Source organism: Microbacterium invictum (assembly GCF_034421375.1).
Classification (GTDB): Bacteria; Actinomycetota; Actinomycetes; order Actinomycetales; family Microbacteriaceae; genus Microbacterium; species Microbacterium invictum_A.
On record NZ_CP139779.1, the window covers coordinates 2,211,723 to 2,267,205 of the forward strand.

General features: G+C 70.4%; 59 protein-coding genes, 1 tRNA gene and 1 pseudogene (2 of these 61 only partly in view). 16 read left to right on the forward strand and 45 right to left on the reverse strand.

Annotation, left to right across the window (positions count from 1 at the left end; all coding sequences use genetic code 11):
- Positions 1 to 1,007 carry the beginning of a DNA polymerase III subunit alpha gene (dnaE, locus tag T9R20_RS10705; protein WP_416182978.1) on the reverse strand. 2,458 nt of this gene lie to the left of the window's left edge, so only the first 1,007 of its 3,465 coding nucleotides appear in the window; its start codon is at positions 1,005 to 1,007; its stop codon lies off the left edge, out of view.
- A 123-nt stretch (positions 1,008 to 1,130) separates the two neighbouring features.
- Here dnaE and T9R20_RS10710 point away from each other — a divergent pair, with 123 nt between their 5' ends.
- Positions 1,131 to 1,604 (forward strand): NUDIX domain-containing protein, encoded by a 474-nt coding sequence (locus T9R20_RS10710; protein WP_322409301.1) that lies wholly within the window; start codon positions 1,131 to 1,133, stop codon positions 1,602 to 1,604.
- A 12-nt stretch (positions 1,605 to 1,616) separates the two neighbouring features.
- Here T9R20_RS10710 and T9R20_RS10715 read toward each other — a convergent pair whose 3' ends face one another.
- The 20 genes from T9R20_RS10715 to T9R20_RS10810 all read right to left on the reverse strand — a co-directional run bounded on the left by T9R20_RS10715 (position 1,617) and on the right by T9R20_RS10810 (position 20,995).
- Entirely contained in the window at positions 1,617 to 2,186 is a 570-nt protein-coding gene (locus tag T9R20_RS10715; RefSeq protein WP_322409302.1) for a GNAT family N-acetyltransferase, read from the reverse strand.
- 38 nt (positions 2,187 to 2,224) lie between these two features.
- Positions 2,225 to 3,145 carry an RluA family pseudouridine synthase gene (locus tag T9R20_RS10720; RefSeq protein WP_322409303.1) on the reverse strand — a complete coding sequence of 307 codons (921 nt, stop codon included), beginning with the start codon at positions 3,143 to 3,145 and terminating at the stop codon, positions 2,225 to 2,227.
- 1 nt (position 3,146) lies between these two features.
- On the reverse strand, positions 3,147 to 3,728 hold the full coding sequence (gene lspA / locus T9R20_RS10725) for a signal peptidase II (RefSeq protein WP_322409304.1): 582 nt from the start codon (positions 3,726 to 3,728) through the stop codon (positions 3,147 to 3,149).
- 3 nt (positions 3,729 to 3,731) lie between these two features.
- Positions 3,732 to 4,331: a DivIVA domain-containing protein gene (locus T9R20_RS10730; RefSeq protein ID WP_322409305.1), complete on the reverse strand. Its 600-nt coding sequence runs from the start codon at positions 4,329 to 4,331 to the stop codon at positions 3,732 to 3,734.
- A gap of 120 nt (positions 4,332 to 4,451) precedes the next feature.
- The gene (locus T9R20_RS10735) at positions 4,452 to 4,754 is read right to left on the reverse strand and encodes a YggT family protein (protein ID WP_124293021.1); all 303 of its coding nucleotides are present in this window, start codon (positions 4,752 to 4,754) and stop codon (positions 4,452 to 4,454) included.
- A gap of 9 nt (positions 4,755 to 4,763) precedes the next feature.
- The gene (locus tag T9R20_RS10740; RefSeq protein ID WP_179559412.1) at positions 4,764 to 5,219 is read right to left on the reverse strand and encodes a cell division protein SepF; all 456 of its coding nucleotides are present in this window, start codon (positions 5,217 to 5,219) and stop codon (positions 4,764 to 4,766) included.
- 33 nt (positions 5,220 to 5,252) lie between these two features.
- Positions 5,253 to 5,975, reverse strand: coding sequence for a YggS family pyridoxal phosphate-dependent enzyme (locus T9R20_RS10745; protein ID WP_322409307.1), 723 nt, complete (start codon positions 5,973 to 5,975; stop codon positions 5,253 to 5,255).
- Positions 5,976 to 5,991: 16 nt separating this feature from the next.
- Positions 5,992 to 7,152 (reverse strand): cell division protein FtsZ, encoded by a 1,161-nt coding sequence (ftsZ, locus tag T9R20_RS10750; RefSeq protein WP_322409308.1) that lies wholly within the window; start codon positions 7,150 to 7,152, stop codon positions 5,992 to 5,994.
- Between the two features lie 521 nt (positions 7,153 to 7,673).
- On the reverse strand, positions 7,674 to 8,636 hold the full coding sequence (locus T9R20_RS10755) for an FtsQ-type POTRA domain-containing protein (RefSeq protein WP_322409309.1): 963 nt from the start codon (positions 8,634 to 8,636) through the stop codon (positions 7,674 to 7,676).
- A gap of 6 nt (positions 8,637 to 8,642) precedes the next feature.
- Positions 8,643 to 10,058, reverse strand: a complete 1,416-nt coding sequence (murC, locus tag T9R20_RS10760; protein WP_322409310.1) for a UDP-N-acetylmuramate--L-alanine ligase — start codon at positions 10,056 to 10,058, stop codon at positions 8,643 to 8,645.
- A 53-nt stretch (positions 10,059 to 10,111) separates the two neighbouring features.
- A complete protein-coding gene (locus tag T9R20_RS10765; protein WP_322409311.1) occupies positions 10,112 to 11,203 on the reverse strand; it encodes a UDP-N-acetylglucosamine--N-acetylmuramyl-(pentapeptide) pyrophosphoryl-undecaprenol N-acetylglucosamine transferase in 1,092 nt (363 codons plus the stop codon).
- A complete protein-coding gene (gene ftsW, locus T9R20_RS10770) occupies positions 11,200 to 12,423 on the reverse strand; it encodes a putative lipid II flippase FtsW (RefSeq protein WP_416182900.1) in 1,224 nt (407 codons plus the stop codon). Before ftsW ends, T9R20_RS10765 begins: the two co-directional genes overlap by 4 nt.
- Positions 12,374 to 13,936 carry a UDP-N-acetylmuramoyl-L-alanine--D-glutamate ligase gene (gene murD, locus T9R20_RS10775; protein ID WP_322409312.1) on the reverse strand — a complete coding sequence of 521 codons (1,563 nt, stop codon included), beginning with the start codon at positions 13,934 to 13,936 and terminating at the stop codon, positions 12,374 to 12,376. The genes ftsW and murD overlap by 50 nt, the downstream gene beginning before the upstream one ends.
- Positions 13,918 to 15,030, reverse strand: a complete 1,113-nt coding sequence (mraY, locus tag T9R20_RS10780) for a phospho-N-acetylmuramoyl-pentapeptide-transferase (RefSeq protein ID WP_322409313.1) — start codon at positions 15,028 to 15,030, stop codon at positions 13,918 to 13,920. Before mraY ends, murD begins: the two co-directional genes overlap by 19 nt.
- Positions 15,027 to 16,439 carry a UDP-N-acetylmuramoyl-tripeptide--D-alanyl-D-alanine ligase gene (locus tag T9R20_RS10785; protein ID WP_322409314.1) on the reverse strand — a complete coding sequence of 471 codons (1,413 nt, stop codon included), beginning with the start codon at positions 16,437 to 16,439 and terminating at the stop codon, positions 15,027 to 15,029. Before T9R20_RS10785 ends, mraY begins: the two co-directional genes overlap by 4 nt.
- An 18-nt stretch (positions 16,440 to 16,457) precedes the next feature.
- Positions 16,458 to 18,245 carry a penicillin-binding protein 2 gene (locus T9R20_RS10790; RefSeq protein WP_322409315.1) on the reverse strand — a complete coding sequence of 596 codons (1,788 nt, stop codon included), beginning with the start codon at positions 18,243 to 18,245 and terminating at the stop codon, positions 16,458 to 16,460.
- 5 nt (positions 18,246 to 18,250) lie between these two features.
- Positions 18,251 to 18,859, reverse strand: a complete 609-nt coding sequence (locus T9R20_RS10795) for a hypothetical protein (RefSeq protein WP_322409316.1) — start codon at positions 18,857 to 18,859, stop codon at positions 18,251 to 18,253.
- Positions 18,856 to 19,812 carry a 16S rRNA (cytosine(1402)-N(4))-methyltransferase RsmH gene (rsmH, locus tag T9R20_RS10800; protein WP_322409317.1) on the reverse strand — a complete coding sequence of 319 codons (957 nt, stop codon included), beginning with the start codon at positions 19,810 to 19,812 and terminating at the stop codon, positions 18,856 to 18,858. Before rsmH ends, T9R20_RS10795 begins: the two co-directional genes overlap by 4 nt.
- Positions 19,813 to 19,912: 100 nt before the next feature.
- The gene (gene mraZ, locus T9R20_RS10805; protein WP_322409318.1) at positions 19,913 to 20,344 is read right to left on the reverse strand and encodes a division/cell wall cluster transcriptional repressor MraZ; all 432 of its coding nucleotides are present in this window, start codon (positions 20,342 to 20,344) and stop codon (positions 19,913 to 19,915) included.
- A 282-nt stretch (positions 20,345 to 20,626) separates the two neighbouring features.
- Positions 20,627 to 20,995, reverse strand: a complete 369-nt coding sequence (locus T9R20_RS10810) for a DUF3040 domain-containing protein (RefSeq protein ID WP_322409319.1) — start codon at positions 20,993 to 20,995, stop codon at positions 20,627 to 20,629.
- Positions 20,996 to 21,057: 62 nt separating this feature from the next.
- On the opposite strand from T9R20_RS10810, the gene T9R20_RS10815 reads away from it, so the two are divergent.
- Positions 21,058 to 22,161, forward strand: coding sequence for a polyprenyl synthetase family protein (locus tag T9R20_RS10815; protein WP_322409320.1), 1,104 nt, complete (start codon positions 21,058 to 21,060; stop codon positions 22,159 to 22,161).
- Positions 22,162 to 22,173: 12 nt separating this feature from the next.
- Here the strand turns inward: T9R20_RS10815 and T9R20_RS10820 are convergent, their stop codons facing one another.
- Positions 22,174 to 22,521 (reverse strand): Rv2175c family DNA-binding protein, encoded by a 348-nt coding sequence (locus T9R20_RS10820; RefSeq protein WP_322409321.1) that lies wholly within the window; start codon positions 22,519 to 22,521, stop codon positions 22,174 to 22,176.
- 125 nt (positions 22,522 to 22,646) lie between these two features.
- On the opposite strand from T9R20_RS10820, the gene T9R20_RS10825 reads away from it, so the two are divergent.
- Both T9R20_RS10825 and pknB read left to right on the forward strand, forming a co-directional pair.
- On the forward strand, positions 22,647 to 23,696 hold the full coding sequence (locus T9R20_RS10825) for a LysM domain-containing protein (protein ID WP_322409322.1): 1,050 nt from the start codon (positions 22,647 to 22,649) through the stop codon (positions 23,694 to 23,696).
- A 65-nt stretch (positions 23,697 to 23,761) separates the two neighbouring features.
- Positions 23,762 to 25,702: a Stk1 family PASTA domain-containing Ser/Thr kinase gene (pknB, locus tag T9R20_RS10830; protein WP_322409323.1), complete on the forward strand. Its 1,941-nt coding sequence runs from the start codon at positions 23,762 to 23,764 to the stop codon at positions 25,700 to 25,702.
- 14 nt (positions 25,703 to 25,716) lie between these two features.
- Here the strand turns inward: pknB and T9R20_RS10835 are convergent, their stop codons facing one another.
- From T9R20_RS10835 to T9R20_RS10845, 3 genes are read right to left on the reverse strand one after another with little or no spacing between them, the layout of a single operon-like run.
- Positions 25,717 to 27,054 carry a class II 3-deoxy-7-phosphoheptulonate synthase gene (locus tag T9R20_RS10835; protein ID WP_322409324.1) on the reverse strand — a complete coding sequence of 446 codons (1,338 nt, stop codon included), beginning with the start codon at positions 27,052 to 27,054 and terminating at the stop codon, positions 25,717 to 25,719.
- Positions 27,055 to 27,106: 52 nt separating this feature from the next.
- Complete coding sequence (locus T9R20_RS10840; protein WP_322409325.1) at positions 27,107 to 27,802, reverse strand: lysophospholipid acyltransferase family protein; 696 nt, start codon at positions 27,800 to 27,802, stop codon at positions 27,107 to 27,109.
- Positions 27,803 to 27,808: 6 nt separating this feature from the next.
- Complete coding sequence (locus tag T9R20_RS10845; protein ID WP_322409326.1) at positions 27,809 to 28,747, reverse strand: ROK family glucokinase; 939 nt, start codon at positions 28,745 to 28,747, stop codon at positions 27,809 to 27,811.
- A 133-nt stretch (positions 28,748 to 28,880) separates the two neighbouring features.
- Here T9R20_RS10845 and T9R20_RS10850 point away from each other — a divergent pair, with 133 nt between their 5' ends.
- Complete coding sequence (locus tag T9R20_RS10850) at positions 28,881 to 30,707, forward strand: long-chain fatty acid--CoA ligase (protein WP_322409327.1); 1,827 nt, start codon at positions 28,881 to 28,883, stop codon at positions 30,705 to 30,707.
- A 64-nt stretch (positions 30,708 to 30,771) separates the two neighbouring features.
- Here the strand turns inward: T9R20_RS10850 and T9R20_RS10855 are convergent, their stop codons facing one another.
- Genes T9R20_RS10855 through T9R20_RS10865 form a run of 3 tightly spaced genes read right to left on the reverse strand, consistent with a single transcriptional unit; the run spans position 30,772 to position 36,338 of the window.
- Positions 30,772 to 31,263, reverse strand: coding sequence for a peptide deformylase (locus tag T9R20_RS10855; protein ID WP_322409328.1), 492 nt, complete (start codon positions 31,261 to 31,263; stop codon positions 30,772 to 30,774).
- 10 nt (positions 31,264 to 31,273) lie between these two features.
- Positions 31,274 to 32,872 (reverse strand): MinD/ParA family protein, encoded by a 1,599-nt coding sequence (locus tag T9R20_RS10860; RefSeq protein ID WP_322409329.1) that lies wholly within the window; start codon positions 32,870 to 32,872, stop codon positions 31,274 to 31,276.
- Positions 32,873 to 32,930: 58 nt separating this feature from the next.
- Positions 32,931 to 36,338 carry a pyruvate carboxylase gene (locus tag T9R20_RS10865; protein ID WP_322409330.1) on the reverse strand — a complete coding sequence of 1,136 codons (3,408 nt, stop codon included), beginning with the start codon at positions 36,336 to 36,338 and terminating at the stop codon, positions 32,931 to 32,933.
- Positions 36,339 to 36,412: 74 nt separating this feature from the next.
- On the opposite strand from T9R20_RS10865, the gene T9R20_RS10870 reads away from it, so the two are divergent.
- Entirely contained in the window at positions 36,413 to 37,222 is an 810-nt protein-coding gene (locus tag T9R20_RS10870) for a ParA family protein (protein ID WP_124292997.1), read from the forward strand.
- Positions 37,223 to 37,281: 59 nt separating this feature from the next.
- Here the strand turns inward: T9R20_RS10870 and T9R20_RS10875 are convergent, their stop codons facing one another.
- The 3 genes from T9R20_RS10875 to T9R20_RS10885 all read right to left on the reverse strand — a co-directional run bounded on the left by T9R20_RS10875 (position 37,282) and on the right by T9R20_RS10885 (position 39,129).
- On the reverse strand, positions 37,282 to 37,827 hold the full coding sequence (locus T9R20_RS10875; RefSeq protein ID WP_248242922.1) for a MerR family transcriptional regulator: 546 nt from the start codon (positions 37,825 to 37,827) through the stop codon (positions 37,282 to 37,284).
- 115 nt (positions 37,828 to 37,942) lie between these two features.
- Positions 37,943 to 38,638 carry a MerR family transcriptional regulator gene (locus T9R20_RS10880; protein WP_322409331.1) on the reverse strand — a complete coding sequence of 232 codons (696 nt, stop codon included), beginning with the start codon at positions 38,636 to 38,638 and terminating at the stop codon, positions 37,943 to 37,945.
- Positions 38,638 to 39,129, reverse strand: coding sequence for an FHA domain-containing protein (locus T9R20_RS10885; protein ID WP_322409332.1), 492 nt, complete (start codon positions 39,127 to 39,129; stop codon positions 38,638 to 38,640). Before T9R20_RS10885 ends, T9R20_RS10880 begins: the two co-directional genes overlap by 1 nt.
- 180 nt (positions 39,130 to 39,309) lie before the next feature.
- Between T9R20_RS10885 and T9R20_RS10890 the strand changes: the two genes are divergently transcribed.
- A complete protein-coding gene (locus tag T9R20_RS10890; RefSeq protein WP_322409333.1) occupies positions 39,310 to 39,648 on the forward strand; it encodes a hypothetical protein in 339 nt (112 codons plus the stop codon).
- Positions 39,649 to 39,667: 19 nt separating this feature from the next.
- On the opposite strand, the gene T9R20_RS10895 is transcribed toward T9R20_RS10890, so the two are convergent.
- Entirely contained in the window at positions 39,668 to 40,066 is a 399-nt protein-coding gene (locus tag T9R20_RS10895; RefSeq protein WP_322409334.1) for a hypothetical protein, read from the reverse strand.
- A 103-nt stretch (positions 40,067 to 40,169) separates the two neighbouring features.
- On the opposite strand from T9R20_RS10895, the gene T9R20_RS10900 reads away from it, so the two are divergent.
- Positions 40,170 to 40,817: a copper resistance protein CopC gene (locus T9R20_RS10900; RefSeq protein WP_322409335.1), complete on the forward strand. Its 648-nt coding sequence runs from the start codon at positions 40,170 to 40,172 to the stop codon at positions 40,815 to 40,817.
- A 9-nt stretch (positions 40,818 to 40,826) separates the two neighbouring features.
- Positions 40,827 to 42,224: a dihydrolipoyl dehydrogenase gene (gene lpdA / locus T9R20_RS10905; RefSeq protein WP_322409336.1), complete on the forward strand. Its 1,398-nt coding sequence runs from the start codon at positions 40,827 to 40,829 to the stop codon at positions 42,222 to 42,224.
- A gap of 18 nt (positions 42,225 to 42,242) precedes the next feature.
- Here the strand turns inward: lpdA and T9R20_RS10910 are convergent, their stop codons facing one another.
- A complete protein-coding gene (locus T9R20_RS10910; protein WP_322409337.1) occupies positions 42,243 to 42,881 on the reverse strand; it encodes a CYTH domain-containing protein in 639 nt (212 codons plus the stop codon).
- Positions 42,853 to 43,071: a response regulator gene (locus T9R20_RS10915; RefSeq protein WP_322409338.1), complete on the reverse strand. Its 219-nt coding sequence runs from the start codon at positions 43,069 to 43,071 to the stop codon at positions 42,853 to 42,855. The genes T9R20_RS10910 and T9R20_RS10915 overlap by 29 nt, the downstream gene beginning before the upstream one ends.
- Before the next feature lie 73 nt (positions 43,072 to 43,144).
- Between T9R20_RS10915 and glgP the strand changes: the two genes are divergently transcribed.
- On the forward strand, positions 43,145 to 45,706 hold the full coding sequence (glgP, locus tag T9R20_RS10920; protein ID WP_322409339.1) for an alpha-glucan family phosphorylase: 2,562 nt from the start codon (positions 43,145 to 43,147) through the stop codon (positions 45,704 to 45,706).
- Positions 45,703 to 46,443: a glutamine amidotransferase gene (locus T9R20_RS10925; RefSeq protein ID WP_322409340.1), complete on the forward strand. Its 741-nt coding sequence runs from the start codon at positions 45,703 to 45,705 to the stop codon at positions 46,441 to 46,443. The genes glgP and T9R20_RS10925 overlap by 4 nt, the downstream gene beginning before the upstream one ends.
- Positions 46,444 to 46,454: 11 nt before the next feature.
- Here T9R20_RS10925 and T9R20_RS10930 read toward each other — a convergent pair whose 3' ends face one another.
- The 9 genes from T9R20_RS10930 to T9R20_RS10970 all read right to left on the reverse strand — a co-directional run bounded on the left by T9R20_RS10930 (position 46,455) and on the right by T9R20_RS10970 (position 52,594).
- Positions 46,455 to 47,180 (reverse strand): NAD(P)H-hydrate epimerase, encoded by a 726-nt coding sequence (locus T9R20_RS10930; RefSeq protein ID WP_322409341.1) that lies wholly within the window; start codon positions 47,178 to 47,180, stop codon positions 46,455 to 46,457.
- Positions 47,152 to 48,225: a YhjD/YihY/BrkB family envelope integrity protein gene (locus T9R20_RS10935; protein ID WP_322409342.1), complete on the reverse strand. Its 1,074-nt coding sequence runs from the start codon at positions 48,223 to 48,225 to the stop codon at positions 47,152 to 47,154. The genes T9R20_RS10930 and T9R20_RS10935 overlap by 29 nt, the downstream gene beginning before the upstream one ends.
- A 109-nt stretch (positions 48,226 to 48,334) precedes the next feature.
- Positions 48,335 to 48,832: an A24 family peptidase gene (locus tag T9R20_RS10940; protein WP_322409343.1), complete on the reverse strand. Its 498-nt coding sequence runs from the start codon at positions 48,830 to 48,832 to the stop codon at positions 48,335 to 48,337.
- Between the two features lie 86 nt (positions 48,833 to 48,918).
- A complete protein-coding gene (locus T9R20_RS10945; protein WP_322409344.1) occupies positions 48,919 to 49,911 on the reverse strand; it encodes an aldo/keto reductase in 993 nt (330 codons plus the stop codon).
- Positions 49,912 to 49,974: 63 nt separating this feature from the next.
- Positions 49,975 to 50,898: a L,D-transpeptidase gene (locus T9R20_RS10950; RefSeq protein WP_322409345.1), complete on the reverse strand. Its 924-nt coding sequence runs from the start codon at positions 50,896 to 50,898 to the stop codon at positions 49,975 to 49,977.
- Between the two features lie 41 nt (positions 50,899 to 50,939).
- Complete coding sequence (locus tag T9R20_RS10955) at positions 50,940 to 51,509, reverse strand: mismatch-specific DNA-glycosylase (RefSeq protein WP_322409346.1); 570 nt, start codon at positions 51,507 to 51,509, stop codon at positions 50,940 to 50,942.
- Positions 51,510 to 51,550: 41 nt separating this feature from the next.
- A complete protein-coding gene (locus T9R20_RS10960) occupies positions 51,551 to 51,922 on the reverse strand; it encodes a YchJ family protein (protein ID WP_322409347.1) in 372 nt (123 codons plus the stop codon).
- Complete coding sequence (locus tag T9R20_RS10965) at positions 51,919 to 52,290, reverse strand: VOC family protein (RefSeq protein WP_322409348.1); 372 nt, start codon at positions 52,288 to 52,290, stop codon at positions 51,919 to 51,921. Before T9R20_RS10965 ends, T9R20_RS10960 begins: the two co-directional genes overlap by 4 nt.
- 37 nt (positions 52,291 to 52,327) lie before the next feature.
- On the reverse strand, positions 52,328 to 52,594 hold the full coding sequence (locus T9R20_RS10970; RefSeq protein WP_322409349.1) for a metalloregulator ArsR/SmtB family transcription factor: 267 nt from the start codon (positions 52,592 to 52,594) through the stop codon (positions 52,328 to 52,330).
- A 29-nt stretch (positions 52,595 to 52,623) separates the two neighbouring features.
- Between T9R20_RS10970 and T9R20_RS17075 the strand changes: the two are divergent.
- Positions 52,624 to 52,797 (forward strand): annotated as a pseudogene (locus T9R20_RS17075) (hypothetical protein); the annotation flags it as partial.
- 92 nt (positions 52,798 to 52,889) lie between these two features.
- Here T9R20_RS17075 and T9R20_RS10975 read toward each other — a convergent pair.
- Entirely contained in the window at positions 52,890 to 53,096 is a 207-nt protein-coding gene (locus T9R20_RS10975) for a multidrug transporter (RefSeq protein WP_322409350.1), read from the reverse strand.
- A gap of 826 nt (positions 53,097 to 53,922) precedes the next feature.
- A tRNA-Pro gene (locus T9R20_RS10980) sits at positions 53,923 to 53,996 on the reverse strand.
- Positions 53,997 to 54,093: 97 nt separating this feature from the next.
- On the opposite strand from T9R20_RS10980, the gene T9R20_RS10985 reads away from it, so the two are divergent.
- The 4 genes in view from T9R20_RS10985 to T9R20_RS11000 are tightly spaced (at most 40 nt apart) and all read left to right on the forward strand, a layout consistent with a single transcriptional unit that may run on beyond the window.
- Complete coding sequence (locus T9R20_RS10985) at positions 54,094 to 54,615, forward strand: lysoplasmalogenase family protein (RefSeq protein WP_322409351.1); 522 nt, start codon at positions 54,094 to 54,096, stop codon at positions 54,613 to 54,615.
- The gene (locus T9R20_RS10990; RefSeq protein ID WP_322409352.1) at positions 54,522 to 54,797 is read left to right on the forward strand and encodes a lysoplasmalogenase family protein; all 276 of its coding nucleotides are present in this window, start codon (positions 54,522 to 54,524) and stop codon (positions 54,795 to 54,797) included. The genes T9R20_RS10985 and T9R20_RS10990 overlap by 94 nt, the downstream gene beginning before the upstream one ends.
- Positions 54,794 to 55,162 (forward strand): RNA-binding S4 domain-containing protein, encoded by a 369-nt coding sequence (locus tag T9R20_RS10995; protein ID WP_322409353.1) that lies wholly within the window; start codon positions 54,794 to 54,796, stop codon positions 55,160 to 55,162. The genes T9R20_RS10990 and T9R20_RS10995 overlap by 4 nt, the downstream gene beginning before the upstream one ends.
- A 40-nt stretch (positions 55,163 to 55,202) precedes the next feature.
- Positions 55,203 to 55,483, forward strand: the start of a protein-coding gene (locus T9R20_RS11000) for a GNAT family N-acetyltransferase (protein WP_322409354.1). 307 nt of this gene lie beyond the right edge of the window; 281 of the gene's 588 nt are visible here — the first part of the coding sequence; its start codon is at positions 55,203 to 55,205; its stop codon lies beyond the right edge, outside the window.

A 55,483-nucleotide genomic window follows, 5' to 3' on the forward strand; every position in this document is an offset into this window, starting at 1 on the left:
CCGGGGAACCCCATCTGCAGGATGATTCCGGTCTCGTACTCGGCCTGCTTGCGGACGTTGTCCGGGATGCCGTTCGGGTACCGGTAATGGAGGCCCTTCTCGACCTCCTTGACGAGCCAGCTGTCCTCGGTCTCACCGTCCGGGACGGGGAAGCGCGGCATGTAGTTCGCGCTGGTGTTGAAATCGACCTCGCACCGCTCGGCGATGAGCAGCGTGTTGTCGCACGCCTCAGGATGCTCGCGGAAGATCTGCCGCATCTCCTGCGCGGTCTTCACGTAGTAGCCGTCGCCGTCGAACTTGAAGCGGTTGGGGTCGTCCAGAGTCGATCCCGACTGCACGCACAGCAGCGCCGCGTGCGCATCGGCCTCGTGCTGGTGGGTGTAGTGGGAGTCGTTGGTCGCGACGAGCGGGATGCCGAGATCCTTCGAGATCCGGATCAGATCCGTCATGACCCGGCGCTCGATGGACAGCCCGTGATCCATGATCTCGGCGAAGTAGTTCTCTTTGCCGAAGATGTCCTGGAACTCCGCGGCCGCCGCCCGGGCCGCGTCGTACTGACCGAGGCGCAGTCGCGTCTGCACCTCGCCCGACGGACACCCCGTCGTCGCGATGAGCCCGCGGCCGTAGGTCTCGAGCAGCTCGCGGTCCATGCGCGGCTTGAAGTAGTAGCCCTCCATGCTCGACAGCGAGCTGAGACGGAAGAGGTTGTGCATGCCCTCGGTGCTCTGGCTCCACATCGTCATGTGGGTGTAGGCGCCGGAGCCCGAGACATCGTCGCTGCGCTGTTCGGGCGTGCCCCACTGCACCCGCGACTTGTCGCTGCGGTGCGTGCCGGGGGTGACGTAGGCCTCGAGCCCGATGATCGGCTTGATGCCCGCCGCCTTCGCGGCGTTGTAGAACTCGAAAGCCGCGAAGGTGTTGCCGTGGTCGGTGACGGCGATGGCCGGCATGCCGTAGTCGGCCGCGGCCTGGGTCATGGCGCCGATCTTGGCCGCACCGTCGAGCATCGAGTACTCACTGTGGACGTGCAGGTGAACGAAGGAGTCGGATGCCACGGACCCAGCGTACGCGGCGGCTCCGACACCGACGGCGTGTCGGCTAGCGTGGCAGTCGAAGAGACGGAGGACCCGGTGCCCACACCCGATTTCATCCTCGAGCTGCGCCGGTACGTGGGGACCCGTCCCCTGCCGCTCGTCGGGGTGACGGCCGTGATCGAACGCAACGGCGAGGTGCTGCTCGGCCGTCGCAGCGACAACGGCCGACTCACCCCGATCACCGGCATCGTCGACCCCGGCGAGGAGCCCGCCGACGCCGCCTGCCGCGAAGCGGAGGAGGAGGCGGGGGTCGTCGTCCGCGCCGTCCGGCTCGCGTTCGTGCACCAGATCCCGCGGATCACCTACGACAACGGTGACCAGAGCGACTACCTCGACCTCACGTTCCGCTGCGAGTGGCTCTCGGGCTCACCCCGACCGGTCGACGGCGAGATGACCGACGTCGGTTGGTACCCCCTGACCGCGGTCGAGACGATCCTCGACGAGGACATGGCAGAGCGCGTCCGTCGCGCCCTCGACGACGGCCCCGCGGTCTTCCGCCAGGCGCCCTGAACGGCCGCGCGCTCAGGAGAGGTCGCGCCTCATCAGCACGCGTGGGAATCCGTTCAGCACCGACGTGGTGTCGGCTGCGTGGACGAACTCGGCTCTTTCGAACAGGGCACGGGTGCCGACGTACGCCATCGTGAGGTCGACCTTCGCTCCCTGATTGTCGACCGGATAGCCCTCGATCGCCGGCGCGCCGCTGGCGCGAGCGAAATCCACCGCGCCACTCAGGAGAGCGTGGGAGATCCCGCGCCCGCGATGGCCGGGGCGCACGCGGATGCACCATACGCTCCAGACATCCTGATCATCCACGTGCGGGATCTTGCGGTTCGTGGCGAACGACGTATCCGCGCGGGGATGCACGGCCGCCCAGCCGACGACGTCGTCGCCGTCGTAGGCGAGGACGCCCGGCGGCCCGTCGGCGAGCAGTTCTCGCACCTTCTCACCGCGCGCGGGCCCGTGCAGGGCACGATTCTCGGCCCCGGGCACGCGGTAGCTCAGACACCAGCAGACGTTCGACGTCGGCTTCTTCGGGCCGACCATCGTGCGGATGTCGTCGAACGCCGTGGCCGGTCTCACCTGGATACCCATGGGCTCACCCTCCCTCAGGCCACCGACACCGGGCCGCGTCACTCGCCGCGAAGCGTCTCCAGCGCCGCGGCCAGATCGGCCGGATACTCCGACACGAACTCGTTCCACTCCCCCGTGGCGGGGTGGGTGAAGCCGAGCCGGTGCGCGTGCAGCCACTGCCGGGACAGTCCCAGCCGCGCGCTCATCGTCGGGTCGGCCCCGTAGAGCGGGTCGCCGACGCACGGATGCCGGTGGGCGGCCATGTGCACGCGGATCTGGTGGGTTCGGCCGGTTTCGAGGTGGATCTCCAGCAGCGACGCGCCCCGGAAGGCCTCGAGGGTCTCGTAGTGGGTGACCGAATCCTTGCCGGAGGATATGACCGCGAACTTCCAGGAGTGCGTGGGGTGGCGCCCGATGGGAGCATCGATCGTTCCCGCCAGCGGATCGGGATGCCCCTGCACGACCGCGTGATAGACCTTCTCCACCTCGCGCTCCTTGAAGGCGCGTTTGAGCGCGGTGTAGGCCGCCTCGCCCTTGGCAACCACCATGAGGCCGCTCGTTCCGACATCCAGCCGGTGGACGACGCCCTGTCTCTCGGCCGCGCCGGTCGTCGCGACGCGCACGCCCGCGGCCGCCAGCGCCCCGAGGACCGTCGGACCCTCCCACCCGACGGACGGATGCGCCGCCACCCCCGCCGGCTTGTCGATGACGATGAGGTCGTCGTCCTCGTGAATCACGGCGAGGTCGGGGACGGCCACCGGAACGACGCGGGGCTCCTCCCTTGCGGCCCATTCGACCTCGAGCCACGCGCCGCCGCGCAGGCGGTCGGATTTGGTCAGGGCGCGCCCGTCCATCCGCGCACCGCCCGCGTCGAGCACGTCAACGGCGAAGGTACGCGAGAAGCCCAGCATCTTCGCGAGCGCCGCATCGGCGCGGGTGCCGTCGAGCCCGTCGGGGACGGGGAGGTGTCGCGACTCCACCTCAGTCGACCGCGCGCTCGGAGCGCGACGGCGAGTCGGCGGCCACCGGTTCGGCCCTGCGGGACGAGCGCTCCTGACGGGTGCCGTCCAGGTGCGGACCGAAGAGCACCAGGGCGGCGACGGAGATCATCATCGTCACGATGAAGATGTCGGCGACGTTGTAGATCGCGGGCATCATCCACGGGGTGTTGATGAAGTCCACGACGTGACCGACGGGGAAGCCGGGCTCGCGCAGCAGGCGGTCGGTGAGGTTGCCCAGCACGCCGCCGAGCAGAAGGCCCAGCACGACCGCCCAGAGCCGGGAGCGCAGCCTCGTGATGGCGAGGACCACGATGACGACCGCCACCACCGCGAGCGCGATCGTGAAGATCCACGTGACGTCCTCGCCGAGCGAGAATGCGGCACCCGGATTGCGCGTCAGGTAGAAGATCAGGAAATCGCCGAGGATCCGGACCGGCTCCTGGTAGGGCAGGTTCTCGATGGCGAGGTACTTCGTGAACTGGTCGGCGGCCAGCACGATCGCCGCGAGGATCACGACGATGATGCTGGCCGCCGCCCGGTGAAGCGGGGTTCGACCGGTCAAGGACTACAGGCCGACGGCCGGCACGGGCGCGGACCCCGTCGAGGTCGACGACGCGTCCAGGTCGCGCAGGTGCCCTTCGATGTAGCTGCGGAGCTGCGTGCGGTAGTCGCGCTCGAACTGGCGCAGCTCGCTGATGCGGCCCTCGAGGACGCCGCGCTCCTTTTCGAGGCGGGCGATCTCGTCGCGTCCGCGGGCCTCGGCCTCCGAGACGATCGAGGCGGCCTGAGCCTGTGCGTCGGAGATGAGCTGGTCGCGCTTCGCGCGGCCCTCGGCGACGTGCTCGTCGTGCAGGCGCTGAGCGAGCTCGATGATGCCCGCGCTGGCGGCGCTGGGCGAGCCGCCGTCCGCAGCGGGCTGGGGGGTCGGCTCGGACGCGGGCGCGGGGACCTCGGCGACCGGAGCGGCAGCCGTGGCGGCACTGGTGGACTCGCCGGACTCGAGGGCGGCGACCTTGGCCTTCAGCTCCTCGTTCTCGGCGATCGTCTTACGCCACTCGACGACGATCTCGTCGAGGAAGTCATCGACCTCGTCCGGGTCGAACCCCTCCTTGAAGCGGACGTGCTGGAACTGCTTGGTGACGACGTCATCGGGGGTCAATGCCATGGTGATTCCTCTTTCGAGCTGGTCGTTGGCCGACGTCGCGGCCCTCCCACCGTCCTGCGGCGGTCGTATCCAGCCAAGCATAGCCCCGGCTCCAGGGCGTGTCGAAGGCGCCGGGCAGGGTCAGACCATCGTGAGCGAGCGGGTGACGGCGAGCAGGATGAAGCAGAGCAGCATCGTCAACGCGAAACCGAAATCCAGCGCGACGGGGCCCACCCGGAGGGGCGGAATGAAGCGCCGGAACATCTTGATCGGCGGATCGGTGACGGTGTAGACGACCTCAGCGAGTACCAGGCCTACGCCCTTCGGCCGCCACTCGCGGTTGAAGAAGGGGATCCACTCGAGCACCAGTCTCCCGAGCAGGACGAAGACGTAGATGAAGAGGATCGCGTTGAGGATGGAAGCGATGAACGCGATGACGGGCACCTACTAAGGCTACGAGAAGGGCACGGCTTCCGGGTCCGCGTGCGCGATGGCACCGTCGCCGGACACCGCGACGTTCTCGGGCGAGAGCAGGAACACCTTGCTGGTGACGCGCTCGATACGTCCGTAGAGACCGAGGGAGAGGCCGCTCGCGAAGTCGATCAGTCGACGCGCATCGGCGTCGGACATCTGCGACAGGTTGATGATCACCGGGATCCCGTCGCGGAAGTTCTCCGCGATCACCTGGGCGTCGCGGTACTGCTTGGGGTGAACGGTGAGGATCTCGCTGACCGCGGTCGGCGCGGGCTGACGGACAACGGCCGGACGGTGGATCGGAGTGATGGGGGCTGCCTTCTCGACCGCCTGGGGCTTCTGACGAGCAGCCGGCTGCGACGCGGGCTCCTCGTAGACCTCTTCCTCGTCGGCGAGGCCCAGGTACACCATGGTCTTCTTGAGCGGGTTCGACATCGGATCCTCCGTTTGCTCGTGTCGTTTCCGAGGTTAACCGCGCTCGGGCCGCGGGCCGGTGATTGCCGTACCGATGCGAAGGTGTGTCGCGCCGACGGCGATCGCCTCGGCGAAGTCTCCGGTCATCCCCGCCGACATCCAGGTCGCCTCGGGGACGACCGTGCGCACCGCGTCCGCGCAGCGCGCGAGTCGGGCGAAGGCCGCGGCGGGTGCTTCGTCGAGCGGCGCGACCGCCATGACGCCGCGGACCCGCAGGGTGCCGCAGCCCGCGGTGTGCTCGGCGAGAGCCACCAATTCTGCGGGCGCGACGCCGCCGCGGCCGGGGTCGTCGGTGAGGTTCACCTGCAGGAAGACGTCCAGGATCGGATGGCCCTCATCGGCCGCGCGGTCGAGAGCATCGGCGATCTTGGGGCGATCGACCGAGTGGACGACGGCGGCTGCCGCACGGATCGCCCGCGCCTTGTTCGTCTGCGCCTGGCCGATGAAGTGCCAGTGGAGGTCGGGTAGCGGGCCTACGGCCTCGTGCTTGGCCGACAGCTCCTGCTGCCGGTTCTCCCCCACATCGCGCACACCGAGCGCGTAGAGCCGCTCGACGAGCTTCTCGGGGTGGAACTTCGTCACGACGATGCGGGTGATCTCCTCGGGCTGCCGGCGCGCGGCGCGCACCGCCTCGTCGATGCGCGCATCGACGTCGGCGAGCCGCCGGGCGAGGTCGTCCTCGTCCGGCGGCTCGTCGGGTGTCGCAGATGCGGTCATCGCGGAGCGATGCGGATCACTTCAGGAAGTCGGGGATGTCGAGGTCGTCGTCGCCGAACGCCGAGTCGTACCCGGTGTCGGGGAGTGTCGCTCCCACCGAGACCGACTCCTTCTTCGGCTCGACGCGCTCGTGCTCGGCATCCCTCGCCGCATCGACAGCGGGCATCGCCGGCACGACGGGAACGCTGGCCGGCCGCGCCGCGGCAACCGGGTCGATCCGCAGCGACGGCTCGCCGCCGTCGAATCCCGCCGCGATGACGGTCACGCGCACCTCGTCCCCGAGGGTGTCGTCGATCACCGTTCCGAAGATGATGTTGGCCTCGGGGTGGGCGGCCTCCTTCACCAGCTGAGCGGCGTCGTTGATCTCGAAGATGCCGAGGTTCGACCCGCCCTGGATCGACAGCAGCACGCCGTGCGCGCCTTCGATCGACGCCTCGAGCAGGGGCGACTCCACGGCGAGCTCGGCGGCCTTGATGGCTCGGTCGGCCCCGCGGGCGGAGCCGATGCCCATGAGCGCGGAACCCGCGCCCTGCATGACCGACTTGACGTCGGCGAAGTCGAGGTTGATCAGACCGGGGGTCGTGATCAGGTCGGTGATTCCCTGCACACCGGCAAGGAGCACCTGGTCGGCGGTCGCGAAGGCCTCCACCATGGAGATCCCTCGGTCGCTGATCTCGAGCAGACGGTCGTTCGGGACGACGATGAGGGTGTCGACCTCTTCCTTCAGGCGCGCGACACCGGCCTCGGCCTGGCTCTGCCGACGACGACCTTCGAACGAGAAGGGCTTGGTGACCACACCGATGGTGAGGGCTCCGATGGACTTCGCGATCTTGGCGACGACCGGCGCACCGCCGGTACCCGTCCCGCCGCCTTCGCCGGCGGTCACGAAGACCATGTCGGCACCGCGCAGGGCCTCTTCGATCTCCTCCGCGTGGTCTTCCGCCGCCCGACGACCCACCTCGGGGTCGGCACCTGCGCCGAGACCCCGCGTGAGCTCGCGTCCGACGTCGAGCTTGACGTCGGCGTCGCTCATGAGCAGCGCCTGGGCGTCGGTGTTGATCGCGATGAACTCCACGCCGCGCAACCCGAGGTCGATCATGCGGTTGACGGCGTTCACGCCGCCGCCACCCACACCGACCACCTTGATCACGGCGAGGTAGTTCTGGTTCTGGCTCATGCCGGCCTCCGTCTTCCCGAACCTTCAACCTCTACTAGAGGTATAAAGAATTGCTCGGTATGCAATTCCTGTTCTTGAAGGTAAGCGGCCTGCACCCCGAGGCGCGGAGGGACGCGGCGTGTCGCGACATCCCGATCTCGCGCGGGATCGGCAGACCTCCGTCGCCGCGCGGGATCGCCCGTGAGCGGACCCCCGGATGACATGTGGCACAAGAGGTCGCCCACCCGCCCGATCGACGACCACCTGCGCCACCCCGATTCGCCCACGCTCGCCCACCCGATTCGCCCGCGCCCGCCCAGGTGGCAAAAAGGGTCGCCCAACCGCCCGACGGACGACCACGTGCGCCACCCCGATTCGCCCGCGCCCGCCCAGGTGGCAAAAAGGGTCGCCCAGCCGCCCGATCGACGACCACGTGCGCCACCCCGATTCGCCCACGCGCGCCCTGGTGGCAAAAAGGGTCGCCCACCCGCCCGACCGACGACCACCTGCGCCACCCCGATTCCGCCGGCCGGGACCGCCCGTCAGCGGATGACCGCGGCGTCGGGCGAAGACACGTCGTACTTGGTGACCGTGTCGGCCGGACGGGCGGCCATGATCCTCTCCAGCACGCGAGCCTTCAGCGCCGACTCCTCCGCGCTCCCCCACACCACTCGGGCGGACGAGGTCAGCGTCAGGGTGACATCGAAGGCGGAGGTCGCGCTCACCGCCGTCACCTGGTCACCGATCGAGGCCGGAAGCGCGCGCATCACCCTGCCGACCGCGGCGAAGGCGTCCCCGTCGACGCCGCCGCGCACGTCGAGGATCGGCTCCGCCGCGGGCGGCTCGGTGCTGGCGGCGAGCACGACTCCCGCGGCATCGACCACGGAGTATCCCGACGCCGCCGCGATCGCACCGATCGGGGTGCGCTCGACGATGCGCACCACGAGCTCGTGCGGCGGCCGCGCCTCGAGGGTGTAGCTCTGCACGAACGGGAAGTCCGACAGCGTGTCCTGGATGGCGGCGTCGTCCACGAGCGGCAGCGGCGTGCCGAGCTGCGACGCCAGCGCCGCCTCGACAGTCCCCGCATCGAGCTGCGCGGTCCCGACCACGCGGACCCGTTCGACGGCGAACAGCGGGCTGTAGGCCACCGCGGCCGTCACGCCGGCGACGACGAGGACCGCACCGATCGCCGACACCCACAGCGCGCGCCGTCGACGCTGTCGGACGGTGAAGCGCCGCACCTCCGCCCGGAGCGCCTTCCGCCGGGCCCGCGACGCGCGCCACACCGCCAGCAGGCCGACCGGCGGCTCCGGCCGCGCCGGCTGCTCGGCACCCTCCGCAGAGAGGTCGTCCGAGACCGTTCCCGGGCCGCCGCCGGCGTCGCGCAGCGGCAGGACCACCCCCGAGCCGTCTTGCTCGTCCCGAGCGTCGACGCCCGCCTGCTCCACGGCAGCGGTGCGTCGCGGCGGAGCGGCCGGCGGCGGGAGCGGGGACGGCCGTCGCACCACGGGTCAGCCTTCGACGACAGCGGCGGGACGGACGCGGGTCAAAGCCTCGAGGATCTGCGGAACGATGAGGTTGACGTTCCCGCAGCCGAGGGTGATGACGTAGTCGCCGGGACGCGCGACCGAGGCGGTGTGGTCGGCCGCTCGCTGCCAGTCCGCGACGAAGCGCACGCGATCGGGGTCGGCGAAGGCATGGGCGACGAGCTCCCCGGTGACACCGGGGACCGGGTCCTCGCGCGCGCCGTAGACGTCCAGCACCACGGTGTGATCGGCGTTTCGCTCGAGCACCTCGGCGAACTCGCGGTACATGTGCTGCGTGCGCGAGTAGGTGTGGGGCTGGTGGACGGCGATGATCCTGCCGTCGCCGATGACGCTCCGGGCGCCGGCGAGGGCGGCGGCGACCTCGGTCGGATGGTGGGCGTAGTCGTCATAGACGCTCACGCCCCGCTCGATGCCGTGCAGCTCGAACCGGCGGTCGGTGCCCGCGAAGCCGGCGACCGCCTCGGCCGCGGCATCGAGGGGGAAGCCGAGGGCGATGAGCACCGCGACCGCGCCGGCGGCGTTGACGGCATTGTGCGCACCGGGGATCCGCAGCCGCACCGCGACCGTCTCGCCCCCGTGGGTCAGCCGGAATCCGACGGGCCCGTGCGTGTCGACCTCGCTCAGGCGGACATCGGCGGCGCCGTCCAGGCCGAAGGTGACCACCCGGGGGTGGTCGAGAAGGGCCGCCACCTCCTTCGCGCCGGGGTCGTCGGCGGAGATCACCACCGCTTCCCGGGCCTCGCGTCCGAAGCGGGCGAAGGCCTCGACGAAGGCCTCGGGCGAGCCGTAGTGGTCGAGGTGATCGGGATCGACGTTGGTGATGAGGGCGACCGAGGTGTCGTAGAGAAGGAACGTGCCGTCGGACTCATCCGCCTCGATCACGAAGAGATCGTCCGCTCCCGTGCCGCTCGAGACGCCGAGCTGGGCGATCACACCGCCGTTGACGAAGGTGGGATCCGTGCCGAGGGCCTGCAGCGAGGTGACGATCATCCCGGTCGAGGTGGTCTTCCCGTGCGCCCCCGCGACGGCGACCAGTCGTCGCCCGCCGATGAGCCAGAACAGCGCCTGCGAACGGTGGATGACGGCGAGGCCTCGCTCCTTGGCCGTGACGTACTCGGGGTTCTCGGGCCAGATCGCACCCGTGTGCACGACGGTGTCGGCGTCGCCGAGGTGCGCGGCGTCGTGCCCGACGTGCACGGTGGCGCCGAGCGCGGCCAGTGCGCGCAGCGACGGACTGTCGGCGCGATCGGAGCCGGAGACCCGGATGCCGCGGGCGAGGAACATGCGGGCGAGCCCCGACATCCCCGATCCCCCGATGCCGATGAAGTGGGCGGCGCGGATGTCATCCGGGATCGGCAAGGAGAGGTCAGGTCTGATCATGGCGCGTCAATCCTAGATCGGCGTCCTGCACGCCTCCTCCCGGCGCGCGGAGGTCACCGTCCGAGCGCGAGCGCCTCATCGATGAGAGTGAGGACCGCCTCGCTGCCCGAGCGGGTGCCGACGGTTGCCGCGGCGCGGTGCATCGCGTCCAGGCGCGCCGGGTCCGCGAGGAGCGGAACGACCTCTCGGCGCACCCGCTCGGCGGTGAAGTCGGCGTCGAGGATCAGCGCAGCCGCCCCCGCCGCGACGGCGGACGCGGCGTTCAAGGCCTGTTCGCCGTTGCCGACGGCGTAGGGCACGTACACCGCGGGGATGCCGAGGGCGCTGATCTCGCTGACGGTCGCCGCGCCCGCGCGCGAGACCACGGCGTCGGCCACCGCGAAGGCGAGATCCATCCGATCGACGTAGCGACGCACCGCGTACCCCGGGACGCCGGGATCAGGGGTGGTGCTCCGCTCCCCCGTGACGTGCAGCAGCTGCCAGCCGGCGGCGAGCACGTCCCGCCAGGCGGCGCCGCCGTCCTCGCCGAAGGCCTCGTTCAGCCGCTGCGCGCCGAGCGATCCGCCGAAGACCAGCAGGACGGGGCGCGACGGGTCGAGACCGAACGCCTCAGCCGCCTCCCCCCGGCGCGCGGCGGCGTCGAGATCGACGATCTCGCGGCGCAGCGGCATGCCGACCACCCGCGCCCCGCGCAGCCGCGTGCCGGCGAAGGCGACTCCCACCGCCGCCGCCCGCCGTGCGCCGAGCACATTGGCCAGGCCCGGGCGGGCATTGGCCTCGTGGACGACAGTCGGGATGCGTTCCCGGCGGGCCGCGACGTAGGCCGGCGCGGCGGCGTACCCGCCGAAGCCGACCACCACCTCGACGCTGCGGTCACGGAGGTGGCGACGCACCTGGGCGACCGCCCGCCCGAACCGCTGCGGGAACACCGCCGCGGCACGATCGGGGCGGCGCGGGAAGGGCACCTTGTCGACGAACAGCAGCTCGTAGCCGCGTTGCGGGACGAGCCGTGCCTCCAGTCCCTCCCGGGTTCCGAGGACCAGCACCTCGGCGTCCGGCTCGCGCGCGCGGAGGGCGTCGGCAACCGCCAGCAGCGGATTGACGTGCCCAGCGGTGCCGCCGCCGGCAAGGAGGTAGGTCGTCACCCGACGACACTAACCGCCCGTCTGGGTGGGAGCGAACGCGCGAACGACAGCAGCACCCCCGACGCGACGAGCACCGAGACCAGCGACGTCCCGCCCTGCGACATGAACGGCAGCGGAACCCCGAGAACGGGGAAGACGCGGAGGACGACACCGATGTTGATCAGCGCCTGACCGACCACCCAGACGGTGATCCCGCCGGCGACGATGCGGACGAACGGGTCGTCGGTGCGGCGGATCACATGGAAGGCCCCCACCGCGTAGAGCGCGACGAGACCCAGCACGACGGCGCAGCCGATGAGGCCGAGTTCCTCGCCGACGATGGCGAAGATGTAGTCGTTGGCGGCGGCGGGGAGCCAGTCGTACTTCTCCTTGGAGTTGCCGAGCCCGAGTCCGAACACACCGCCGCCGGCGAGGCCCCACATGCCGTGCAGGGGCTGGTAGCAGTCGTTGAAGTAGTCGTCGAGGCAGTTCGGGTTCAGGAAGCTGAGGAAGCGGCGCATGCGGTCGGGGCTCGTGACCGCGAGCACGGCGACCGCCGCCGCCGCCGCCAGGGCGGGGAGGATGAAGATGCGCAGTCGCACTCCGGAGAAGAAGAGCGCGCCGAGCACGAGGAGCACCAGGATCATCGCGGTGCCCAGATCGCGGCCGGCGAGGACGGTGGCGATCGCGAGGCCGGCGACCGGGACGAGCGGGATGTAGACGTGCCGCCACATCGCCAGCAGGGTGCGCTTGCGGTAGAGGACGTACCCCACCCACAGGGCCAGCGCGAGCTTGAGGAACTCCGAGGGCTGCGCCTGGAACCCGGCGATGGTGATCCAGTTGCGGTTTCCGTCCGCGCCGTGTCCGAGGGGTGTGAAGACCAACAGCTGGAAGGCGACCGCTCCGATGAGCGCCGGCCACGCGATCCGTTTCCAGAACGTGATCGGCAGACGGCTGGCGATGAACATCAGGGGGACGCCGATGACCGCGAAGACCGCCTGCTTCATCGCCGCATCCCAGGGGGCCTGGCCTGCCGCGGTCGACGTGGCGGAGGTGGCGGAGAGCACCATCACCAGGCCGAAGATGGTCAGCAGCAGCGCCGTCGAGGCGATGAGGAGGAATTCGCTCGGCACCGGCGCGAGCACCCGTCCGAGCGAGACCCGGGCCGCCAGCCCGCGCCGCGCGTCGACGTCAGGCGGGCTCGCGGGGGTTCGGGGGGTGCGGGTCTGTGTCGTCGTCACCCTCGTCCCCCCTCTCGATCCATCGCTGCACGGCGGCGGCGAACTTCCTGCCGCGGTCGGCGTAGGAGGAGAACTGATCGAATGATGCCGCGGCGGGGGCGAGGAGGACCACATCCCCGTCACGGGCGACCTGCGCGGCCAGTTCGACCGCCTGCGCCATGACGTCCTCAGTCTCGCCGGGTGTCACCTCGTACACCGGGACGTCCGGCGCGTGTCGCGAGAACGCCGTCACGACCGCCGCGCGGTCCGCGCCGATGACGACGGCTGCGCGCACCTTCGCGGCGACCTGCGAGACCAGCGGGCCGATCTCCACGCCCTTCAGCAGTCCGCCGACGATCCAGACGGCTCCGGGGAAGGCCGAAAGCGACGACGCCGCCGCATGGGGGTTGGTGGCCTTGGAGTCATCCACCCACACGACTCCCCGGTGGGTGGCCACGACCTCGATGCGGTGGGGGTCGAGCCGGAAGGTGCGGAGGGCGTCGCGGATCGCCGCCGGGGGGACATCGAGTGCCCGTGCGAGCGCCGCGGCGGCGAGGATGTTCGCGACCATGTGCGGGGCGGCAAGCCCGCGTTCGGCGAGCTCGGCGACGGTGGTCAGCTCCAGTGCGCTGGTGCGCCGGTCGTCGAGGAAGGCGCGGTCCACGAGGATGCCGTCCACCACCCCGAGGTCGCTCGGCCCCGGGACTCCGAGGTCGAACCCGATCGCGCGCGCGCCTTCGACGACCTCCGCCTCCTCCACCATGGTTCGCGTCGCGACATCGGACTTGTTGTACACGCACGCGACGCGCGTGTTGTCGTACACGTGCGCCTTCGCATCGCGGTAGGCCTCGAAGGATCCGTGCCACTCGAGGTGGTCCTCGGCGAGATTCAGGCACACGCTTCCGTGCGGTGAGACCCGCGACGGTCCGGCCTGGCGTCCGAGGTACCAGAGCTGATGGCTGGAGAGCTCGACGACGAGCACGTCGAAGCCGCCGGGGTCGCGCACGGCGTCGAGCACGGGGGTGCCGATGTTGCCGACCGGGGCGGCGCGCAGCCCGCCGGCGACGAGCATCTCGGCGACGAGCCGGGTCGTCGTCGTCTTGCCGTTCGTCCCCGTCACCAGAACCCAGTCGGCGGGGCTGCCGTCGGAGCGGACCACTTTGTCCCGGACGCGCCACGCAAGCTCCACGTCGCCCCACAGGGGGATTCCGTCCTCGACGCACCACGCGATGATCGGGTGATCCGGAGAAAACCCCGGCGACGCGATGACGACCTCGGGTGCGAAGGCGCGCAGGTCTTCGGGAACCGTGGTGAGGGAGCCGATCACCGCGTCGACGCCGATCACGGGGAGGAGCTTCTCGTACTCGGGCTCGGCCGCCTCGGAGAACACCCGCACGCGGGCGCCGAGTTCGGCGAGCGTGTCGGCCGCGGCGAAGCCCGTCAACGACAGGCCCAGGACCGCGACCCGCAGTCCCGACCAGTCGGCATGCCAGCTCGTGAGGCCGTCCAGGCGGGTCATGTCTGCGAGAGCCATTCGACGTAGAAGAAGCCGACGCCCGAGACGGCGAGGAGCCCGGCGATGATCCACATCCGTACGACGATGGTGATCTCCGACCAGCCGCGCATCTCGAGGTGGTGGTGCAGAGGACTCATGAGGAACAGCCGCTTGCCGCGCGTGATCTTGAAGTAGACCCGCTGCAGGATGACCGACCCCGACGCGATGACGTAGACGCCGGCGACCAGCACCATCAGCAGCTCGGTGCGGGTGAGGATCGCCATGGCGGCGAGCACGCCGCCGATCGCCATCGACCCGACATCCCCCATGAACACCTTCGCCTTCGGGGCGTTCCACCAGAGGAATCCGACGAGGGCACCGACGAACGCGGCCGAGACGATGGCGAGGTCGAAGGGGTCTCGCGTTGCGTAGCAGGCGGAGAGCCCCCCGGGACTCAACTCCCCGCCGCCGAAGCATGCCTGGTTGAACTGCCAGAACGCGATGAGGCTGTAGGCGCCGACGACGAAGATCCCGGCGCCCGCGGCCAGCCCGTCGAGCCCGTCGCTGACGTTCACCGAGTTGGAGGCGGCCACGCCGATGAACGAGATCCAGGCCAGGTACAGCAGCCAGCCGAGGATGGGCCCGAGGGCGAAGAACCACAGCAGCTGCACGTCGCGGAACACCGAGATGTAGGGCGACGCCGGCGTCTCGTTGTAGATGTTGGGGAAGTTCAGCGCGACGATGCCGAACGGCACGGCGACGATGATCTGCCCGACGATCTTGCGCCAGCCGCTCAGGCCGAGACTTCGCTGACTGCGGACCTTCATGAAGTCGTCGATGAAGCCGACGGTGCCGAATCCGACCATCATCCACAGCACCAGCAGGCCCGACACGGTGGGCGGGTTGTTCCCCGCCACCCCGCCGACGAGATAGCCGATGATCGTGCCCGCGATGAAGATCGTGCCGCCCATCGTGGGCGTGCCGCGCTTCTCGCCGTGGCTGGGATTGCGGATGTCATCGGGGGTGCGGATCACCTGACCCCAGCCCCACCTGCGGAACAGGCGCAGGAACACCGGGGTGAGGAAGAGCGTGAAGGCCAGCGAGATCGCCGCGGCGGTCAGGAGGGATCTCACGAGAAGAATTCTCCCAGTCGGTCGCCGAGGAACCTCAGGCCCGCGGAGTTGGATGATTTCACCAGGACGCGGTCGCCGTCGCGCAGCTCGCCGGTGAGGTAGTCGTAGGCCTCGTCGGCCGTGGCGAAGAACACCGCCTCACCGTCCCACGACCCCTCGCCGACGGCGGCGAGGAAGAGGCGGCGGGCCTCGGGGCCGATCACGACGATGCGCTGGATGCCCAGGCGCACGGCCTGCAGTCCGATGCGGTCGTGCTCCTCGCCGGCGTACTCCCCCAGCTCGCTCATCGCCCCGAGGACGGCGACGGTGCGCTCGCCGGGGCCGGTGATCTGCGCGAGGGTCCGCAGCGCCGCCGACATCGAATCGGGGCTGGCGTTGTAGGCGTCGTTGATGATCCGCACGCGCTGCGAGCCGAGGGGCTGCATGCGCCAGCGCTCGGCGAGCTCGACCGTCTCCAGGCGCGCGACCGCGTCGGCCAGCGACACGCCGAGGGCGGTCGCCGCGGCGATCGCGGCGAGGGCGTTCATCACATGATGCTCGCCGAGCACCCGCAGCCGCAGCGGTGCCGACGCGCCGTCGGCGAAGACCGTGCACGACGTGCCGTCGGCTGTCACCTCGACGTCCTCCGCCCGCACGTCCGCTGCTCCCCCGCGGCCGAACCAGCGCACCGAGGCGGGCCTGTCCGCCGCGATCGGCGCCATCTGGGCGACCCGGGGATCGTCGGCGTTGAGCACCGCCACGCCGCCGGGGCGCAGCGCATGGACGAGCTCGGACTTGGCCCGGAAGGTGCCCTCGATCCCGCCGAATCCGCCGGCGTGGGCCATCCCGACCATGAGCACGACGGAGATGTCGGGGTGGACGAGCCCGGCCAGGGCCGCGATCGCACCGGGACCGCTGGCTCCGAACTCGCTCACCAGGAACCGGGTGCCCTCGGTCACCCGCAGCATCGTCAGCGGCGCCCCGACCTCGTTGTTGTACGAGGCGCGGGGGGCGACGGTCTCGCCCTCGTCCTGCAGGATGCGCGCCAGGAGGTTCTTCGTCGTGGTCTTGCCGTTGGAGCCGGTGATCCCGACGACCTTCAGCGCGCCCCGGGCGCGCACGCGCGCGACCACCTCGCGGGCGAGGTCGGCGAGGGCGGCGACCGCGTCGGGCACGACGATCTGGGTGATCGGCTCGTCGACCGGGTGCTCGACGATGGCGAGCACGGCTCCGGCCGTGCGGGCCGCGGGGACGAACAGGTGGCCGTCAGTGGTCTCGCCGGGTTTGGCGACGAAGATGTCGCCGGGTCCGACCACACGCGAGTCGGTGTCGACACGGCCCGACACCTCGGTGTCGAGGGTGTCGTCGCCGACGAGCAGGAGGTCTCCGCCGAGCGTCTGGGCGATGTGGTGCAGGGAGAGGGAGATCATGTGTCAGAGGGGAGGTCGTCAGCCGAATTTCGGCAGGACAGGCGGTTCCGTCGTGGACGGCATGACCCGGTAGGTCTTGAGCACCTGCGTCATCGCCTGCTGGAATGCCGCGGCGTTGGCCACAGACGACTTTACCTTGGTGGGCTCATCCAGCGTCACGGCGACGACGTACTGCGGATCGTCGGCGGGCGCGAACCCGATCATGGTCGTGAAGTAGGCCCCGCTCTTGTAGCCCCCCGTGACCGGGTCGGACTTCTCGCCCGTGCCGGTCTTCACCGCGATGCGATAGCCCGGCACGGCGATCTCGTCGGCGTAGTTGGCCTGCAGTGCGACGTTCTCGAGGATCTGCTGCACCTGGGTCGCGGTGTCCTCGCTCACCACGCGGACCGGCTCGGGGGCGTCGGCGGTGGTCACGGTGCCGTCGGCTGCGGTGCAGCCCTCCACGAGCGTCAGCGGGACACGCTCGCCGTCGTTGGCGATCGCCCCGTAGGCGCCGACGAGTTCGGGGAGGGTCGTGGTGAGGCCCTGGCCGTACGTGGTGTTGTACACGGTCTGGTTGTCCCACTCGGCGGCGGGCCGCAAGAGACCCGTCTGCTCGCCGGGGAACTCCACCGCGCTTCCGGCCCCCACGCCGAAGCGCTGCAGATAGTCGTACCGCGTCTGCGGGTCCACGCTCTCGCTGATGCGCGAGATCGCCGCATTGGAGGAGTCGATGAGGACGCCGGTGAGGGTGTAGTTGTAGGCGGGGTGGACGAACGAGTCGCGCACGCGCGCGCCGTTGGCGAAGGTCTCGGTGCTGGCGGCGACCACGGTCGACTGGGCGTTCTGTCCCCCGGCGTCGATCACCGTGGCGGCCGTCAGCGCCTTGAAGGTCGAGCCGGGTTCGAACCAGTCCGTGAAGATCCGGCTCCTGCGGTCGTCGTCGGGCGAGGCGGCGACGTTGTTCGGGTCGACCGCCGGGAATTCCGCCGCCGCCCGGATCTTGCCCGTGCCGACCTCGGTGACCATGATCGACCCGCTCAGCGCCCCCATGTCCTGCACCTGCTCGGCGATCAGCTGCATGAGATACCACTGCAGATCCCGGTCGATCGTCAGCTGCAGCGTCCCGCCGTCCACCGCGGGATCCTCGACCTCGGTACCGGGGATGATCACGCCGTCCTTGCCACGCTGGAATCGGAGCTGTCCGTCGGTGGCGGTGAGGCAGTCGTCCTCGCTGAGTTCGAGCCCCGCGAGGGGCACCTCGTCGGTGCCCATGAACCCGATCAGGTTCCCCGCGACCGCGCCGTCGGGGTAGGTCCGCGCGGGATGCTGCTCGAAGGTCAGGTAGGGCAGTTCCAGGTCGGCCAAGGCCCGGTACTGCTCCGTGGAGATCCCGCGCTGGACGAACTCGTACTGGTCTGCCGGATCGGCGGCCAGGGCCGACGCGACGATCCGCTGGATCTCGTCGGCCTCCTGACCGGTGACCGAGCCGATCAGTCCCGACGCCTCGGGCCAGGTCAGGGTGCTCTCGACGTCGTCCTCGCCCGCACGGGTGATGTCGCCGGTGTTCTTCGGGTCGATCACCACGTCGTAGCGCAGGATGCTTCCGGCGAGGGTGTTGCCCGAAGCATCCGTGATGGCCCCCCGCGAGCCGTGCAGGTCGCGGGATCCGCTGAACGCCCACTCGAGGGAGTCCTCGATGTGCTCGTCGGCATTGACGACCTGGATGTCGACGAGACGGACGATGAAGCCGACGAGGACCGCCAGCACGACGGCCAGCGCGACCACCGTGCGGCGGCGAGGACTGCGGCTTGCTCGGGTGGTCATTGCTCTCAGTGTGTGGCGGGGGTCGGCAGAGTGTCGGCTACCGGCGGCGGCGTGTCGGAGAGCCCGGCGCCGGTCGTGGCCACCGGGGCTCCCTGGATCGTGGCGTCGGGCTCGGTCACGAGTGGTCGGTCGGCGATGAGGTCGTTGGCGACCGATCCGCGACCGAGCGCATCGATCGAGGCCCCGCCCTCCGCGGCGATCCCCGCACCCAGCACCGCGCCGTCGCTGAGCCGGAGGTAGTTCGGCGATTCCTCGATGACCATGCCGAGTGCGGCCGCGTTCGCAGCGAGGTACTGGGGGGAGCTGAGCCCGGCGACATCGTCGGAGAGCATCTGCCGCTCCCACTGCAACTCGCTCTGCTGCTGGGTCAGGGACGAGATCTCGTAGGAGCCCTGCGTGGTGAGGATCGACAGCATCATCTGCGCGCTGGCGATCGCGAGGGAGGCGACGACGGCGACCACGCCGTAGGCGAGCCGGGGCCTGCGGCGCGACCGCGGGACGGCCTGCTCGACCGGGCGGAGCCGGCGCTCGGGGGTGCCCCCCGGGGAGCCGGGGCGCGCGATGCGCCGTCCGGCGGGTGAGTTCACAGGGGCAGCGATCAGGGGGGCGCTCATGCCGCGGCCTCTCTCACTCGTTCGACGGCACGCAGCCGCACAGGGGTGGCGCGAGGGTTCCGCGCCTTCTCGTCGGCATCCGCCTGCTCGGCTCCCCGCACCAGGAGCCGGAAGCGGGCGGCGTGGTCGGGAAGCTCGACCGGGAGCCCCGGCGGGGAGGTGGATGCCACGGCGTCGGCGAAGACGCGCTTGACCAGGCGGTCCTCGAGCGACTGGTACGACAGCACGACCATCCGGCCGCCGACCCGCAGCTGATCGAGGGCCGCGGGGATCGCCGCGTCCAGCGCGGCGAGTTCGGCATTGACCTCGATCCGCAGGGCCTGGAACACGCGCTTCGCCGGGTGCCCGGTCCGCTGCGCGGCGTAGGGCGTGGCGCGCGTGAGGATGTCCACGAGCTGACCGGAGCGCTCGATGGGGCCCTCGGCGCGCGCGGCCACGATGGCCCGCGCGTAGCGACCGGCCAGCTTCTCTTCGCCGTAGCGCTCAAAGATCCGCCGCAGCTGACCCTCGCTGAACGTCGCGACCACGTCGGCGGCGGTGACCCCGGTGGACTGGTCCATCCGCATGTCGAGGGGCGAATCACGCGAGTAGGCGAATCCCCGATCGACCTCGTCCAGCTGAAGGGAGGAGACCCCGAGGTCGAAGAGGATGCCGTGCACCGCGTCGACCCCGACGCTCTCGAGGGCGGCCTCGATCCCGTCGTAGACGGTGTGGACCAGCTCGACCCGGTCGCCGAACGGTGCCAGACGCTCACCCGCGATCCGCAGGGCGTCGAGGTCGCGATCGAGCCCGACCAGGCGGAGGCCCGGGAAGCGCTCCAGGAACGCCTCGCTGTGGCCGCCCATCCCGAGGGTCGCGTCGACGAAGACGGCACCCGGCACCTCGAGGGCGGGGGCGAGCAGCTCGAGGCAGCGCTCGAGAAGGACGGGGGTGTGGATGTCGCGGAGATCCATGATCGTGGGCCGGTCCCCCGGCTCTGATCCCCATCCGCTTCGACCTGGCGCCGGGGAAGTGCGACAGGGCGGCAGCGGCTGGGAGTCACAGCCGGGGGCATCAGAAGAGGCCGGGGATCACCTCCTGCTCCATCTCGGAGTAGCTGTCCTCATTCGCCAGGGCGTACGCGTTCCACGCCTCGGCGTCCCAGATCTCGGCGTGCGCACCGACACCGGTGACGACGAGGTCCTTCTCGAGTCCGGCATAGGCGCGCAACGGAGGCGGGATGGTGATGCGGTTCTGACCGTCCGGCTTCTCCGCACTCGCTCCCGACAGGAACATCCGCAGGAAGTCCCGCGCCTGCTTGTTGCTCAGCGGCGCCTCGCGGATGCGGTCGTGCACCCGCTCGAACTCGCTCTCGCTGAAAACGTAGAGGCACCGCTCCTGACCGCGGGTGATGACGATGCCGGCGCCGAGGTCATCCCGGAACTTCGCCGGCAGGATCACCCGGCCCTTGTCGTCGAGCTTGGGAGTGTGCGTGCCCAGCAGCATCGGCGCACCACCCCCTTCTTCGTCCGGCCCTCGAAGATGCTCGCCACTTTACTCCACTTTCCTCCACTTTGATACCCCTAGGCCTCGACAACCCGCGATTTTCTGCGGTTGATGGGCGCATGTTCACCCCTCCGCCCACCGGAGCGATCGTGCGCTGTCCGCGGGGAGGAGAGGTGGCGGGGAGGGAAGTGGAGGGGAGGACGCGGAGGGCGCCGGGCACGAAAAAGAGCACCGACCCGAAGGTCGGTGCTCTGAAAGCGGATGCCGGCGGTCAGCCGGTGATCATCGTTCGCCCTGTCGGCGGTCCCAGCGATCGTTCATGCGATCCATGAACGATCCACCGGCGGCGGGGCGCCCGGAGGCGGTCTTCACGGGGCGCGGTGCGGTCTTCGGTGCACCCCGAGCGGGGGTCACGGCGAGGATGACGCCACCCAGCATCACCACGAACGCAATCACTCCGACGACGATGAGCTTCAGCGCGACACCGGCGATGAGGCCACCGAGGCCCAGCAGCACGAGGATCGTGCCGTAGACGATGTTGCGATAGCTGAGGGCGCGCCCTTCGCGCGCGCTGACCACGTCGGCGTCGTTTCGCATGAGATGGCGTTCCATCTCATCGAGCAGACGCTGCTCCTGTTCGGAGAGTGGCATGGGTCCCCCTCTGGATCCGGTTGGACGATTCTACGCGTCCCGCTGATTACTAGGCTAGGGCCGTGTCATCTTCCGCGGGCGCCGTAGAGGCTGTTTCTCAGCGACTGAACAACTTCCTTGCACGTCAGCGTGCCCAGGCGAAGGAGCTCGGCGACGAGGCGGCGATCATCATCGACGCCGCGGACGATGCGCTGACCGGCGGCAAGCGCTTGCGGGGCCGTTTCCTCATCGCGGGATGGCGCGCGGTCAACGAGGCGCAGTCACGTGCGAGCGAGCCGCCCTCGCCGGTGATCGGAGCGGCGGCGGCGCTCGAGGTCTTCCACGCCGCGGCTCTCGTCCACGACGACGTCATCGACAACTCCGACACCCGCCGCGGCCGCCCCTCCGCCCATCGCGCGCTCGAGACGAGGCATCGCTCTCTGGGATGGCGCGGCGACGCCGCCGCCTTCGGCCGGTCGGGCGCCATCCTGCTCGGCGATCTGCTGGTCGCCTGGAGCGACGACCTCTTCGAGGAATCCCTCGCCGAGTTGGACCGCGCGGAGGATGCCGCGGCCGCGACCGCGCGCGAGGAGTACGCGCGCATGCGTCGCGAGGTCACGGTCGGCCAGTTCCTCGACATCGCCGAGGAGTCTGCCTTCCGGGTCGCGCCGGACGAGGAGCACGCCGATCGGGCGCTGCGGGTGGCGTCGTTCAAATCCGCGCGCTACAGCATCCAGCAGCCCCTCGTCATCGGCGCCGCCCTCGCCGGTGGTGCCGATGATCAGCGCGCCGCCCTCGCCGCGTTCGGCCACCCCCTGGGCATGGCCTTCCAGCTCCGCGACGACGTGCTCGGGGTCTTCGGGGATTCCGCCGAGACCGGCAAGCCCGCCGGTGACGACCTGCGCGAGGGCAAACGGACCGTCCTGATCGCCTACGCCCGCGAGGCCATCGGTGCGTCGGCGCGGCGGATCGTCGACGAGCTGATCGGCGACCCCGACCTGGACGACGAGCAGATCGGCTCGCTCCAGCGCACGATCATCGACAGCGGAGCGCTGGCTCGCGTCGAAACGCTGATCGAGGAGTACTCGCGGGAAGCCGCCCGCGCACTGTCGGGGGCCGATCTCGGGCACGGCGCCGTCAACGACCTGCGCGAACTGGCCCGGGCGGCGACCGTTCGCGTCGCCTGATCGAGCGCACACTCAGGCGAGGGTCTGCGCGACCCGCCGCACCTCGCTCTTCCGGCCGGCGCGAAGCGCCTCGATGGGTGCGACGCCGATGGACTCCTCGGGGCTCAGCAACCAGTCGATCGCCTCGTCGTCGCTGAAGCCGGCGTCGCCGAGCACGATGACCGTGCCGCGCAGGGATGCCAGCGGCTTGCCGTCGACGATGAACACGGCCGGCACCGCGAGGGCGCCGTGCCGACGGGAGCCGACGAGGGCGCGGTCGTCGAGGAGGCGACGGACCCGCCCGAGCGGGAGGTCGAGCTGCTCGACGAGTTCGGGAAGGGTGAGCCAGTCGGTTGCTGCAGGTGCGTCGTTCTCCGCCACGGAGCAACTATCTCACCCTGACCGACATGAGGACATCCTCATCTGTCACATCCGTCACTTTCGTTGACACTGATGTACACACGTGACACGGTGTCTCGGGGAGAAGCCCCGCAGAGAGGACCGCCATGTCTCGCTCACACCCCGTCCGGCGTACCACGGTCCGCCTCGGCCTTCCCGCGACCGCTCTCGGCGCCCTCGCGGTGGCGATGCTGCCGGCACCCGCCGTCGCCGCACCGGAGGCCGCACCCCTGATCCGAGACCGTGCCGAGCGGACGGCGTCCGGCGATGCCGCCCGGTTGCTCTCCGCCGTATCCGAAGCCGTGTCCGCGCACGCCGCCGCGCCCGACACCGTGGTCGTCCAGCCCGGCGACACGGTCAGCGCGATCGCCTCCCGCCATGGTCTGCGCACCACCGACGTCCTGGCCCTCAACGGGCTCGGGTGGAGCAGTCTCATCCACCCCGGCCAGGTGATCCGCCTGACGGGTGCCGCCGCCGCATCCACCGCCCCCAGCGCACCGGCGGCTCCCAGTGCGCCGGCGAGCACTTCCACGACGGGGTACACGGTCGTGGCCGGCGACACGATCAGCGCGATCGCTCGCCGACACGGGGTGTCGACCCGGTCGGTCCTGGACGCCAACGGGCTGCAGTCCTCCTCGATCATCTACCCCGGGCAGGCGATCGCCATCCCGGTGGCGGGCACTGCGGCACCCGCGGCCGCGCCCGCTGCGGCACCTGCCCCCGCTCCCGTCCCGGCGGCGGAGACGGTGACCCTCGACGACGAGCAGATCGGCAACGTCCGGACCATCATCGCGGTGGGCCGCGAACTCGGCGTCTCCGACCGGGGCATCGCGATCGCCCTCGGCACCTCGATGGTCGAGTCGTGGCTCCGCAATCTCGACTGGGGCGACCGCGACTCGCTGGGGCTGTTCCAGCAGCGGCCGAGCACCGGGTGGGGTAGCGCGGACGAGGTCCGGGACCCGGTTCGGGCGACCAAGGCGTTCTTCGGCGGCCCCTCGGATCCGAACGGCTCGCGCACCCGCGGGCTGCTCGACGTCGCGGGGTGGGAGTCGATGTCTTTCGCCGGCGCCGCGCAGGCCGTGCAGATCTCGGCGTTCCCTGATCGCTATGCGAAGTGGGAGGCGCCCGCCTACGCGTGGCTCGCCACCTACGGGTGATCCGGTCTGAACGCCGGGGTGAGCCGCTCCGCTGGCTCCCACCTCGCCGTCCGTAGACTCTGATCGTGAGCACGAGTCAGCAGGCCGACCCGCTGATCGGACGTCTCGTCGACGGCCGATACCGGGTCCGCGCGCGCATCGCGCGCGGCGGCATGGCGACCGTGTACGTGGCCACAGACCTGCGGTTGGAACGCCGCATCGCCCTGAAGGTGATGCACGGCCACCTCAGCGACGACTCCGTCTTCCAGAGCCGCTTCATCCAGGAGGCCCGCGCCGCCGCGAGGCTCGCCGACCCGCACGTGGTCAACGTCTTCGACCAGGGCCAGGACGGCGACATGGCGTACCTCGTCATGGAGTACCTGCCGGGGATCACGCTGCGCGAGCTGATGCGCGAGCAGCGTCGCCTGACGATCCCCCAGACGATCACGATCATGGACGCGGTGCTGTCAGGCCTGGCCGCAGCCCACCGCGCCGGCATCATCCACCGCGACGTCAAGCCCGAGAACGTGCTCCTCGCCGAGGACGGCCGCATCAAGATCGGCGACTTCGGACTGGCGCGCGCAGCGACGGCCAACACCGCCAGCGGGGCACAGCTTCTCGGCACGATCGCCTACCTCGCCCCCGAGCTCGTCACCCGAGGCGTCGCCGACGCCCGCTCCGACATCTACGCCCTCGGCATCATGCTCTACGAGATGCTGGTGGGAGAGCAGCCCTACAAGGGCGAGCAGCCGATGCAGATCGCCTTTCAGCACGCGACCGATTCGGTGCCGCGCCCGAGCGCGAAGAACCCCGGCGTGCCCGAGCAGCTCGACGAGCTCGTCCTGTGGTCGACGGAGAAGAATCCCGACGAGCGTCCGGTCGACGCCCGCGAGATGCTCGATCGGCTGCGGGAGATCGAACGGCAGCTCGGCGTCGCGCCGCAGGTCACCCGCACGGCCGGACGCGGCGTCCCCGACGATGACGGGCTGCCCTCCGGAGAGCTGACCCAGGTGCTGCCCGCCGCGGCGACCGGCCCCGCCGCCATCGTCGGCGACACCGACAACGCCGCGCGGCTGCGTCAGGTCACCCGCCGCCGTGCCGTTCGCGGAGGCTGGCTGCTCGCTCTGGTCGTAATTCTGGCCGCCCTGGCCGCCGGCGTCGGCTGGTGGTTCGGGTCCGGCCCCGGATCCCTCGTGGCGGTGCCTGATGTCCGCGGCGTCACCTTCGCCGAAGCCCAGACCACCCTCGGCGAGCAGTCCCTGCGTGCCGAGGAGCGCGGTGAGAACAGCATCGACGTGGAGACGGGCCTGGTGATCGAGACCGATCCCCCGGCCGGGTCGCGCCTCGACAAGGATGCACTGGTCACGGTCATCGTCTCGCTGGGGCCTGCCGAGGTCGCACTCGGCCGGGTGGTCGACCTCCCCGCCGAGCAGGTGCGCGATCAGCTGGCGCAGAACGTCATCACCACGCGAGCGGACGCGGAATTCTTCACCGATGCGCCCGCCGGAACCGTGGTCGGCATGCGGATCCATCCCCGCGCCGGCGGGGACGACATCGACTGCGGCGAGGGCTGCACGGCCCGCCAGGCCGACGAGGCGACGCTGCTCGTCTCACGCGGCCCGGTGCCGAATGTCGCGGGCGAGTCCGTCGACTCCGCCCGCTCCGAGCTCGGCGGCGTCCAGCTCGCGGTGGCCGATCAGGTCATCGAGCAGTCGAGCGAGTCCTACGCCGCCGGCGAGGTGATCGGCATCGCCGATCGCGAGGACGGCGGCTGGTGGCAGCCCGGTGACACGGTGACCCTGATCGTCTCGACCGGTCCCCCGCTGTTCGAGATCCCCGACGTGGTCGGACAGACCCGCGACGGAGCGATCGCGACCCTCGAGGACGCCGGCTTCCAGGTGGACTACGCGGTCTTCTTCGCCGCCATCCCCGACTCCCTGACCGAGGTGGTCAGCATGGACCCCGGCGCCGGGGAGTTCGTCGTCCGCGGCACGCGGATCTACATCCAACTCACCGTCACCGGCTGACACCGACCCCGGTCTCAGCGCTTCTCGAGCTCCTCGGCCACGAGGAACGCCAGCTCCAGGCTCTGCATGTGGTTCAGACGCGGGTCGCACAGCGATTCGTAGCGCGTCGCGAGGGTCGCCTCGTCGATCATCTCCGACCCGCCGAGGCACTCGGTGACATCGTCGCCGGTGAGCTCGACGTGGATGCCGCCGGGGAATGTCCCCACCGCGCGGTGCGCCTCGAAGAAGCCGCGGACCTCGTCGACGACGTCGTCGAACCGCCGCGTCTTGTATCCGGTGGGGGTGGTGATGCCATTGCCGTGCATCGGATCGGTGACCCACAGCGGCATCGCCCCGGAGTCGCGCACGGCCTCGAGCAGGGGCGGCAGTGCGTCCCGGATCTTGCCGGCGCCCATGCGCGTGATGAAGGTCAGCCGGCCGGGCTCGCGATCGGGGTCGAGCTTGTCGATGAGGGCGAGGGCCGTCTCGGGGGTCGTGGACGGGCCGAGCTTGACGCCGATGGGATTGCGGATGCGGGAGAAGTAGTCGATGTGCGCGCCGTCGAGGTCGCGCGTGCGCTCCCCCACCCACACGAAGTGGGCGGAGGTGTTGTAGGGCGTTCCGGTGCGCGAATCGATCCGCGTCATCGGGCGCTCGTAGTCCATGAGCAGACCCTCGTGACCGGTGTAGAACTCCACGCGCTTGAGCTCGTCGAAGTCGGCCCCCGCCGCCTCCATGAACTTGATGGCGCGGTCGATCTCCCCCGCGAGGCGCTCGTACTGCTGGTTGGCCGGGTTCTTCGCGAATCCCTGGTTCCAGCTGTGAACCTCGCGCAGATCGGCGAACCCGCCCTGGGTGAAGGCTCGGATGAGGTTGATGGTCGACGCGGCCGTGTGGTACCCCTTCAGCAGGCGCGCCGGGTCGGCCTTGCGCGACTCCTCGGTGAAGTCGAACCCGTTGACGATGTCGCCGCGGTAGGCCGGCAGCGTCACCTCGCCGCGGGTCTCGGTGTCGCTCGAGCGCGGCTTGGCGAACTGCCCCGCCATGCGCCCCATCTTCACCACCGGCATCGACGCGCCGTACGTGAGGACGACAGCCATCTGCAGCACGGTCTTGATGCGGTTGCGGATCTGCTCCGCCGTGGCACCCGCGAAGGTCTCGGCGCAGTCTCCCCCCTGCAGCAGGAAGGCCTGCCCGGCGGCTGCGCGGCCGAGACGCTCACGCAGCATGTCGACCTCACCGGCGAAGACGAGGGGCGGAAGGGTGGCCAGCTCCGCGGAGGCCGCCGCCGCGGCGTCGACGTCGTACCACTGGGGCTGCTGCTTGATGGGCAGGGAACGCCAGTGATCGAGACCGTCGAGGGGAGCGAGCATCCGATCAGTCTAGCGACGCCGCCCCTCGCTCCGGTGCGCGGCCACGGGGTTGTTACGCCGCTCGGCCCCGGGGCTTCAAGCGGTCCTTGACGGTGGAGGCGTAGACATCCTCGTACTCCTGCTCCCCCAGTCGCTGGAGGGCGACCATGATCTCGTCGGTGATCGAGCGCAGGATGTAGCGATCGCCCTCCATGCCCGCGAAGCGGGAGAAGTCCAACGGTTCGCCGATGACGACGCCGACCCGTGCGACGCGCGGGACGCGCGTGCCGATCGGCATCATCGTGTCGGTGTCGACCATGACCACCGGCACGACCGGGACCCGCGCCTCCAGCGCCATGCGGGCGAGGCCCGTGCGGCCGCGGTACAGCTTGCCGTCGGGGCTGCGCGTGCCTTCGGGATAGATCCCGAGGAGGTCACCGCGGCCCAGGACCTGCAGGCCCGTGTTCAGCGATGCCTCGGAGGCCTTCCCCCCGGACCTGTCGATCGGGATCTGGCCCGTGGCCTTGAAGAAGACGCGGGTCGCCCAGCCCTTGAGGCCCCGGCCGGTGAAGTAGTCGCTCTTGGCCAGGAACGACATCGGCCGGTCGATCATCAGCGGCAGGAAGATCGAGTCCGCGAAGGACAGGTGGTTGCTCGCGAGGATCGCCGCACCCTCGGCGGGGACGTTCCGACGACCGACGACCCAGGGTCGGAAGATCGCCTTGAGGATGGGTCCGATGACGACGTACTTCATCAGCCAGTAGAACATCGACGTTCACGCCTCCCGGCCGGCGAGGTCGGCGACGCCGATGAGGCCGGCGTCGTTGCCGAGTCGGGCGATGGCGAAATCGGCCACCGGACGCTCCCCGTACCCGGGGAGCGAGGTCTCGTAGGCCAGGCGCACCGGTTCGAGCAGGATGTCGCCGAGCTGGGCCACTCCCCCGCCGATGACGAAGAGCTCCGGATCGAGGACCGCCTGGAACCCTCCGCAGGCTTCGCCCAGCGCCGTCGCCACCCGCCGCAGTGCCTCGAGGGCGCCGGGGTCGCCGGCCAGGATCAGGTCGGAGATGGCGTGACCGGTCAGCGTGCCGCCGTGCGCGGCGCGGGCCTGGGCGAGAGCCTCGCCGATGCCGCCCGCGTCGGCGAGCGCCCCTGCCTCGCGTTGCAGGGCGCGCCCCGAGGCGTACTGCTCGAGGCATCCGTTCTGTCCGCACCCGCACGGCAGGCCGTTGCGGGTGAAGCGGATGTGTCCGAGCTCGCCGGCGATCCCGTGACCGCCGTGGAACATCCGACCGCCGATGATGACGGCGCCTCCGACGCCTGTGCCCATCGTCAGCATCACCATGTCGTCGACCTCGGCGCCCGCACCGAACCGGAACTCCGCCCACCCGGCGGCGTTGGCGTCGTTCTCGATGGTCACGGGGCGCCCGATCCCCGCCTCGAGGACGGCTTTGAGGGGTTCGTTGCGCCACGCGATGTTAGGAGCATGGATGACGGTGGCCTGCGCCTTGTCGATGAAGCCTGCGGCGGCGACCCCCACGGCGACGGCGCCGTGCCGATCGATGTAGGACCGGGCCATCTCGATGACGGCGGCCGCGAGAGCGTCGGTGTCGGCGGGGGTGTCCACGCGTCCTTTGTCGAGGATGCGACCGTCCTGGTCGACGACACCTCCGGCGATCTTCGTCCCGCCGATGTCGATCCCGACTGTGAGCACGCGCATCCCTTCCGTCCGGGCCTCGCCCGAGGAGGCGGATCGAGTCTAGTCGCGGGCCCGCTCGCCACACGGCCCGATATGCCTCGACTAGAATCTGAGGACACCCGACCGAATCGGTACCGAAGGAGTTGCCGTGATCCAATTCGATGTTCCGGCCGTGGTCCCCGCCGACCCCGACGCCAACATCAGCGATTTGCTCGTGGAGCGTGTGAAGGCGACCCCCGAACGCCCGCTCTTCGCCGTCCCCGAGAAGGACGGGTGGCGGGACATCACCGGCGCCCAGTTCCACGCGCAGGTCATCGCGCTGGCCAAGGGCCTGATCGCCGCCGGCGTCGAGCCGGGCGACAAGATCGCGTTCATCGCCCGGACGACCTACGACTGGACCCTCGTCGACTTCGCTATCTTCTTCGCCGGAGCGGTGATGGTGCCGATCTACGAGACGAGCTCCGCCGCGCAGATCTCCTGGATCCTCGCCGACTCCGGGGCCGTCGGCGTCATCGCCGAATCCGCCGAGCACGCCGGCCGCGTCGCCGAGGTCAAGGCCGAGCTCCCGCTGGTGCGTTCGGTGTGGCAGATGCACTCCGGCGACCTCGACACCCTCGTCGCCCAGGGCAGGGACGTGTCCGACGAAGAGGTCGAGCGTCGCCGCAACCTCGCCGTCGGCGCCGACATCGCCACCCTCATCTACACCTCGGGGTCGACGGGGCGCCCCAAGGGATGCGTCCTCACCCACAGCAACTTTGTCGAGCTCGCCCGCAACTCCGCGGTCGCTCTGAACGAAGTCGTGCAGACGCCCGGGGCATCCACTCTGCTGTTCATCACGACCGCACACGTCTTCGCGCGCTTCATCTCCATCCTCAACGTCCACGCGGGCGTCAAGACCGGGCATCAGCCCGACACCAAGCAGCTGCTGCCCGCACTCGGATCGTTCCAGCCGACGTTCCTCCTGGCGGTGCCGCGGGTGTTCGAGAAGGTCTACAACTCGGCCGAGCAGAAGGCGGAGGCCGGGGGCAAGGGGAAGATCTTCCGCGCCGCGGCCCACGCGGCGATCGAGCACTCCGCTCTGCTGCAGGACGGGAAGAAGATCCCGCTCGGCCTCCGGCTGAAGTTCCGCCTGTTCGACCGCCTGGTCTACAGCAAGCTGCGGGCTGCGATGGGCGGACGCGTCACCTACGCGGTATCGGGCTCCGCGCCGCTGGGCGAGCGTCTCGGGCACTTCTTCCACAGCCTGGGCGTGGTCATCCTCGAGGGCTACGGTCTCACCGAGACCACGGCGCCCGCCACGGTGAACCTCGCGACGAAGTCGAAGATCGGCACTGTCGGTCCGGCACTGCCGGGGGTCAGCGTCCGGCTCGCCGACGACGGCGAGATCGAGGTGCGCGGCATCAACGTCTTCAAGGAGTACTGGCGCAACCCCGAGGCCACGGCCGCCGCGTTCGACGGCGACTGGTTCAAGACCGGCGACATCGGCACGTTCGACACCGAGGGGTTCCTCAAGATCACCGGCCGCAAGAAGGAGATCATCGTCACCGCCGGCGGCAAGAACGTCGCGCCCGCCGCACTCGAAGACCCGATCCGAGCCAACCCCATCGTCGGGCAGGTGGTCGTCGTCGGCGATCAAAAGCCGTTCATCTCGGCGCTGATCACGCTCGACCCCGAGATGCTGCCGACGTGGTTGGCCAACAACGGCCTTCCGGGCGACATGTCGCTGGCCGACGCGGCGAAGAACGACAAGGTCCGCGCCGAAGTGCAGCGGGCCGTCGACACCGCCAACGCCACCGTTTCGCGTGCGGAATCCATCCGGAAGTTCACGATCCTGCCGTCGGAGTGGACGGAGGCCAGCGGCCACCTCACGCCGAAGATGAGCATCAAGCGTCACACGATCGTGTCCGACTTCCGTGGCGAGATCGACGAGATCTACTCCGCACCCGTGAACACCACGAACGTCTCGATCCCCTGACGTCCGAGTGCCGATCTGACACGAGCCGGATCAACGACGCTGCGCGGCATTGATCCGGCTCGTGTCAGAACCAGTCGGACTCGCGGACCTCGCGCATCGCGATCTTCCGGTCGTCGGGGCGGAGCCGCGACAGGTAGAGCATGCCGTCGAGGTGGTCGGTCTCATGCTGGAGCGCCTGGGCGAGAAGGCCCTCGCCCTCGATGACGCGTTCGGCGCCGTCGAGGTCGATGCCACGGACCCGGGCGTAGGGATGACGCATCGCGTCGTGCCACAGGCCCGGCACCGACAGGCATCCCTCCCCCGTCGGGACGGGCTCGCCCGAGACCTCTTCGAGGACGGGGTTCAAGATGTATCCGATGTCGCCGTCGATGTTCCAGCTGAACGCCCGCAGCGGCACGCCGATCTGCGGGGCGGCGACGCCGGCGCGCCCGGGGAGCTCGACAGTGTCGATCAGGTCCTGCACCAGCGCACGGATTCCATCGTCGATCTCGGTGATGGGCGCGCTGGGCGCGCGGAGGACAGGGTCGCCGAACAGGCGGATGGGTCGAACCGTCATCGGACCGCGCTCACGCGGCCGGGGCGAGGGAGCGCAGCCCCTCGACGACGGTCGCCGCCAGCTCGCGCGCGGCGAGACGCGTGGCGGGCTGCAGGTCGCGGAACGTGATGGCGCTCCCCGCCGCGATCTGCGGATCGAACGGCATGCGGATCACCTGGCGCACCCGGCTGCGGAAGTGCGTCTCGAGCTCGTCGGGCCGCACCACCGGGGGCCCCGGGCGGGAGTTGTTCAGCACGACGACGGCGTTCTTCACGTGCTCGGCGTACCCGTTGGTCTCGAGCCACGTCAGGGTCTCGGACGCCAGACGCGCCTCGTCGACGCTGAGGCCCGCCACCACGACGATCTGATCGGCGAGCTCGAGCGTGGCCCCCATGACCGAGTGCACGATGCCGGTGCCGGTGTCGGTCAGAACGATCGAGTAGTAGTGCGCCGCGAGAGTGGCCACGTCGTGGTAGTCGCGGTCGCTGAACGCCTCCGAGACCCGGGGGTCTGCGTCGGAGGCGAGCACGTCCAGTCGCGTCTCGTCGCGCGCGACGATCTGCGAGATGTCGTTGTAGCCGGTCACTTCGGCGCGGGCGCGCGCGAGGTCGCGGACCGTCTTGCCGTTCGCGCGGGCGATGCGCTCGGCCAGCGTCCCTCGATCGGGGTTGGCGTCGACGGCGATGACACGATCGTCGCGGGCGTCGGCGAGAGCCATGCCGAGCAGTGTCGTGATGGTCGTCTTGCCGACTCCTCCCTTCCGCGAGAGGACCGGCACGAAGCGCGCGCCGCCGGTGAGGGGCACGCCGATGCGACGGTCGAGTTCCTTCCGCGCCCGTGCGCGCTTGCTGTCGCCCAGATTCACCCGCCGTCCGGTCAGCGAGTACACCAGGTGGCGCCACACGCCCTCGGGTTCGGGACGGACGAGGTGACGCTGATCGAGGAGGCGGTCGGGAGTCAGCAGATCGGAGGTCTCGCGGGTTCCCTCGAACTCGCCGAGACGCTTGGAGGTCAGCTCCAGGTCGTTGCGCGTCGTCACCCGTTCAGCCGAGTGAGCGCGAGACGGGCGCTCGGGCTGATCGGGATGCTGCAGCTGCCACCGTGTCGCGGGGACCGAACCGGTGCGGGTGGTCGGCGGCGCCGTGTCGGAACCGACCGCAGCGGTCGCCGCGGCGACCGCGGAGACGCCGGTGACCGTGGCCGCGGCCGGAGTGTCTTCGGGGGCGTCCTCGACGACGTCGGCATCCACGTGATCCGGGTGCGGGGAATCGGCGGGCACGTCGACGGCGTCCTGCGCCGGGTGTCCGTCCTCCTCGACGATCTCGGCCTCGGCGGTCTCGGCCGGCGGCTCGATCGCGACCGGCTCGCCGACCGGCGAGGCCGCCTCTGCTCCATCCGGCTCGCCGATCTCGAGGGCCGGGATCTCGTCGCGAGGCTGCGGCACCTCGTCGTCCACGACGTCCTCGTCGTCGAGGGCGTCTTCGTCGGTCGGGGAGGGGAGGATGACGCTGACCTGGGCGGTCTGACCGCCCAGGACTCCGAGAGCAGTCGTGTCGATGCTCACGGTGTCGGGGAGGACGCCGTTCTCATCGTCGTCCTCGGGCGTTTCATCGAAGGCGTCGGGCGTCACTGGGGGTCTCCTGGAACAGGCACATCACTGCGCACTCACGGTGAGGCGCCGTTCCAGGCTAGTGCGCGGGGCGGATGACGACCAAAAGGTCGCCCGCCTCGACCTGTGCGGTCGGGGCGATCGCGATGCGCTCGACGACGCCGTCGACGGGGGCGGTGATGGCCGCCTCCATCTTCATCGCCTCGATCGACGCGATCGGCTGCCCCGCCGTCACGGTGGCATCGACCTCGGTCTTGACCGTGACCACCCCGGCGAAGGGCGCGGCCACCTGGCCCGGCCGCGACGTGTCGGCGCGCTCGGCCTGGCGGGTCTCGACGCTGATGCTGCGATCGCGCACGTACACGGGGCGGAGCTGTCCGTTCAGCGTGGTCATGACGGTGCGCATGCCCTTGGCGTCCGCCTCGCCGATGGCCTCCAGGCCCACGTAGAGCTGGACGCCGGGATCGATCTCGGCGACGTGCTCTTCGCCCGGGGTGAGTCCGTAGAGGTAGTCGGGGGTCCCCAGGGTCGACAGATCTCCGAAGGTCTCGCGGGCCTTCTCGAATTCGCGCGCCGGCCCGGGGAAGAGGAGCCGGTTGAGGGTCCGCCGCCGCGACGCGGCGTCGCCGGCCAGCCCCGCCGTCTCCTCCGGCGTCAGGGGCGGGATCTCGATCGACACGTTCCGGCCGGCGAGCACCTTCGTGCGGAAGGGTTCGGGCCAGCCGCCGGGGAGGTCGCCCAGCTCACCGGCCATGAAACCGACGACCGAGTCGGGGATGTCGTAGTTCTGGGGGTTCTCGGCGAAGTCGGCGGGGTCGGCCTTGGCCGCCACGAGCGCGAGGGCGAGATCGCCCACGACCTTCGAGGACGGTGTCACCTTGGGGATGCGTCCGAGGATGCGGTCCGCGGCGGCGTACATGTCCTCGATGAGCTCGAAGTCGTCGGCGAGGCCCAGTGCGATGGCCTGCTGACGCAGGTTCGAGAGCTGACCACCGGGGATCTCGTGGTGGTACACGCGGCCGGTGGGGCCGGCCAGGCCCGACTCGAAGGGGCGGTAGAGGTGCCGCACCCCCTCCCAGTAGGGCTCGAGGTCGCTCACGGCCTGGAGGTCGATGCCGGTGTCGCGCTCGGTGTGCGCCAGCGCCGCGACCAGGGCCGACAGCGAGGGCTGACTGGTCGTGCCGGCCAGAGGCGCGGCGGCCGCGTCGACGGCGTCGACCCCGGCCGCGCTCGCGGCCAGCAGCGTCGCCAGCTGTCCCCCGGCGGTGTCGTGGGTATGCAGGTGCACCGGGAGGTCGAACCGCTCGCGAAGGGCCGTCACGAGGCGTGCGGCCGCGGCGGGGCGCAGGAGCCCGGCCATGTCCTTGATCGCGAGGATGTGCGCGCCCGAGGCGACGATCTGATCGGCGAGGCGCAGGTAGTAGTCCAGCGTGTACAGCTGCTCTGCGGGGTCGAGGAGGTCGCCGGTGTAGCAGACCGCGACCTCGGCGACGGCGGTCCCGGTGTCGAGGACCGAGCGGATGGCGGGGACCATCTGGTCGACGTCGTTGAGGGCGTCGAAGATGCGGAAGATGTCCACGCCCGTCGAGGCGGCCTCGCGGACGAAGGCGTCGGTGACCTCGACCGGTCTCGGCGTGTAGCCGACGGTGTTGCGGCCGCGCAGCAGCATCTGGATCGGGATGTTGGGGACGGCGCCGCGCACCGCCGCGAGACGCTCCCACGGATCCTCGGCGAGGAACCGCAGCGCCACGTCGTAGGTCGCCCCACCCCAGGCCTCGATCGACAGCAGCTCGGGAGTCATCCTCGCCACGTGCGGCGCGCAGCGGACGAGGTCCCGCGTGCGCACCCGGGTCGCCAGAAGTGACTGATGCGCATCGCGGTAGGTCGTCTCGGTCACCGCCAACGGCGTCTGCTCCCGGAGGGCACGGGCGAAACCCGCGGGACCCAGCTCGCGCAGACGCTGGAGGTTGCCCGGGGGCGCCGGGGCGAGCAGGTCGATGTCGGGGAGCTTGCTCCCCGGCGACACCGACACCGGCTTCTCGCCGTAGGGCCGGTTCACCGTGACATCGGCCAGCCAGTTCAGCAGCTTGGTCGCGCGGTCTCGCGACGGGTGGCTGGTGAGCAGGCGAGGACGCTCTTCGATGAACGCGGTGCTCAGATCCCCTGCCACGAACGCGGGGTCGTCGAGCACGGCGCGCAGGAACGGGATGTTGGTGGCGACACCGCGGATGCGGAATTCCGCCAGGGCACGCCGGGCGCGCGCGACGGCGGCGGGGTAGTCACGCCCTCGACAGGTGAGCTTGGCCAGCATCGAGTCGAAGTGGGGGCTGATCTGCGAGCCCGCTGCCGTCGTCCCGCCGTCCAGTCGGATGCCGGCGCCGCCGGGCGAACGGTAGGTGGTGATCCTGCCGGTGTCGGGACGGAACCCCTGGGAGGGGTCCTCGGTGGTGATGCGGCACTGCAGGGCGGCGCCGCGCAGCACGATGCGATCCTGCGAAAGACCCAGGTCGTCCAGGCTCTCCCCCGCGGCGATCCGCATCTGGGACTGGACGAGGTCGACGTCCGTCACCTCCTCGGTGACGGTGTGCTCGACCTGGATGCGGGGGTTCATCTCGATGAAGACATGCTGGCCCGCCCGCTCCCCCGCCGTGTCGACCAGGAACTCGACGGTGCCGGCGTTGACGTAGCCGATCGACTCGGTGAAGGCCACCGCGTCGCGGTGGATGCGCTGACGCAGATCGTCGTCGAGGTTCGGTGCGGGGGCGATCTCGATGACCTTCTGATGGCGGCGCTGCACCGAGCAGTCGCGCTCGAAGAGGTGGACGGTGTGCCCCGTGGCATCCGCGAGGATCTGCACCTCGATATGCCGCGGCCGGACGACCGCCTGCTCGAGGAAGACGCGCGGGTCGCCGAAGGCGGCACCGGCCTCGCGCATCGCCTCGGCGATCGCGGGGGGCAGTTCGGCCGCGCTCTCCACGCGGCGCATTCCGCGGCCTCCGCCGCCGGCGACGGCCTTGACGAAGATGGGGAACCCGATGTCGGCAGCCTGCGACACCAGTTCCTCGACGTCGTCGGAGGCCTCGGTCGAGCGCAGCACCGGCACCCCGGCTGCCACGGCATGCTCCTTGGCGGTCACCTTGTTCCCGGCCATCGCGAGAGCCCGGGCGGGAGGCCCGATGAAGGTGATGCCGTTCTCGGCGGCGCGGGAGGCCAGCTCGGGGTTCTCGGAGAGGAATCCGTAGCCCGGATAGATCGCGTCGGCACCGGATTCCAGCGCGACCCGGATGATCTCGTCGACGTCGAGATAGGCGCGCACCGGGTGACCCGGCTCACCGATGACATAGGACTCGTCGGCCTTCTGCCGGTGCAGCGAACCGCGGTCTTCGAAGGGGAAGACCGCGACGGTGCGGGCTCCCAGCTCGTAGGCGGCGCGGAAGGCGCGGATCGCGATTTCACCGCGATTGGCGACCAGGATCTTCTCGAACATGCACACCTCGCGGTTGGGCCGTGTGGTCTGGGCTGTGTGTGCTCTCAGCCTAGGGGACGGTAACGTAGTGCCTCGTGCACGTACTCTCCGTCAGCTCGCTCAAGGGCGGGGTCGGCAAGACGACCGTGACGCTCGGACTCGCTTCGGCCGCTTTCGCGCGGGGAGTCCGGACGTTGGTCGTCGACCTGGACCCGCAGTCCGACGTGTCGACGGGGATGGACATCCAGGTCGCCGGTCGCCTCAACATCGCCGATGTCCTGGCCAATCCGAAGGAGAAGGTCGTCCGGCAGGCGATCACCTCCTCCGGCTGGGCGAAGGTGCACCCCGGGACGATCGACGTGATGATCGGAAGCCCCTCGGCGATCAATTTCGACGGACCGCACCCGAGCGTGCGCGACGTGTGGAAGCTCGAAGAGGCGCTGGCCACGATCGAGGCCGACTACGACCTCGTTCTCATCGACTGCGCGCCCTCCCTGAACGCCCTGACGCGCACCGCATGGGCCGCGAGCGACCGCGTCATCGTCGTCACCGAGCCGGGCCTGTTCTCCGTCGCCGCCGCCGACCGTGCGCTGCGCGCCATCGAAGAGATCCGTCGCGGCCTGTCCCCCCGCCTCCAGCCGCTGGGACTCGTCGTCAACCGTGTGCGTCCGCAGTCGATCGAGCACCAGTTCCGCATCAAGGAGCTCCGTGACATGTTCGGCCCGCTCGTCCTGAGCCCGCAGCTGCCCGAGCGGACCTCACTCCAGCAGGCGCAGGGCGCCGCGAAGCCCCTGCACATCTGGCCGGGCGACTCAGCGCAGGAGCTCGCGGCCGACTTCGACGCGCTGCTGGACCGGGTGATCCGCACCGGGCGCATCCCCACGCCGGGCGAAACGCGCGTCTGACCCGAGGGTGCCTCGGCGCGACCGGTTCGCCTCAGGGCGTCCGAGCCGTGATCGTCGGCTCAGGCCGAGCGCGCGGTACGACGGGCGGCGAGCTCGTCGACGGGATCCGGTGCCTGCGGATCGAACTCCACGAGGGTGGACTCCACCTCGCGCAGCACCTTGCCCACCGCGATCCCGAAGACACCCTGCCCGCGGCTGACGAGGTCGATGACCTCGTCGTTCGAGGTGCAGAGGTAGACCGAGGCCCCGTCGCTCATGAGTGTCGTGCCGGCGAGGTCGCGGATGCCGGCGGCGCGGAGCTGCTCGACGGCGGTGCGGATCTGCTGCAGGGAGATGCCGGTGTCGAGCAGCCGCTTGACGAGCTTCAGGACCAGGATGTCGCGGAAGCCGTACAGACGCTGCGATCCCGAGCCGCTCGCGCCGCGCACGGTCGGCTCGACGAGCTGCGTGCGGGCCCAGTAGTCCAGCTGGCGATAGGTGATGCCGGCGGCGCGGGCCGCGACGGCGCCGCGATAACCCACTTCGTCGTCCATCTGCGGGAGCCCGTCGGTGAACAGGAGGTCGGCGACGAAGCCGGGTTCGTCGGCCGCTTCACGAGCGGTCATGCGATCCTCCTCACGGAACGGGGTGCGCACTCCACGCTAGATGAGCCCTGCCTCCCGGGCAATGACATCCGCCTCAACGCGTCGGCGTGTCGCGGCCGGGCGAGGCTGGTCGCCGTCATCCGAGAAGGCGATCGAGGGCGGTGCGCAGCAGGATCGCGCGCACCTCTTCGAGTTTGCGCGCGAGCTCGGGGGCGACCTCTCCGGCACGGCCTCGCGAGGCGGCATCGGTGCGTCGCAGCAGCGGCGCGAGGGAGGACTCGATGAGCGAGGCGTCGCGCTCCGCGCTCTGCTTGACACTGCGGACGTGGCGCGGCTCGATGCCGTGACGATCGAGGGCGACCAGCGCCCGCAGCAGCGTCACGGACTGGTCGGTGTAGCTCTCGGCGGCGGTGATGATCCCGGTGCTGATCGCGTCGTTCAGCAACTGAGGCGCCGCACCGGCGGCCGCCAGCAGCTCGTCGCGGCGATACCGGCGAGGGGCGGGCACGATCGACGGCGGCGGCGCCGACGTCGGCGGAGCGGGGTCTCTCCCGGCGTCGACGTCGGCGAGGTAGTCGCGGATGACGCTGAGCGGCAGGTAGTGGTCGCGTTGCAACGTCAGGGCGAGGCGCAGACGATCCAGATCCGCGGGCGAGAACTTGCGGTACCCCGACTCGGTGCGGACGGGCGTCACGATCCCCTGAACCTCGAGGAACCGGAGTTTGCTCGAGGTCAGACTCGGGAACTCCGGCGACAGCCTCGCGAGCACCTGACCGATGCTGAGAAGGCCCACTGACGACGATCGCTGGCGGGCGGAGGAGGCCGGGGCCATCAGCCCGCCTGCGGCAGGTCTGCGGGAGAGACGAAGAAGTTGAGGCGGAACTTGCCGACGCGCAGCTCCGAGCCGTTCGTGAGCACCGCACGGTCCACTCGCTCGCCGTTGACGTAGGTGCCGTTCAGCGAGCGCTGGTCCACCAGCTCGAACGCCGTCCCCTGCCGGGTGATCTCCGCGTGACGCCGCGACACGGTGACGTCGTCGAAGAAGATGTCGGCCTCGGGGTGGCGACCCACGGTGGTCACATCGGTGTCGAGGAGGTACCGCGCACCCGCCGTCGGCCCCGAGCGAACCAGCAGCAGCGCCGCACCCGACGGCAGCGCGTCGATGGCCTCGAGCTCCGCGGTGTTCAGAGCGCTGCCGAAGGGGACGAAGGACAGATCGGCGTCGTGGCCGAACGTCTGCGTCGTGTCCGAACCGCGATCGGCGCCGTCATCGCCCGGCAGGCGTCGGATTTCACCAGAGTCTGGTCGCCGATTGTCGTCCACGTCGTGCCCTCCTTCGGTGAGCCAGCCTATCCGACGCCTTCGCGCCGTGACGACCGGCTCGGCGCACCCGTCGACGACCGTGCCGCGGGGCGATTGTTTCGGCCTGTGTCGACGACCGCGACCGCGGGCGCGCCGCGACCTAGTCTGGCCGACATCCGAAACTACCCACAGGAGTCCGACGTGTCGAGTCCGCATCGCTTCCCCGCACCCATCGAGGTGAAGGGGCGTGCGGTCTGCATGTGCGCACGCGGACTCCGCTGCACCTCGGTAGCTCCGGGGCACGCGATGCACCTTATCCAGGCGCGCCTCATCGCGGCCACACCCCGCGAGTGGACCGACGCGATCGTGGAATCGGCGGAGGAGGGTCTCGTGGTGCTGCGCACGCTCGACGGATCGCGCGTCGATGCCTGGTCGGCCGCTCCTCCCGAGGATCTCCTGCCCGGCGCGCCGGTCGCGCTGCACGCGCGTCATCACGCCCTCGCCCTCGGGCGGGTCCGCCTCAACGTCGCCCTGCTCTGACCCGATCGGGGCCCGGTACTCAGGCCTGCGCGAGCACCGACTCCCGCATCGCCATGCAGGCGTCCATGCACGCCTGACACGACTGCGCGCACATGCGGCAGACCTCGCTCATGTCGGCGTGGCGCATGCACTCGTCCATGCAGAGCTGACACATCGCGATGCAGGCGTCGAGCATCGACACCATCACCGCAGGGGTCATCCCCGACATCCGCAGCATGGCCCGGAGCATCGTGTTGCACATATCGGCGCAGTTCATGCAGGCGGGCGCGCAATCCATCATCTGCGTCGCGCACACCGTGCAGGCCTGTTCGCAGGCGGCGCACGCATCCATGCACGCCTGCATCAGGTCCATGTCCATGCGCGCGTCCGCGCCCCTCATCGACGTCGAGCCCATCGCATCCATCATCATGCGGTCCATCCCGTGCCTCGCTCTCGTTCTCGCGCAACGGGCAGGTCCGCCCGCCTGAGCCCAGGGTAGGCGCCCAGGCTCCATTGATGAAGACCCCTTTAGCCTGGGAGTCATGCGTCGCTCCGCACTGCGTATCCGGCCCGCACGGGCACTCCTGGCCGTCCTGCTCGGGCTCACGGCGGTGTTCGTCCTCCCCGTCGCCGCGTCGGCCCACGACGAGCTGATCGGCTCCGACCCGGCGCCCGGCAGCAGCGCTGAGCAGAGCCCGACGGCGATCACGCTCACCTTCAGCGGTCTCGTCTCGCAGGAGCCCGGTGCCACCGTGATCGAGGTGACGGATGCCGCGGGGGCGGCGCTCGTCGACGGATCGCCGACCATCACCGACAACGTCGTCTCACAGCCGATCGCCCCGGCGCAGGCCGGCGCCGTCACGGTGCTGTGGAAGGTCGTCTCCAGCGACGGCCACCCGATCTCCGGAGAGCTGACGTTCACCGTCACCGGTGGCGCTTCGCCGTCCCCGACCCCGGACGCCACGGCCACCGCATCGGAGCCCGCCGCGAGCCCCTCGGCCTCGGCCTCGGAGACCGCCGCCGCACCCTCGCCGACCGCCGATCCCGAACCCGCGTCCTCCACGGCCGCGATCGTGCCGTGGATCATCGTCGGGGTCGTCGCGGCAGCCGCGGGAGGGGCGATCGTCTACCTTCTCCTCGCCCGCGCGCAGGGCCGCACCCCGGGCACCGGCGGCGGTGCCGACCGATAGGCTGAGAGCATGCCTCACTACGACGTCGTCATCCTCGGCGCCGGCCCCGGCGGGTACGTCGCGGCCGTCCGCAGCGCCCAGCTCGGTCTTTCCGTCGCCATCATCGAAGAGAAGTACTGGGGAGGCGTCTGCCTCAACGTGGGGTGCATCCCCTCGAAGGCGCTCCTGAAGAACGCCGACCTCGCCCACCAGGTCCTGCACAAGGCCGACCTGTTCGGGATCTCCGGCGACGTGCACTTCGACTTCGGAGTGGCCTGGGACCGCAGCCGCAAGGTCGCCGACACCCACGTCAAGGGCATCCACTACCTGATGAAGAAGAACAAGGTCACCGAGTACGAGGGCCGCGGCACCTTCACCGACGCGAACACCATCGAGGTGAAGAAGTCGGACGGCGCGACCGAGACGGTCACCTTCGATAACGCGATCATCGCCACCGGCGCCAAGGTCCGCCAGCTGCCCGGCGTCGAGATCGGCGGGAACATCGTCACCTACGAGGAGCAGATCCTCTCGCGCGAGCTCCCGTCCTCGATCGTCATCGTCGGCGCCGGGGCGATCGGCATGGAGTTCGCCTTCGTCATGTCGAACTACGGCGTGAAGGTCACGATCGTCGAATTCCTCGACCGGGCGCTCCCCAACGAGGATGCGGACGTGTCGAAGGAGATCGCCCGGCAGTACAAGAACTACGGCATCGACATCCTCACCTCGACCAAGGTCGACACCGTCACCGACCACGGTGACCGGGTCACCGTCACCTACACCGGCAAGGACGGCAACAGCGGTTCGATCGACGCGGACAAGGTGATGGTCTCCATCGGCTGGGTCCCCAACGTCGAGGGCTACGGGCTGGACAAGACGGGCGTCGAGCTGACCGAGCGCGGCGCGATCGGGATCGACGACTACATGCGCACCAGCGTGCCGCACATCTATGCGATCGGCGACGTCACCGCGAAGCTGCAGCTGGCCCACGTCGCCGAGGCCCAGGGCGTGGTCGCGGCCGAGACGATCGGCAAGGCCGAGACCATGCCGCTCGGCGACTACCGGATGATGCCCCGCGCGACCTTCTGCACCCCTCAGGTCGCGTCGTTCGGTCTGACCGAGCAGCAGGCCCGTGACGCCGGCTACGACGTCAAGGTCGCGAAGTTCCCCTTCAGCGCCAACGGCAAGGCCAACGGACTGGGCGAGCCGGTCGGCTTCGTCAAGCTCATCGCGGACGGCGAGCACCTCGAGCTGCTCGGCGGTCACCTCATCGGCCCCGATGTCTCGGAGCTGCTCCCCGAGCTGACCCTCGCGCAGAAGTGGGACCTCACCGCCCTCGAGGCCGCGCGCAATGTCCACACCCACCCGACGCTGTCGGAGGCCCTGCAGGAGGGCTTCCACGGTCTCGTGGGTCACATGATCAACCTCTAGGCTTCGCGCCCGCAGGACTCAACGCCCGAGCGCCCGCCCGATCTTCGATTCCGACGATGCCGGGCGGGCGCCGGCGTTCCGGGCGAGGTCGGCGACGGCCCGGAGGAAGCCTTCACCGTCGTCGGGCGCCGCAGGACCGAGTTCGATCTCCCACTCTCGCCAAGAGCGCTCCGTGCCGGTGGCCTCGTCACGGGTCTGCACGTGGTCGTCGAGGAATTCGGCGACGACGCCCCCCGCGGCATCCTTCATCTCGACGGCGAGCCTCCGGTTGCGCACGCGCGCGATGGGCTGCACGGGATCCGCCGTCAGCCGCGCGATCTCCGCGTGGACGGCGGCCGGGAGGGTACCGGGCTCCCCCAAGGGCCACCCGAGCTCCACGCGCCCCGCACCCTGTCGCGGACCCTTCAGATGCCATCCGGCGTCGGGACCGCCCGTGCGTCGTCGCAACGCATAACCGGCGCGACCGAGCGCGAAGTCGGACGTGTCGTAGTACTGAGCGTCGAGCTCGCGCACGTCGGCGACGGTCACCTCCGCGACCTCGGGCAGAACGCTCCAATCCGGGGGTGCCGCGTCCGCATCGACGTCGAGCTTGATCTCGACCTCGACGGAGCGGATCGGCGCGCCGGACTCAGTCGTCGCTCGAGGGTCCGATCTCATCGGTCGCCTCCACGAACCAGAACTCCGCCTCGGTCGGGCCGTCGTGCTCGCCGGTGTGCTGCGCGTCGCCCTTCCGGCGGTAGACGACCTGTCCTTCGCCGTAGGGGACGATGAGCGAGTCGAGGTCGGGCGCCTCCAGGGGCAGGACCTGCCCGTCGAGCGGACCGCCGTGCAGTCGTGCAATAGCCATACCCCGAGTGTATCGACGGCGATCTGGGCGATGAGGGGGTTGCGCATCATCCCGCTCGCCTACACTTCACAGCGTGAAGGCCATCCGCACGTTCGCCGTTCGTCCCGTTCTCTCCGAGCAGCTCGCCCCGCTCGACCGCCTCGCCACCAACTGGCGATGGGCCTGGTCGGACGAGACGAAGGCGCTGTTCGCCTCGATGGATCCGGCCCGGTGGGAGGAGGTCGGCGGAAACCCCGAGCAGCTTCTCGGAGCGCTCGGGCAGGACAGGCTGGACGCGCTGTCGCAGGATGCCGACTTCGTCGCCCGCGTGCACGCCGAAGCGGAGCGCCTCGACGCCTACCTCCGCGACGACCGGTGGTACCAGGGGCTCGAGGGCGACAAGCCTGTCCACATCGCCTACTTCTCACCCGAGTTCGGCGTCGACGGAACCCTGCCGCAGTACTCCGGCGGCCTCGGCATCCTCGCCGGCGACCACCTGAAGAGCGCATCGGACCTGGGCGTCCCACTCACCGGTGTCGGGCTGTTCTACCGGGCGGGCTACTTCCGCCAGTCGATCGGCGACGACGGCTGGCAGCGGGAGAGCTACCCGCTCCTCGACCCGTACGGTCTCGGACTGACCCTGCTGCGCGACGCCGACGGCGCCCCGGTCGAGATCGGTCTCGACCTCCCCGCCGGGCGGCATCTGGCCGCCCGCGTCTGGGTGGCCCAGATCGGCCGGGTCCCCCTCCTGCTTCTCGACGCCGACACCCCCACCAATCCCGACGACCTCCGCCAGGTGACCGACCGCCTCTACGGCGGGGGCGGCGAGCATCGCCTCCTCCAGGAGCTCCTCCTCGGTGTCGGCGGTGTGCGTGCGGTGCGGGCCTGGTGCGCGCTGACCGGCGCGCCGAGCCCCGAGGTCTACCACACCAACGAGGGTCACGCGGGGTTCCAGGGACTGGAGCGGATGTCGGAGCTCATCGTCGAGGCGGGCGTGAGCTTCGACCAGGCACTCGCCCAGGTGCGCGCCTCGACCGTCTTCACCACCCACACCCCGGTCCCGGCAGGCATCGACCGCTTTCCGCGCGACCTCGTCACCACCTACCTGCAGAGTCCACTCTTCACGTCTCTGCCCGCCGAGCCCGCGCTCGACCTCGGACTGGAGTCGTACCCCGGCGGCGACCCGCACGTGTTCAACATGGCCGTCCTCGGCCTGCATCTCGGGCAGCACGCCAACGGCGTGTCGCTCCTGCACGGATCGGTGAGCCGCCGGATGTTCGGGTCGCTCTGGCCCGCCGTCGACGCCGACGAGGTGCCGATCACGTCGATCACGAACGGAGTCCACGCCCCGACCTGGGTGCACCCCGCTCTCACCGCCCTCAGCGAGCGCGCCTTCGGCGACGTGCACATCGATCGCCACGACTGGCGCTCGCGCGAGGTCGTCAGCGACCAGGAGCTGTGGGGGGTGCGCACCCAGATGAAGCAGGAGCTCGTCGCCGAGGCACGGCGGCGCCTGGGAGCCGCCGCCCGTTCGGCCGGGAACGCCGCCGTTCCGGCGTGGATCGACGAGATCCTCGACCCGGGCGTCCTCACGATCGGCTTCGCGCGACGCGTGCCGACGTACAAGCGTCTGACGCTGATGCTGCGGGACCCCGAGCGTCTCACCCGGATCCTCACCGATCCCGAGCGACCGGTGCAGCTGGTCATCGGCGGCAAGTCGCACCCGGCCGATGACTCGGGCAAGATCCTGATCCAGCAGCTCGTGCGGTTCAGCCGCGACCCGCGGGTGCGCGGGCGCATCGTCTTCCTCCCCGATTACGACATCTCCCTGGCCAAGACCCTCTACCCCGGCTGCGACGTGTGGCTGAACAACCCGCTGCGTCCCCTGGAGGCGTGCGGCACCTCGGGTATGAAGGCCGCGCTCAACGGCGTGCTGAACCTGTCGATCCTCGACGGATGGTGGGACGAGTGGTACGACGGCAAGAACGGGTGGGCGATCCCCACCGCCGACACCGCGGCCAGCGACGAGGAACGCGATGACGCCGAGGCGGCCGCGCTCTACGACCTCATCGAGCACCAGCTCGTGCCGCGCTTCTACGAGCGCACCGGGGGCGTGCCGGTCGGGTGGCTCGACATGGTGCGTCACACCATGACCGACCTCGGCAAGAAGGTCACCAGCGACCGGATGGTGCGCGACTACGTCACACGGCTGTACGTCCCCTCTGCCGTGAACGAGCGCGCCCTGCGTGCCGACGACTTCGCTCAGGCACGCTCGCTCGCCGCGTTCGTCACCCGAGTGCGCAGCGCCTGGGGCGCCGTCTCGATCGCGCACGTGGAGGGTTCGGATGCGACCACACGCGCGTCCACTGGCGAGACGCTCGAGATCGAAGCCTCCGTGCGCCTGGACGGCCTCTCGCCCGACGACGTCGCCGTGGAGCTGGTGTACGGACGCACCGACGAAGACGACGTCATCGGCGCGGAGCGCACCTCCGTGCCGTTGCAGGCGCAGGGACCGGCCGTGGACGGGGTCACTCCCTACCGCGGTTCGCTGCCGCTGCAGATCACGGGCACCTTCGGCTACACCGTCCGGGTCGTCCCGCGTCATCCGTTCCTGGTGTCCCCCGTGGAGCTGGGTCTCGTGACCTACGCCGGATGACCCGGCCGAAGCCCTTCGTGCTCCTCGCCACGCGTGCCGAGGACGTCCCCGCCGACGAGGAGTACGCCCTCTTTCTGCGCTTCGCCGGGCTCGATGAGCGCGACCTCATCCGAATCCGGATGGAAGCGGGACCGCTCCCCGATCTCGATCTCGATGCGCTGTCGGGGGTCTTCGTCGGAGGCGGTCCGTTCAACGCCTCCGATCCCCCGGAGAAGAAGACGGCGGTGCAGCGACGGGTCGAGGCGGAGTTCGCCGGTCTGCTCGACGAGGTGGTCGCCCGCGACTTCCCGTTCCTCGGAGCCTGCTACGGGATCGGGACCCTCGGGAGTCATCAGCGCGCCGCGATCGACCGCACCTATGCGGAGCCGATCAGCGTCGTCCCGGTCACCCTCACCGATGCCGGCGCCGACGAACCGCTGCTGGCGGGATTCCCTCGCACCTTCGACGCGTTCGTCGGCCACAAGGAGGCCGTGTCGATCCTCCCCGACTCCGCCGTGCTGCTGGCGTCGTCGCCGACCTGTCCGGTGCAGATGTTCCGTGTCGGACGGAACGTCTTCGCCACCCAGTTCCACCCCGAACTCGACCTCGAGGGCATGCGGACCCGTGTGCGCGCCTACGCCGGCTACGGCTACTTCGCCGCCGACGAGCTGGAGCTGACCCTCGCCGCGGTGCGACGGGCGCCGGTCGTGCATCCGCCCCGGCTGCTGCGGGCGTTCGTGGAGCGCTACGCGCGCTGATCGCCCGCTCGTCAGCCGCTGATGACGGCGGCGACCCTGGCCTCGGCGACCGGCGTCACCGTCGCGAGAGCCGGGCCCAGTCCGATGTCGACGAGCGTGACAGGTCCCGACAGCACCGGTCCGCGCCCGCGGACGAGCCCCGCCTTCACGCCGCCGAAGGTGATGGTCTCGTCGGCGACCGGCACGAGCTCGTCGCCCGCCCCGGTGTCGGGGTCGAGGCCGCTCGGAAGGTCGACGGCCAGGATGCGGGGGCGCGGCGCACGACGTGCGCGGAGGGCGACGGCCGCATCGCGGACACCACCGCGCAGCGGACCGCCGCCGCCGAGCCCCGTCATCCCGTCGAGGATGAGTCCGATGCCGGGCTCGTCGAGGGCTGACAGGTCGACCACCCGCGCACCGGCGCTCACCGCGGCGGCGAGGCCCGCCTCATGCGCGCCCGCGCTGACGAGAACGACGTCCACACCGGTCCCGGCGGCTGCCAGTTCGGCACCGGCGAAGAGAGCGTCGCCGCCGTTGTCACCTCGCCCGGCGAGGACGAGGACTCGGGGGCCGGATGCCGCGACGCGCCGTGCCGCCGTGATCCGCGCCAGCGCATGGGCTGCGCGCGCCATGAGCGGCACGCCGGCCGCGAGGAGTGGGGCCTCCGCAGCCCGGATGTCGGCGGCGGCATAGGCCGGTACGCGGAGCCGGCCTGGCCGCGGAGGACCGTCATCCGTCGTCGCGCGGTGCCCCGGCATCCGTCTTCGCCTCCCCCGCCCGCTTCGCTTTCGCGGCGGCATCTGCCTTCAACTTCCGCTCCCCCGCCTCGGCCGCGCGGGCGGCCTCGAGTTCGTCGGCGGCTGCCTGCACCGACAGCTCGGCGCGCTTCACGCGGCGCTGGAAGAAGGTCGCCGCGCCGTACCGGGCGCTGACGCGATCACGCTCCTCTTCGATGCCGGTGACGATGTACGCCGAGGCGAGGAGGATCACCTGGGTCGAGAGGTTCAGCCAGAGGAGCAGGGCGATGAGGGAGGCGAAGGTCGCCAGGAGCGGGTTGGACCCCGCACCCCCGATGAAGAGGCTCGACAGCTGCTGCAGCACGGTGAGCCCTGCGGCGCCGAGGAGCGAGCCGCTCAGGAGCGAGCGGCGTGACGGCTTCGTGCCCGACAGGGCGCGGAACGCGACGGCGACCACCGCGGCATCGAGGAGGAAGACGACGACGATGGTCGTCGTCCGCGTGGCGATCTGCAGCAGCAGGCTGTCGTCGGAGAGCCCCAGCCAGCCGCCGACGAGGGAGATCCCCGCGCCGCCGATGACGGTCGCCGCCGCCGACGCCCCGAGCGCCGCGCCGATCCCGATCGCGAGAAGCAGATTGCGCAACAGCACCCACAGCCAGAACGCGTCGTCGGTGAGTTCGTTCGCGAGACGCCGGATGGCGGTGCGAAGCGACCCGATCGCGCCGATCGCGGCGCCGATGAGACCGATCGAGGCGATGACCCCGGCCACGGTGAGACCCGCCGGCGCCTGAATATCATCGAGGTCGATCAGGCCGCCCTCGCCGACGAGACCGGGGACCACGGAGTCGACCGCGTCGATCAACGCCTGCCAGGCGACCGGATTGCCGGCCAGCCATATCGACGCGATCGAGAATCCGAGCAGCACCCCGGCGAAAAGGCTGAACAGGGTGCGATAGGTCACGCTGTCGGCGAGCATCGGGCCCTGTCGCTCGGTGTACAGGAGAAGGGCGCGGACGGGTTTGAGCGTCAGGGCGCGGGCGATCGCGCGCTCGATCAGATTCGGCATGGGCGTAGTCCCCCGTCGACGGTCGATGACTGATGTCCCACCCACAAACTATGGGGTGTCGCCATCCGCGTCGGGGCCGTTGAGAAATGACCGGTCGCAGGGTAGGGGCCTATACGACCAGAGACCCGGCGACACCGCCGGCGACGCTCACGCCGATCACGAGCCAGGCGCCGATGAGCATCGCCGGCCCGAAGGCGATGCGGGTGCGGCGGTCGGCGCGCCGGCTCAGCACGAGGACGACGCCCGTCACCCCGCCGACCACGAACCCGGCCACGGCGCCGACGGCCAGCACCTCCCACCCGAGCCACCCGAGATAGAGCCCGAGGACGCCGGCGAGCTTGACGTCGCCGCCCCCGAGCCCCCGGCTCGAGAGGACGCGCAGCAGCAGATAGAAGCCGAAGAGAAGCACCATGCCGGCCAGCGCCCGCCCGAGTGCGGCCGGCGGAGCGCCGGCGAGGACGGCACCGAGCAGGAGGGCTCCGCCGATGCCGTAGCTGGGCAGCACGATCCGGTTGGGCAGCCGATGATGACGCAGATCGATCACGGCGAGCACGATGCTGACCACGCCCAGGTAGGCGAACGCCGTGATCTCCAGAGCCGTCGACACCCGAGCGAAGCTAACAGACCCGACGGGGCCGCTTCACGGTGGCATCCCCCGCTGTGGAGAACTCGCCGTCGGTCACCCGCGGCGTGTCACCAGAGGGGGTGGATCGCCGCGCGCAGGTGGCGGTCGTACACGTCGTGCACGGCGGCGTCGAAACCGTCGAGATCGACGGCACCGTCGAGCAGGGCGCCCGCCTCGGCGTTCGAGGTCGCCTGGGCGACGTTGCGCGCGCCCGGGATGACGGTCGTCACACCGGGCTGCGAGGCGATCCACGCGAGCGTCGCCGCCGGGAGGGTCACTCCCTCCGGCAGGGCACGCGCCAATTCGGATGCCGCGGCCAGGCCGGTCTCGTAATCGACCCCCGAGAAGGTCTCTCCGCGGTCGAAGGCCTCCCCGTGCCGGTTGTAGCTGCGGTGGTCGTTCTCGGCGAACGTCGTGGCGGCGGTGTACTTCCCCGAGAGCAGCCCCGAGGCGAGGGGCACGCGCGCGAAGACGGCCACCTCCGCCGCCGCGGCGGCGGGCAGCACCTCGTCGAGGGGCTTCAGACGGAACGGGTTGAAGATGATCTGGATGTTGGTGATGTGCGGCCGAGCGACGGCGGCGAGCGCCTGCGCGACGGTCTCGACCGAGACCCCGTAGGCGGCGATGCGGCCTTCGGCCACGAGCGCGTCCAGCGCGTCGTAGACCGCGTCGGATTCGATCACCGCTGTCGGCGGGCAGTGCAACTGCACCAGGTCGAGGGTGTCGACGCCGAGGTTGGCCCGTGAGCGGTCGTTCCAGGCGCGGAAGGCCTCGAGGGTGTAGTTCTCGGCCTTCTGCTCCACCCGTCGCCCCATCTTGGTCGCGACGGTGATCGCGTGCCCGGGCCGGTCGGCGAGGAACCGTCCGATGAGCGACTCGCTGCGTCCGTCGCCGTAGACGTCGGCGGTGTCGAACAGGGTCACACCCTGGTCGACCGAGGCCTCGAGGACGGCGAGTGCATCGTCCTCGGAGACATCCCCCCAGTCGGCGCCGAGCTGCCAGGTTCCCAGGCCGATGGCGGAGACGTCGCGGCCGGTGCGGCCGAGGGGACGATGCTGCATGGGGACGACCTTTCGAGAGAGGGGGGCGTGGCCAGCGTAGCGGCCGGGTGCCGGTGTTCGGCGTCAGGGCGTGATCAGCACGGGGGTTCCCATCGGCAGTTCGGAGAGCCGTTGGATCGCCGCCGGGTCGAGCCGGATGCACCCGTTCGAGATGGCACCCGAGCGGGCGTCGTGATAGTGGAAGGCGGTGATCGCGACATCCGCCCCGCCGAACCCGTCGAGGGTCGGCGACTGCACCGACAGATAGACCAGCGGATATCCGCGCGTGTACCCGAAAGAGGGCTCGACGCGGGTGGTCATGATGAACGAGCGCCCCGTCGGCGTGGGGGTCCCTTCGACGCCCGAGCCGAAGTCGGTGGCGATGCGCTCGCTCCCGCCCGGGCCCACGATGTCGATGGTGCGTGCCGAGAGCGAGACCTCCACTCGCGCATCCACCGCGGCGAAGGTCACGTCCTGTGCGCGGAGCCACCCGGTGAGCTGACCGGGGTTCCCCGTCGACGGGGTCGCCTGGCGCCCCGTGAGCAGCACCCGCACCCAGTGCTCCTGACGCTCGACCACGGGCACCGTCGTACCGCCGTAGACGTATTCCGCCGGGAGCACGGCAACGGGGTCGCCGGTGGGGTCGGAGAAGACGGGCGCCCCCGCACCGGCCGCGGTGACGACCTCGCCGGTGGGAGCGCTCGCCGGGTCGGGGTCGACCGGCAGCGACGGGATGACGGCGAAGACATCGACCTGGGGCAGCGCGCCGAGATCGTACGACGCGGTGTTCGCAGCGAATCCGACGGGGGCCGGCGCCGGCGTCGCGACGGGCGTCGGCGTCGCCGACGGCGTCACCACCGTCGGCGTGGGTGCGGGAGCGGCGACCGGCGCGGCGTCGGGGCGCAGGAGCCAGGCCCCGGTGAATCCGGCCACGAGGACGACCACACCGATCGCCACGGCGATCCAGGACCGCGACGAGGTCCGGCCGGTGTTCGGTGATGGGGGCACTCCCCCATGTTCCGTCGGCGACGGCGGCGGTGCAACCGCGCTCACGCAATCACTCCCGCGGCACGGGCGGGCTCGGCGTAGGCACGGGCGAGGGAGTCGATGGTGTCGTGGGCGTTGAGTCCGCTGGGATTGGGCACGACCCAGAGTCGGGCGCCGCCCAGCGGCTCGGGCTGCTCGCCGCTGACGGCACGGGGGCGGTTGAAGCCCTGCCGGTACGCGGTGAGCCCCACGACGGCGACGACCGGCGGGCGCCGCTCGGCGACGAGCACCGCCAGGGCGTGCGCGCCGGCGCGGAGTTCGTCGCGGGAGAGCTCGTCGGCACGGGCGGTCGCGCGAGGCACCAGGTTCGTGATGCCGATGCCCCGCACCACGAGCAGGTCGCGGTCCGCTGGCGCCATCCCGTCGTCGGTGATCGTCGGATGGTGCGGCAGGACTCCCGCCGCGACGAGTGCCGGGTAGAAGCGGTTGCCCGGACGGGCGAAGTGAGCTCCGGTCGCCGCCGTCCAGAGCCCCGGGTTGATACCCACGAAGAGCAGGCGAAGCGGTTCGGGGAGCAGGTCGGGCACCGTCCGGTTGCGGAATCGCTCGAGGTCAGCGGCGCGGAATCCCATGCCTCCAGTGTGGAGGCCGTCGATGGTGCGCGGGTCGCTCGTCAGCTCTCGCGGACGTCCCCGTCGACGTAGAACCATCGACCGTCCTCCCGGACGAAGCGCGACCGCTCGTGGAGGATGCCCACGCCTCCCCCGGTGCGGTAGGTGGCACGGAACTCGACGACTCCCTCGGCGTCGCCGCTTCCACCCCCGACGGTGTCGACGATCTGCAGGCCCCGCCAGACGGGGTCGTCCTTGAGGTCCAGGGTCTTCGGCCGGGTGGAGGGATGCCACGTGCGCAGCAGCCACGCGACATCACCGTCGCGAAACGCCCGGAATCGCGATCGCATCAACTCCTCGGCGGTCTCCGGTTCGATGGGCACCGAACGACGGGCGTCCGGGGGCGGCGAGGTGTCGCGCCCTCCGTCGGTCACGCCGGGCTCACCAGCTGCACAAGGTTGCCGCAGGTGTCATCCAGCACCGCCGTCCGCACGGGACCGCCGGCTGCGGGCGCCTGCACGAACGTCACCCCGGCCGAGACGAGCTCGCCGTAGGCCGCATCCACATCGTCGACGGCGAAGGATGCCGCGGGAATCCCCTGCTCCGCGAGCGCGCGCGTGTACTCCCGCGCTGCGGGGTTCTCATCCGGCTCGAGCAGCAGCTCGACGCCGTCGGGGGCGTCGCTTCCGACCACCGTCAGCCACCGGTACTCCCCGAGCGGGATGTCGTTCTTCACCGAGAACCCCAGCCTGTCGGTGTAGAACCGAAGTGCCTTCTCCTGGTCGTCGACGAACACGCTCATCACGTGCAACCGTGCTTTCACCATCACCTGTCTCCTGTCAATCGAGGGGCCATCGCGCGGCGATCTCACGCAGCGGCTCGGGGTTCATCCGATGGATCTTCGTCCTGCCCACGCGCGCCGTGCGCACCAGATCGCTCTCCTCGAGGATCATCAGGTGCTGCGACACCGCCTGCCGCGACGACGTCGTACCCGCGGCGAGAAGGCGGGTGCAGATCTCGAACAGCGTCATCTCCGCACCTCCGGCGAGCAGATCGAGGATCTGACGACGCGTCGGATCCGCGATCGCCCGGTACACGTCGGACACGAGACCACAATAGGCAAGTGATGGCTTGCATGTCAACGATCCTGCACCTGGTTGACTCTCACACCGTGTCATGGTCGAGTGTGGCCGTCACGCACTACTCGATCGGAGAGTTCGCTGCCCGGGGGCGGATGAGCGTGCGGATGCTGCGACACTACGACGCCATCGATCTGCGCATCCTCGCGAGCGTGGACGCTCGCAGGGGATACCGCCGATACGCGATCGATCAGTTGCCGCTGCTGATCCGGATCGTCGGTCACCCGTCGCGGCGCCGCCGACTGACCGCCTCCAGCTCGGATCAGTCGGGGTCGACGGCGTCGTCGCCGGTCGGGCCCATCCCCGGGCGCACAGGGGCGTCCGGATCGATGTCGATGCGGCGGATGCCGTCGTGCTCGCTGACACGGATCCGGGGGGCGGCATCCTCCTCCGTCGCCTCCGGCGCGCGGGTCAGCTGATCGTGCCGGTCTTTCGCTCGCTGGGTGTCGTCGTCGGTGGGAGTCTCCATCACCCCACCGTAGGAGCGCGTACGACGCACGCCTTGGGCTTGACACCCGCGGAGAGCGAGGGCGCCGATCCGGGAATAGCCACCGCAGCGATCCCGTTGGCCTCGCCCGGAGCGGTGCTCGTCCGGAGCACCGACGACGAACGGACGATCCCCCCGTGATTCTCTTCTCCCCCACCACCGTCGGATCCTTCATGGTCGGGCCGTCGCGGCCGAGGTCGGCGGCGAGCGCGTCGGCATCCGGATCTCTCCCGCGCACAACATCCAGGACGTCTGGGAGCGCGACGCCGACGAGACGCGGGCGACGTATCTCGCGCTCGTCGAAGGACTTGCCGCTCTCGGGCTCGCGTACCTCAGCATCCTCCACGAGAACCCCACCGACGAGCTGCCGCAGGGACTTCGCCGGGTGTTCGGCGGCACCCTCATCGCCAACTCGGGATTCGGCCGCGTGACAACCCGCGACGAGGCACTGCGCACCGTCGGCAAGGACGTCGCCGACCTGGTGGCCGTCGGTCGCGTCACGAACGAGGCCGCCCGGCCCTCTGCTCGGGCGCAACCCGTCAGAAAATGCTGCCTCCCCGGCGTCCTGACCGCACCCATCGACGGGTCGCGGAGCCTCCGGCGACGGGGGCCCACCAGACACCACGCCGAGGAACGCGAAAGGGCCGGCCCTTCGGCCGACCCTTTCGCATTCCGGTCGGGATGCGCCCCATCGCCCCTCCACACGGCGCTCCGCGCCGCGCGAAGCCTCCGGCGACGGGGGCCCACCAGACACCACGCCGAGGAACGCGAAAGGGCCGGCCCTTCGGCCGACCCTTTCGCATTCCGGTCGGGATGACAGGATTTGAACCTGCGACCCCTTGACCCCCAGTCAAGTGCGCTACCAAGCTGCGCCACATCCCGAAGTCCCCGCCGAGGCGCGGACAACTCCCCCATCCTACCGGCTCGTCAGAGCGCGCGCGAACGCGCGCAGGCGCGATGGGCCGGGTACTCTCCCCCCATGGCCTCGACGCGGACTCCCCCTCGCCCGCCGTCGACCGCAGCCCGCCGTCTCGTGCTCCCGTTCGCCCCGTACATGCTCGTGGCGATCGTGCACGTCGTCGCGCTCGCTGCCGGTGCATCTGCCATCGCCGGCCCGACCAAACTGCTTCTCATGCCGCTCCTGGCCGTCGGCGTCGCCACGACCCTCCGCGGCGCGACCCCCCGGGCCCCGGCCATCCTGCTGTTCGTCGCGATTGCGCTGTCGTGGCTCGGTGACGGCGCGGGCACCTTCTTCCCCTTCGCACCCACCGTGCCGATGATGCTGCTCTGCTTCGGGCTGGCCCACATCGCCTACATCGTCCTGTTCTGGCATTTCCTCGCCCGGCGACCGGTCCCGCCGTGGACGATCGTGTACGCCGTGTGGTGGGGAGCGCTCCTCGCCGTGCTGTGGCCGCACCTCGGACCACTCCTCATCCCCGTCGCGCTCTACGGCCTCGTGCTCGGGGGCACCGCGGTCGCCGCCTCCCGGGGGGCGCGCTGATCGCCGTCGGCGGAGCGTTCTTCCTCACCTCCGACTCGATCCTCGCCTTCGACCTGTTCTGGCCCGGCGCGCCGACGGGCGTCACCGGCCCCCTGGTGATGCTCACCTACACGCTCGGCCAGGGACTCATCGCCCTCGGCGTCGTCCGCGCCATCTCTTCCGGCCGGGGAGGCACGAGGTGACCGACGGCACCACACGGGTCGACGCCTGGCTCTGGGCGATCCGCGTGTACAAGACCCGCTCCGCCGCGACGACCGCATGCCGGGCGGGACATGTCCGCGTCAACGGAGAGCGGGCCAAAGCCGCGGTGCAGGTGAAGCCCGGTGACGAGCTGCGCGTGCGCATCCAGGGGTTCGACCGCATCCTGGTCGTGCGTCAGACGATCTCCAAGCGCGTCGGCGCCGCGGTCGCAGCATCCGCCTTCGAGGATCGCACGCCGCCTCCGCCACCGCGCGAGCTCGCGGGCTCGGTTCCGGTGCGAGACCGCGGGGCGGGCAGGCCGACCAAGCGCGAGCGACGCGACCTCGATCGCCTCCGAGGTCGCTGACGGCAGGGCGCATGTCGATGGCGGGGGCTACCGTCGGTCCATGAGCGTAGAGATCCTGCCCGCCACCTCCGAACGCCACGACGACGCCGTCCATGCCCTCGCACACGGCGACGGACTGAGCTGTCTGTGCCAGTGGTGGATGGTCCGCCCCTCCGATTTCGCCGCGTTGACTCAGCAGGACAGAGAGCGGATGCTGCGCGACGACCTCTCCGCTCCTGTCGCGCCGGGCCTCGTCGCCTACCGCGACGGCGAAGCCGCCGGCTGGGTCAGAGTCGGCCCTCGGCCGGCTCAGGCGCGCATCGCACGCACCCGCGCGATCCT

Excerpts from the sequence above, each read along its gene's own strand:
- T9R20_RS10840 (WP_322409325.1), bottom strand. The coding sequence starts at position 27,802 with ATGTTCTACTGGCTGATGAAGTACGTCGTCATCGGACCCATCCTCAAG.
- T9R20_RS10985 (WP_322409351.1), top strand. The coding sequence starts at position 54,094 with ATGGCCTCGACGCGGACTCCCCCTCGCCCGCCGTCGACCGCAGCCCGC.
- lpdA (WP_322409336.1), top strand. The coding sequence starts at position 40,827 with ATGCCTCACTACGACGTCGTCATCCTCGGCGCCGGCCCCGGCGGGTAC.
- T9R20_RS10975 (WP_322409350.1), bottom strand. The coding sequence starts at position 53,096 with ATGGAGACTCCCACCGACGACGACACCCAGCGAGCGAAAGACCGGCAC.
- T9R20_RS10790 (WP_322409315.1), bottom strand. The coding sequence starts at position 18,245 with ATGACCACCCGAGCAAGCCGCAGTCCTCGCCGCCGCACGGTGGTCGCG.
- T9R20_RS10915 (WP_322409338.1), bottom strand. The coding sequence starts at position 43,071 with ATGGCTATTGCACGACTGCACGGCGGTCCGCTCGACGGGCAGGTCCTG.
- T9R20_RS10865 (WP_322409330.1), bottom strand. The coding sequence starts at position 36,338 with ATGTTCGAGAAGATCCTGGTCGCCAATCGCGGTGAAATCGCGATCCGC.
- T9R20_RS10880 (WP_322409331.1), bottom strand. The coding sequence starts at position 38,638 with ATGGCCCCGGCCTCCTCCGCCCGCCAGCGATCGTCGTCAGTGGGCCTT.
- T9R20_RS10730 (WP_322409305.1), bottom strand. The coding sequence starts at position 4,331 with ATGGCATTGACCCCCGATGACGTCGTCACCAAGCAGTTCCAGCACGTC.
- T9R20_RS10715 (WP_322409302.1), bottom strand. The coding sequence starts at position 2,186 with ATGGGTATCCAGGTGAGACCGGCCACGGCGTTCGACGACATCCGCACG.
- T9R20_RS10945 (WP_322409344.1), bottom strand. The coding sequence starts at position 49,911 with ATGCAGCATCGTCCCCTCGGCCGCACCGGCCGCGACGTCTCCGCCATC.
- T9R20_RS10935 (WP_322409342.1), bottom strand. The coding sequence starts at position 48,225 with ATGCCGAATCTGATCGAGCGCGCGATCGCCCGCGCCCTGACGCTCAAA.
- T9R20_RS10895 (WP_322409334.1), bottom strand. The coding sequence starts at position 40,066 with ATGGACCGCATGATGATGGATGCGATGGGCTCGACGTCGATGAGGGGC.
- T9R20_RS10740 (WP_179559412.1), bottom strand. The coding sequence starts at position 5,219 with ATGTCGAACCCGCTCAAGAAGACCATGGTGTACCTGGGCCTCGCCGAC.
- murD (WP_322409312.1), bottom strand. The coding sequence starts at position 13,936 with ATGGCTCTCGCAGACATGACCCGCCTGGACGGCCTCACGAGCTGGCAT.
- T9R20_RS10965 (WP_322409348.1), bottom strand. The coding sequence starts at position 52,290 with ATGAGCGTGTTCGTCGACGACCAGGAGAAGGCACTTCGGTTCTACACC.
- T9R20_RS10875 (WP_248242922.1), bottom strand. The coding sequence starts at position 37,827 with ATGACCGCTCGTGAAGCGGCCGACGAACCCGGCTTCGTCGCCGACCTC.
- T9R20_RS10855 (WP_322409328.1), bottom strand. The coding sequence starts at position 31,263 with ATGACGGTTCGACCCATCCGCCTGTTCGGCGACCCTGTCCTCCGCGCG.
- T9R20_RS10955 (WP_322409346.1), bottom strand. The coding sequence starts at position 51,509 with ATGGGATTCCGCGCCGCTGACCTCGAGCGATTCCGCAACCGGACGGTG.
- rsmH (WP_322409317.1), bottom strand. The coding sequence starts at position 19,812 with ATGGATCTCCGCGACATCCACACCCCCGTCCTTCTCGAGCGCTGCCTC.
- mraZ (WP_322409318.1), bottom strand. The coding sequence starts at position 20,344 with ATGCTGCTGGGCACGCACACTCCCAAGCTCGACGACAAGGGCCGGGTG.
- T9R20_RS10925 (WP_322409340.1), top strand. The coding sequence starts at position 45,703 with ATGACCCGGCCGAAGCCCTTCGTGCTCCTCGCCACGCGTGCCGAGGAC.
- T9R20_RS10785 (WP_322409314.1), bottom strand. The coding sequence starts at position 16,439 with ATGATCTCCCTCTCCCTGCACCACATCGCCCAGACGCTCGGCGGAGAC.
- T9R20_RS10835 (WP_322409324.1), bottom strand. The coding sequence starts at position 27,054 with ATGCTCGCTCCCCTCGACGGTCTCGATCACTGGCGTTCCCTGCCCATC.
- T9R20_RS10930 (WP_322409341.1), bottom strand. The coding sequence starts at position 47,180 with ATGCCGGGGCACCGCGCGACGACGGATGACGGTCCTCCGCGGCCAGGC.
- ftsZ (WP_322409308.1), bottom strand. The coding sequence starts at position 7,152 with ATGAGCCAGAACCAGAACTACCTCGCCGTGATCAAGGTGGTCGGTGTG.
- T9R20_RS10745 (WP_322409307.1), bottom strand. The coding sequence starts at position 5,975 with ATGACCGCATCTGCGACACCCGACGAGCCGCCGGACGAGGACGACCTC.
- T9R20_RS10810 (WP_322409319.1), bottom strand. The coding sequence starts at position 20,995 with ATGCCACTCTCCGAACAGGAGCAGCGTCTGCTCGATGAGATGGAACGC.
- T9R20_RS10910 (WP_322409337.1), bottom strand. The coding sequence starts at position 42,881 with ATGAGATCGGACCCTCGAGCGACGACTGAGTCCGGCGCGCCGATCCGC.
- T9R20_RS10900 (WP_322409335.1), top strand. The coding sequence starts at position 40,170 with ATGCGTCGCTCCGCACTGCGTATCCGGCCCGCACGGGCACTCCTGGCC.
- murC (WP_322409310.1), bottom strand. The coding sequence starts at position 10,058 with ATGATCAGACCTGACCTCTCCTTGCCGATCCCGGATGACATCCGCGCC.
- T9R20_RS10795 (WP_322409316.1), bottom strand. The coding sequence starts at position 18,859 with ATGAGCGCCCCCCTGATCGCTGCCCCTGTGAACTCACCCGCCGGACGG.
- T9R20_RS10825 (WP_322409322.1), top strand. The coding sequence starts at position 22,647 with ATGTCTCGCTCACACCCCGTCCGGCGTACCACGGTCCGCCTCGGCCTT.